Annotated in this window: 56 protein-coding genes (2 of these 56 running past the window's edge); 22 read left to right on the top strand and 34 right to left on the bottom strand. The window is 74.8% G+C overall.

Annotated features, from left to right (window positions below):
• A protein-coding gene (locus tag CP968_RS05075) for a phosphotransferase (protein WP_150516842.1) crosses the window boundary here: on the top strand, positions 1–502 show its 3' portion. The gene continues 473 nt to the left of window position 1, outside the view; the window shows 502 of its 975 coding nt (coding positions 474–975); its start codon lies beyond the left edge, outside the window; it ends in the stop codon at positions 500–502.
• Positions 503–524: 22 nt separating this feature from the next.
• On the opposite strand, the gene CP968_RS05080 is transcribed toward CP968_RS05075, so the two are convergent.
• The 14 genes from CP968_RS05080 to CP968_RS05145 form a co-directional block, all read right to left on the bottom strand.
• Entirely contained in the window at positions 525–1,667 is a 1,143-nt protein-coding gene (locus tag CP968_RS05080; protein WP_150516843.1) for a P-loop NTPase family protein, read from the bottom strand.
• Positions 1,668–1,811: 144 nt separating this feature from the next.
• A complete protein-coding gene (locus CP968_RS05085) occupies positions 1,812–2,621 on the bottom strand; it encodes a histidinol-phosphatase (RefSeq protein ID WP_150516844.1) in 810 nt (269 codons plus the stop codon).
• 3 nt (positions 2,622–2,624) lie between these two features.
• A complete protein-coding gene (locus CP968_RS05090; protein WP_167536763.1) occupies positions 2,625–3,413 on the bottom strand; it encodes an SDR family NAD(P)-dependent oxidoreductase in 789 nt (262 codons plus the stop codon).
• Positions 3,410–4,417 (bottom strand): hypothetical protein, encoded by a 1,008-nt coding sequence (locus CP968_RS05095; protein ID WP_150516846.1) that lies wholly within the window; start codon positions 4,415–4,417, stop codon positions 3,410–3,412. Before CP968_RS05095 ends, CP968_RS05090 begins: the two co-directional genes overlap by 4 nt.
• Positions 4,414–5,604 (bottom strand): methionine adenosyltransferase, encoded by a 1,191-nt coding sequence (locus tag CP968_RS05100; protein ID WP_150516847.1) that lies wholly within the window; start codon positions 5,602–5,604, stop codon positions 4,414–4,416. The genes CP968_RS05095 and CP968_RS05100 overlap by 4 nt, the downstream gene beginning before the upstream one ends.
• A 35-nt stretch (positions 5,605–5,639) precedes the next feature.
• Positions 5,640–6,707: an inositol-3-phosphate synthase gene (locus tag CP968_RS05105; protein WP_150516848.1), complete on the bottom strand. Its 1,068-nt coding sequence runs from the start codon at positions 6,705–6,707 to the stop codon at positions 5,640–5,642.
• Between the two features lie 103 nt (positions 6,708–6,810).
• Positions 6,811–7,827 (bottom strand): NAD-dependent epimerase/dehydratase family protein, encoded by a 1,017-nt coding sequence (locus CP968_RS05110; protein WP_150516849.1) that lies wholly within the window; start codon positions 7,825–7,827, stop codon positions 6,811–6,813.
• Positions 7,824–8,267 carry a type II toxin-antitoxin system RatA family toxin gene (locus CP968_RS05115; protein ID WP_150516850.1) on the bottom strand — a complete coding sequence of 148 codons (444 nt, stop codon included), beginning with the start codon at positions 8,265–8,267 and terminating at the stop codon, positions 7,824–7,826. Before CP968_RS05115 ends, CP968_RS05110 begins: the two co-directional genes overlap by 4 nt.
• 36 nt (positions 8,268–8,303) lie before the next feature.
• Positions 8,304–9,473 carry an acyl-CoA dehydrogenase family protein gene (locus CP968_RS05120; protein WP_150516851.1) on the bottom strand — a complete coding sequence of 390 codons (1,170 nt, stop codon included), beginning with the start codon at positions 9,471–9,473 and terminating at the stop codon, positions 8,304–8,306.
• Positions 9,474–9,621: 148 nt separating this feature from the next.
• Positions 9,622–10,278 carry an HAD family hydrolase gene (locus CP968_RS05125; RefSeq protein ID WP_150516852.1) on the bottom strand — a complete coding sequence of 219 codons (657 nt, stop codon included), beginning with the start codon at positions 10,276–10,278 and terminating at the stop codon, positions 9,622–9,624.
• 100 nt (positions 10,279–10,378) lie between these two features.
• Entirely contained in the window at positions 10,379–11,161 is a 783-nt protein-coding gene (locus CP968_RS05130) for an ABC transporter permease (RefSeq protein WP_150516853.1), read from the bottom strand.
• Positions 11,154–12,245, bottom strand: a complete 1,092-nt coding sequence (locus CP968_RS35295) for an ABC transporter ATP-binding protein (protein WP_150516854.1) — start codon at positions 12,243–12,245, stop codon at positions 11,154–11,156. Before CP968_RS35295 ends, CP968_RS05130 begins: the two co-directional genes overlap by 8 nt.
• Complete coding sequence (locus CP968_RS05140) at positions 12,235–12,801, bottom strand: hypothetical protein (protein ID WP_229886208.1); 567 nt, start codon at positions 12,799–12,801, stop codon at positions 12,235–12,237. Before CP968_RS05140 ends, CP968_RS35295 begins: the two co-directional genes overlap by 11 nt.
• A complete protein-coding gene (locus tag CP968_RS05145) occupies positions 12,798–13,841 on the bottom strand; it encodes a hypothetical protein (protein WP_150516855.1) in 1,044 nt (347 codons plus the stop codon). Before CP968_RS05145 ends, CP968_RS05140 begins: the two co-directional genes overlap by 4 nt.
• 281 nt (positions 13,842–14,122) lie before the next feature.
• On the opposite strand from CP968_RS05145, the gene CP968_RS05150 reads away from it, so the two are divergent.
• On the top strand, positions 14,123–15,400 hold the full coding sequence (locus CP968_RS05150) for an aspartate aminotransferase family protein (RefSeq protein ID WP_150516856.1): 1,278 nt from the start codon (positions 14,123–14,125) through the stop codon (positions 15,398–15,400).
• 83 nt (positions 15,401–15,483) lie between these two features.
• Positions 15,484–16,443, top strand: coding sequence for a methyltransferase domain-containing protein (locus CP968_RS05155; protein WP_150516857.1), 960 nt, complete (start codon positions 15,484–15,486; stop codon positions 16,441–16,443).
• 189 nt (positions 16,444–16,632) lie between these two features.
• Here the strand turns inward: CP968_RS05155 and CP968_RS05160 are convergent, their stop codons facing one another.
• The 3 genes from CP968_RS05160 to CP968_RS05170 all read right to left on the bottom strand — a co-directional run bounded on the left by CP968_RS05160 (position 16,633) and on the right by CP968_RS05170 (position 19,244).
• Complete coding sequence (locus tag CP968_RS05160) at positions 16,633–17,337, bottom strand: IclR family transcriptional regulator (protein ID WP_150516858.1); 705 nt, start codon at positions 17,335–17,337, stop codon at positions 16,633–16,635.
• A gap of 549 nt (positions 17,338–17,886) precedes the next feature.
• Positions 17,887–18,549: a response regulator gene (locus tag CP968_RS05165; protein ID WP_150516859.1), complete on the bottom strand. Its 663-nt coding sequence runs from the start codon at positions 18,547–18,549 to the stop codon at positions 17,887–17,889.
• A complete protein-coding gene (locus CP968_RS05170) occupies positions 18,546–19,244 on the bottom strand; it encodes a sensor histidine kinase (RefSeq protein WP_327169233.1) in 699 nt (232 codons plus the stop codon). Before CP968_RS05170 ends, CP968_RS05165 begins: the two co-directional genes overlap by 4 nt.
• On the opposite strand from CP968_RS05170, the gene CP968_RS05175 reads away from it, so the two are divergent.
• From CP968_RS05175 to CP968_RS05190, 4 genes are all read left to right on the top strand, one after another.
• Complete coding sequence (locus CP968_RS05175) at positions 19,227–20,021, top strand: ATP-binding cassette domain-containing protein (RefSeq protein WP_373304044.1); 795 nt, start codon at positions 19,227–19,229, stop codon at positions 20,019–20,021. The genes CP968_RS05170 and CP968_RS05175 overlap by 18 nt on opposite strands.
• 138 nt (positions 20,022–20,159) lie before the next feature.
• Positions 20,160–20,741, top strand: coding sequence for a hypothetical protein (locus CP968_RS05180; protein WP_229886211.1), 582 nt, complete (start codon positions 20,160–20,162; stop codon positions 20,739–20,741).
• Positions 20,742–20,874: 133 nt separating this feature from the next.
• Positions 20,875–21,888 carry an SPFH domain-containing protein gene (locus CP968_RS05185; protein ID WP_150516862.1) on the top strand — a complete coding sequence of 338 codons (1,014 nt, stop codon included), beginning with the start codon at positions 20,875–20,877 and terminating at the stop codon, positions 21,886–21,888.
• Complete coding sequence (locus CP968_RS05190) at positions 21,885–22,784, top strand: diacylglycerol kinase catalytic domain-containing protein (RefSeq protein WP_150516863.1); 900 nt, start codon at positions 21,885–21,887, stop codon at positions 22,782–22,784. Before CP968_RS05185 ends, CP968_RS05190 begins: the two co-directional genes overlap by 4 nt.
• Before the next feature lie 184 nt (positions 22,785–22,968).
• On the opposite strand, the gene CP968_RS05195 is transcribed toward CP968_RS05190, so the two are convergent.
• Positions 22,969–23,934, bottom strand: coding sequence for a pirin family protein (locus CP968_RS05195; RefSeq protein ID WP_150516864.1), 966 nt, complete (start codon positions 23,932–23,934; stop codon positions 22,969–22,971).
• 123 nt (positions 23,935–24,057) lie between these two features.
• Here CP968_RS05195 and CP968_RS05200 point away from each other — a divergent pair, with 123 nt between their 5' ends.
• Positions 24,058–24,408 (top strand): tetratricopeptide repeat protein, encoded by a 351-nt coding sequence (locus tag CP968_RS05200; protein WP_150516865.1) that lies wholly within the window; start codon positions 24,058–24,060, stop codon positions 24,406–24,408.
• 79 nt (positions 24,409–24,487) lie between these two features.
• Positions 24,488–25,681 (top strand): methyltransferase, encoded by a 1,194-nt coding sequence (locus tag CP968_RS05205; RefSeq protein ID WP_150521729.1) that lies wholly within the window; start codon positions 24,488–24,490, stop codon positions 25,679–25,681.
• 75 nt (positions 25,682–25,756) lie between these two features.
• Here the strand turns inward: CP968_RS05205 and CP968_RS05210 are convergent, their stop codons facing one another.
• From CP968_RS05210 to CP968_RS05230, 5 genes are all read right to left on the bottom strand, one after another.
• The gene (locus CP968_RS05210) at positions 25,757–26,362 is read right to left on the bottom strand and encodes a response regulator transcription factor (protein WP_150516866.1); all 606 of its coding nucleotides are present in this window, start codon (positions 26,360–26,362) and stop codon (positions 25,757–25,759) included.
• Complete coding sequence (locus tag CP968_RS05215; protein ID WP_150516867.1) at positions 26,359–27,687, bottom strand: sensor histidine kinase; 1,329 nt, start codon at positions 27,685–27,687, stop codon at positions 26,359–26,361. Before CP968_RS05215 ends, CP968_RS05210 begins: the two co-directional genes overlap by 4 nt.
• A 3-nt stretch (positions 27,688–27,690) precedes the next feature.
• Entirely contained in the window at positions 27,691–28,410 is a 720-nt protein-coding gene (locus CP968_RS05220) for an ABC transporter permease (protein ID WP_373304041.1), read from the bottom strand.
• A complete protein-coding gene (locus tag CP968_RS05225) occupies positions 28,407–29,378 on the bottom strand; it encodes an ABC transporter ATP-binding protein (protein WP_150516868.1) in 972 nt (323 codons plus the stop codon). Before CP968_RS05225 ends, CP968_RS05220 begins: the two co-directional genes overlap by 4 nt.
• Positions 29,379–29,476: 98 nt before the next feature.
• The gene (locus CP968_RS05230; RefSeq protein ID WP_150521731.1) at positions 29,477–29,890 is read right to left on the bottom strand and encodes a MarR family winged helix-turn-helix transcriptional regulator; all 414 of its coding nucleotides are present in this window, start codon (positions 29,888–29,890) and stop codon (positions 29,477–29,479) included.
• Positions 29,891–30,276: 386 nt separating this feature from the next.
• Between CP968_RS05230 and CP968_RS05235 the strand changes: the two genes are divergently transcribed.
• From CP968_RS05235 to CP968_RS05245, 3 genes are all read left to right on the top strand, one after another.
• Positions 30,277–31,338 (top strand): hypothetical protein, encoded by a 1,062-nt coding sequence (locus tag CP968_RS05235; protein WP_150521732.1) that lies wholly within the window; start codon positions 30,277–30,279, stop codon positions 31,336–31,338.
• A gap of 145 nt (positions 31,339–31,483) precedes the next feature.
• Positions 31,484–31,984: a hypothetical protein gene (locus tag CP968_RS05240; RefSeq protein WP_150516869.1), complete on the top strand. Its 501-nt coding sequence runs from the start codon at positions 31,484–31,486 to the stop codon at positions 31,982–31,984.
• Between the two features lie 111 nt (positions 31,985–32,095).
• Positions 32,096–32,401, top strand: coding sequence for a DUF2087 domain-containing protein (locus tag CP968_RS05245; protein WP_150516870.1), 306 nt, complete (start codon positions 32,096–32,098; stop codon positions 32,399–32,401).
• A gap of 191 nt (positions 32,402–32,592) precedes the next feature.
• Here the strand turns inward: CP968_RS05245 and CP968_RS05250 are convergent, their stop codons facing one another.
• Together CP968_RS05250 and CP968_RS05255 are read right to left on the bottom strand one after the other, a co-directional pair.
• The gene (locus CP968_RS05250) at positions 32,593–34,800 is read right to left on the bottom strand and encodes an immunoglobulin domain-containing protein (RefSeq protein WP_150516871.1); all 2,208 of its coding nucleotides are present in this window, start codon (positions 34,798–34,800) and stop codon (positions 32,593–32,595) included.
• 75 nt (positions 34,801–34,875) lie between these two features.
• Positions 34,876–35,412 (bottom strand): hypothetical protein, encoded by a 537-nt coding sequence (locus CP968_RS05255; RefSeq protein ID WP_150516872.1) that lies wholly within the window; start codon positions 35,410–35,412, stop codon positions 34,876–34,878.
• 328 nt (positions 35,413–35,740) lie between these two features.
• Between CP968_RS05255 and CP968_RS05260 the strand changes: the two genes are divergently transcribed.
• Complete coding sequence (locus tag CP968_RS05260) at positions 35,741–36,289, top strand: GNAT family N-acetyltransferase (protein WP_150516873.1); 549 nt, start codon at positions 35,741–35,743, stop codon at positions 36,287–36,289.
• Positions 36,290–36,712: 423 nt separating this feature from the next.
• Here CP968_RS05260 and CP968_RS05265 read toward each other — a convergent pair whose 3' ends face one another.
• The 5 genes from CP968_RS05265 to CP968_RS05285 form a co-directional block, all read right to left on the bottom strand.
• Positions 36,713–38,146 (bottom strand): dihydrolipoyl dehydrogenase family protein, encoded by a 1,434-nt coding sequence (locus tag CP968_RS05265; protein ID WP_150521733.1) that lies wholly within the window; start codon positions 38,144–38,146, stop codon positions 36,713–36,715.
• A 198-nt stretch (positions 38,147–38,344) separates the two neighbouring features.
• A complete protein-coding gene (locus CP968_RS05270) occupies positions 38,345–38,737 on the bottom strand; it encodes a thioredoxin family protein (protein ID WP_150516874.1) in 393 nt (130 codons plus the stop codon).
• A gap of 93 nt (positions 38,738–38,830) precedes the next feature.
• Complete coding sequence (locus tag CP968_RS05275; RefSeq protein WP_150516875.1) at positions 38,831–40,270, bottom strand: aldehyde dehydrogenase family protein; 1,440 nt, start codon at positions 40,268–40,270, stop codon at positions 38,831–38,833.
• 199 nt (positions 40,271–40,469) lie between these two features.
• The gene (locus CP968_RS05280; protein ID WP_150516876.1) at positions 40,470–41,669 is read right to left on the bottom strand and encodes a thiolase family protein; all 1,200 of its coding nucleotides are present in this window, start codon (positions 41,667–41,669) and stop codon (positions 40,470–40,472) included.
• A 204-nt stretch (positions 41,670–41,873) separates the two neighbouring features.
• Positions 41,874–42,926 (bottom strand): LacI family DNA-binding transcriptional regulator, encoded by a 1,053-nt coding sequence (locus tag CP968_RS05285; RefSeq protein WP_150516877.1) that lies wholly within the window; start codon positions 42,924–42,926, stop codon positions 41,874–41,876.
• 500 nt (positions 42,927–43,426) lie between these two features.
• Between CP968_RS05285 and CP968_RS05290 the strand changes: the two genes are divergently transcribed.
• From CP968_RS05290 to CP968_RS05305, 4 genes are all read left to right on the top strand, one after another.
• The gene (locus tag CP968_RS05290; RefSeq protein ID WP_167536764.1) at positions 43,427–44,680 is read left to right on the top strand and encodes an MFS transporter; all 1,254 of its coding nucleotides are present in this window, start codon (positions 43,427–43,429) and stop codon (positions 44,678–44,680) included.
• A 76-nt stretch (positions 44,681–44,756) separates the two neighbouring features.
• Positions 44,757–45,452, top strand: coding sequence for an alpha/beta fold hydrolase (locus CP968_RS05295; protein WP_150516878.1), 696 nt, complete (start codon positions 44,757–44,759; stop codon positions 45,450–45,452).
• A 185-nt stretch (positions 45,453–45,637) separates the two neighbouring features.
• A complete protein-coding gene (locus tag CP968_RS05300) occupies positions 45,638–47,044 on the top strand; it encodes an amidase (RefSeq protein WP_150521735.1) in 1,407 nt (468 codons plus the stop codon).
• A gap of 47 nt (positions 47,045–47,091) precedes the next feature.
• On the top strand, positions 47,092–47,496 hold the full coding sequence (locus CP968_RS05305; RefSeq protein ID WP_150516879.1) for a hypothetical protein: 405 nt from the start codon (positions 47,092–47,094) through the stop codon (positions 47,494–47,496).
• Here the strand turns inward: CP968_RS05305 and CP968_RS05310 are convergent.
• Positions 47,456–47,995: a putative immunity protein gene (locus CP968_RS05310; RefSeq protein WP_150516880.1), complete on the bottom strand. Its 540-nt coding sequence runs from the start codon at positions 47,993–47,995 to the stop codon at positions 47,456–47,458. The genes CP968_RS05305 and CP968_RS05310 overlap by 41 nt on opposite strands.
• A gap of 14 nt (positions 47,996–48,009) precedes the next feature.
• Positions 48,010–48,672, bottom strand: a complete 663-nt coding sequence (locus CP968_RS05315; protein WP_150516881.1) for an O-methyltransferase — start codon at positions 48,670–48,672, stop codon at positions 48,010–48,012.
• Between the two features lie 120 nt (positions 48,673–48,792).
• On the opposite strand from CP968_RS05315, the gene CP968_RS05320 reads away from it, so the two are divergent.
• Positions 48,793–49,257 carry a type II toxin-antitoxin system PemK/MazF family toxin gene (locus CP968_RS05320; protein WP_150516882.1) on the top strand — a complete coding sequence of 155 codons (465 nt, stop codon included), beginning with the start codon at positions 48,793–48,795 and terminating at the stop codon, positions 49,255–49,257.
• Between the two features lie 40 nt (positions 49,258–49,297).
• Here the strand turns inward: CP968_RS05320 and CP968_RS05325 are convergent, their stop codons facing one another.
• A complete protein-coding gene (locus tag CP968_RS05325) occupies positions 49,298–50,122 on the bottom strand; it encodes a TIGR02452 family protein (protein ID WP_150516883.1) in 825 nt (274 codons plus the stop codon).
• A gap of 107 nt (positions 50,123–50,229) precedes the next feature.
• On the opposite strand from CP968_RS05325, the gene egtA reads away from it, so the two are divergent.
• From egtA to egtD, 4 genes are read left to right on the top strand one after another with little or no spacing between them, the layout of a single operon-like run.
• Positions 50,230–51,558, top strand: coding sequence for an ergothioneine biosynthesis glutamate--cysteine ligase EgtA (egtA, locus tag CP968_RS05330; RefSeq protein WP_150516884.1), 1,329 nt, complete (start codon positions 50,230–50,232; stop codon positions 51,556–51,558).
• Positions 51,555–52,943: an ergothioneine biosynthesis protein EgtB gene (gene egtB, locus CP968_RS05335; RefSeq protein ID WP_150516885.1), complete on the top strand. Its 1,389-nt coding sequence runs from the start codon at positions 51,555–51,557 to the stop codon at positions 52,941–52,943. The genes egtA and egtB overlap by 4 nt, the downstream gene beginning before the upstream one ends.
• A complete protein-coding gene (gene egtC, locus CP968_RS05340) occupies positions 52,943–53,719 on the top strand; it encodes an ergothioneine biosynthesis protein EgtC (protein WP_150516886.1) in 777 nt (258 codons plus the stop codon). The genes egtB and egtC overlap by 1 nt, the downstream gene beginning before the upstream one ends.
• Entirely contained in the window at positions 53,716–54,690 is a 975-nt protein-coding gene (egtD, locus tag CP968_RS05345) for an L-histidine N(alpha)-methyltransferase (protein WP_150516887.1), read from the top strand. The genes egtC and egtD overlap by 4 nt, the downstream gene beginning before the upstream one ends.
• Here the strand turns inward: egtD and CP968_RS05350 are convergent.
• A protein-coding gene (locus CP968_RS05350; protein WP_150516888.1) for a lysophospholipid acyltransferase family protein crosses the window boundary here: on the bottom strand, positions 54,573–55,400 show its 3' portion. Its footprint extends 159 nt past the window's final position; only the last 828 of its 987 coding nucleotides appear in the window; the start codon falls outside the window, past its right edge; it ends in the stop codon at positions 54,573–54,575. The two genes, egtD and CP968_RS05350, sit on opposite strands and share 118 nt — an antisense overlap.

Here is a 55,400-nt window from a genome sequence, read left to right on the forward strand (position 1 = left end):
GCGGGGCCTGGCCCGGGCCATGGACGCGCACCTAGGCGAACTGAGCGCGGGCGCGGCCCGGTTGACCCGGCCGAGCGGCCTGCTGGTCCACCACGGCGACCTGCACGGGCGCAACCTGATCGCGGACGGCCCGGACCGGCTGACGGTCATCGACTGGGACGAGGCCGGCTTCTCCCGGCGGCCGGCCGACGCGGGCAAGGCGCTGTGGCTCTCGTGCCGTCTCGGGCGGGGCGACTTCGTGCTGGACCCGGACGCGACGGCCCTCTTCCTGGGCCGGCTGCACGCCCGGCTGGGCACGCCGTACGCGGACGCCCGCGACCTGGCCCTGCTCGGCGCCCTGTGGTTCCTGCCCCGGCACGGCCACGTCACCCTGCTGGGGCGGCGCGGCGCGGGCCTGGACACCTGGTACCTCGGCTGGGTCCTGCGCTTCTGGACGCGTTTCCGGACGAACCTGGAGCTGGTCGCCGCGGCGGCCGCGGCGCTGGAGGCGGGGGCGCCTTGAGCGGTGCCCCGGCGGCGCGCCCTCACCTGCGCACGCGGTCCTCGAAGTCGGCGGCGAGCCTCGCCACGTCGGCCGCACTGCCCACGGAGCAGCGCAGCACGGGGAGTTTCGCGAGGTGTTCCAGGAAGGCGCCGACCGAGGGGGGTGCCGCCCGGCGCCGGACGGGGACGTCGAGCCAGTCCTCGCCGTAGAGGTTGTCGTCGAGGGAGAAGCAGTTGCGGGTGATGACGTCCGCGGCGTGGGCGGGGCTCGCGGCGGCGAGGCGGTAGCCGGCCGCGCGGTCCACGCGGGGCAGGATCACGCCGGCGAGCGGTGCGTGGGGCACGACCCGGACGCCGAGGTAGCGGCCGACCTCCTGCGAGCTCAGCTTCAGTTTGTCCTCGCCCTGGAAACGGTCCCAGTCCGATCCGGCCGGCGGGAAGCCCGCGCGCACGGACCACGATCCGAAGTCGGTGACGCCCATGACGTCGAGGGAGCCCTTGTTGATGGCGAGCGGCAGCGGGCAGGCCGTCACCTGGTAGCCGGGGCCGCGCTGGTCGAGGTGCATCCGGTCGTTGCCCATCCAGCCGGCCGAGGGCAGCAGCCGGGCCAGCGCGATGGCCGTGGTCGACTTGCCGGCCCCGGAGTCGCCGATCACCAGGTAGGCGCCGTCGTCGTGCACGAAGGCGGAGGAGTGCAGGACCAGCGAGCCCTCGGCCTTGGCGATCCGGGTGGCGACGTCGCGGATGACCCGGGTGAGCCACCGGTCCCCCAGCCCGGACCGGGGGCGCAGGAGCGTCACGCGGCCCTCGGTGCGGATCAGGGCGGCCACCTCGTCGGAGTTCTGGTCGCGGAGCTCGAAGACGGTGTGGCCCTCGCCGTCGAAGCGCGGCTGCCGGTAGTGGCGGGTCAGTTCGTACTCGCCCCGTACGGCCGTCTCGGCCGCGTGCCGGAGCAGCCCGGACACCTCGGAGGGGTCCCGGGCCACGTCGACGATCACGAGGTCCGGCTCCTCCTCCGGGCCGCTCTCTCCGACGCCGAGCATGCCGGGCGGGCAGAAGGTCTCCGAGACCAGGCCGTCGGCCTCGGGCGAATCGGTGACGACCTTCACCGTCTGGTCCCGGACGCGCAGGTACCGGGTGGTCGCACCGTCCGGGTCACGGGATACGAGGTCACTGAGGGACATGGAGACTCCACGGGGGAACGGTCGGGGACGTGCTGCGGGGCGCGGCGCCGGTGGCGGCCGGAACCGCGGCCGGAGCGGTGTTCGGTGCGGTGTTTCGATGGGACGTTTCGATGGGGTGTTCGGTGCGGTGTCCCGGTGCGGCGGTCAGCACAGCGGGCGGGTCACGGCGGCGCCGCGGCGGAACACGGTCCAGGTACGGAACCCGATGTCCCCGAGCACCTTGGCCACCTCCGGGTACTGGTCGGCCACGCGCTCCGGGACGTGCGCGTCGGACCCGAAGGTGATCGGCACCCCGAAGTGGTGGGCCCGCTCCAGCAGGTCGAACTCGGGGTACCAGCCGCCGCACATCTTGGTGCCGCCGGAGGTGTTGACCTCCATCACCGCGCCGGAGTCCCGGATCGCGCGGAGCATCTCGTCGGCCGCGGCGGGCGCGGGGACGGCGCCCAGCGCCGGGTGGTTGCCCTTCAGCGCGTCCACGTGGCCCATGACGTGGAACAGGCCGGAGCGGGCGCATGCGGCGATCTCCCGGAAGTAGCGCGATTTGACCGCGCTCAGCTCGTCCTCCGCCACGCTCTCCCAGCGGGTGGTGTCGAAGATGTCCCGGCCCTCGAACATGTGGACCGAACCGATGACGTAGTCGAGCGGGTAGGCGCTCAGCGCCCTCGTGTACGGGTCGGTCCGCCCGTCGAGGAAGTCGGCCTCCGTGGAGACGAGGATCTCGATGCTGCCCGCGAACTCCTCCTTGAGGGCCAGGGCTTCCGCGATGTAGGAGGGGAAGCCGGACTTCGGCATCGCGACGCGCGGCAGCGCGTGGTCCTCCTCCTCCGCGAACATCGGCGTGTGGTCGGAGAGTCCGAGGACCCTGACGCCCCGGTCGAGCGCCGCGGTGACGTAGTCCCTCAGCGATCCCGTGGCGTGCCCGCAGCGCTGGTGGTGGGTGTGCAGATCGATCACGGCTCACACCGCCAGGTATCCGCCGTCGACCGGCAGGTCGGTGCCGGTGATGAAGCCGGCCTCGGCGGAGAGCAGGAAGGCGATCGGCGCCGCGATCTCCTCGGGATCGGCGAAGCGCCGCAGCAGGAACTTCCCCCCGTGTTCCGGGGCCGCCTCGGCCGTCGCCCGGTCGAGCCCGAGGGCCTCGCGGTGGTAGCGCTCGTTGTTGGCGTTCCACACGGTCCCCGGGCTCACCGAGTTGACCCGGACGCCCCGGGGGGCCAGTTCCTGGGCGGCGCAGCGGGTGAAGCCCAGCACCGCCGACTTGCCGGTGTTGTAGGTCAGGTATCCGCTCTGCGCGATGTGCGCCGAGATGGACGCCATGTTGACGATCGCGGCCCCGGCCGCGTCCGGGGGCAGTGCGGCGACGAACTCCCGGGTGACCAGGGACAGGCCGACGATGGTGGGGGCGAGTGCGGCCTGCCAGTCCTGCGGGGTGGCGTCCAGGCCCTTGAAGACGAAGCCCGCGGCGAGGTTCACCAGCAGGGTGGGGGCCGGCCAGCCGGCCGGGACGCCGGCGAAGGCCGCCCGGACCGCGTCCTCGTCGACCACGTCGCCCACCGCGAGGGCCACCTCGTGACCGTGCTCCCGCCAGTCCTTGACCGCCGAACGGCCGTGTTCGGCGCTCTTGTCGAGGACGAGGACCCGGCACCCTTCCGCGCACAGCCGCGCGACGACCGCCGCGCCGATGCCCTGGGCTCCGCCGGTCACGACCGCGGTGCGGCCCGCGAGCCCCCGTTCGAGCGTGTTCATGTCGTCTCCAGCCCCTTTCCGGTGGCCCATGCGCGTACGTGGTCGAGCGCGTCCCCGCGGTGCAGCCCCTCGGTGGCGCCGTGCGGCGAGAACGTCTCGCCGGAGTCCTCGGTGAGGTTGCGGTCGTCGGCCAGCGCCGCCACGGCCGGCGCCGGTACGCCCCGCTCGGCCAGGCCGGCGCCGAAGGAGGTGCTCCCGATCCCCAGGCCGTCGGCCGCGGCGAAGTACCGCCAGACCTGGAACATGCCCTCCAGGTGCCCGGCCGACAGGTGGACGGTGTTGCGTCCCTCGGAGACGGTGGTGCCCCGGCTCGCGGCCAGGGCGCCCAGCGCGCCCCGCAGGGAGTCCGGGGCCGCGTGCGCCGGGTGCAGCGCGCCCAGGACCTCGGCGCGCAGGGCGTCGATCTCGCGGTCGCCGTGGCACTCCAGGAGGCCGACGAACGCCCCGGCCCCGGTGTAGCCCTCGGCGAGGGCCGGCAGGAAGCCGTTCAGCACCACCGCCCGCCGGCCGCTCGGCCCGGTCACCGAGGCGTACGAGCCGGAGCCCAGCTTGTGGATGCCCGCGGCACGGCAGCGCGCGTCCAGCGCCTCCGGGGTGAGGCCCGCCTCCCGCGCCATCACCCCGTACGCCCCCAGGACCTCCTCGGTGCCCGTCCTCTCCCCCAGCGACCGCAGGGCCCGCAGGGCACCGGAGGTCAGGGTCGCGGGGCCGTCCGCGGCCAGCCGGTGCAGGCGCGGGTAGTGCAGGTAGAGGTGGCCGCCGCGCCCGAACTCCCGCGCCGGGACGACGGCCGCGCGGCGTACGTCCACCTCCGCTGCGCCGAGGACCCGTACCGCCTCGGCCAGCGCCTCGGGGGCCCCCGAGGCGGTCATGACCTCCGGTTTGACCAGTACCACGAAGTGGCTGCCGGCCGCGGGCGGGGCGGCCGGCGGCGGCCCGGTGTCGGTGCGGGGGTCCGCGGCGCGCGCCCGCGCGGCGAGGGCGCGCGCCTCCCGGACGCTCACCACAGGGTGATGCCCTTCTCGATCAGCTCGACCGTCAGGTCGGCGGAGCTCGCGACGGTGGCCTCCACCAGGGCCCGCAGCGCCGGTTCGTCCGCGTCGGGGGTGGTCACGACGACCTCGTCGGGGTGCTCCAGCGGGGCTTCCTTGGAGGTGAAGATGTGCACCTGCGCCGGTCCGCCGAACTCCTCGTGGACCTGCCGGGCCAACCGTGCGGCCATCACGTTGTAGATCTTGCCGGTGTGGTCGAGCGGGTTCTTGCCGGCGGGGGCCTCGATGCTCATGGGACGCATGGGTGTGATCAGGCCGTTGACCCGGTTGCCCCGCCCGACCACGCCCACGTCGCCGGTGTCGGCCACGGACCCGAGGGCGGTGAGGTAGGGGCGGCCGTTGCGGTCGGTGGCGTTCATCAGGAGGCGGACGTCGTGGATGCCCAGCGAGGCGATGTACGCGTCCAGCTCGGCCCGCACGACGGCCTTGCGCGCCAGGTAGTGGTCCATCGACTCGATGTGCGCCGCGAGGAAGGGCATGTTGACGACCAGGCTGAAGGCGTCCTGCCGCCTGCTGCCGAAGACCTTGACGTCCCAGCCCGAGTCCGGGTGGCGCCGCTTGAAGGCGGCGCCGTTGACGAGGTGCTCCAGTCCGAGCACCACGCTCTCCAGCCGGGACAGCGGGGCGTAGCCGTGGAGCAGGTTGGTGTCGTTGGACACCAGCCCCTGCGCGCGCAGGGGTACGAGGTCCCGCAGCGAGGCGGGCTGGTAGCGGGAGCGGCCGCGGCCCGAGCCCTGGTGGTCGACGACGCCGAGTTCGACGACGAGGTGGCGGGTGGCGTCGAAGCCGGTGGTGACCTCCGCCAGGACGTCGGCCGCCGCGCGGAAGACGAGCTCCTGGACGGGTATCTCGGCGGCCCCGACCCGGAAGGCGGCCTTGCCGAAGACCATCACCCGGTAGGGCGAGGTGAGTTCGCCCCGCCCGTAGTCGGTGTCCGCCCCGCCGCCGTAGAGGGTCACCTTGTCGAACCAGTGGTGGGCGACCCCGCCGAACTCCTTGAGGCAGTGGAGGGAGTAGTAGCGCGACATGCGCTCCGCGATGGCGTCGCACATGGTGTCCGGGTGTCCCACTCCCTTGCGCTCGACCAGCTCGTAGGGCAGGTCCTCGACCGATCGGGAGTCCCGTTGTATGGACAGCATTGACCGTCTCTCTGTTCGGTGGCCGGGGGGCTGGCTCAGGAGGCGAAGTCCAGGAACGCGGCCCTGGCCTCGGATTCGGGCAGACCGTGCGGCGGGCTCTTGAAGAGCAGCGGGGAGGGGGCGTCCACCGCGCCGGACAGGCCCCGGTCGGTGGCGGTCTTCGCGGCGCGCACGGCGTTGGCGATGACGCCGGCGGCGTTCGGGCTGTCCTCCACCGTGAGTTTGATGTCGATGCTCACTTGGGAGCCGAGCACCGACTTCGCCGTGACGTTGGCGAAGCACAGCTTGGTGTCGGCGAGGTGCCCGATGAACCCGGAGGGGCCCGCGACCCCGTCCACGTCGCTCATGCCGGCCGCGCGCAGCGCGTTGGCCTTCGAGGTGAACTTGGAGGCGGAGCGGCCGGCGTCGGCGAGGTTCAGGAAGTCGGTGTTCCCGCCGACGTTGAGCTGGTAGGTGCTCTGCAGCTCCAGCCCTCGGCTGAGGAGCAGTTCGATGAGGGCGGTGTGCAGGCAGGTGGCCCCGAGATGGCTGCGCAGGTCGTCGCCGAGCAGGACCACCCCCGCCTCCGCGAACCTGCGGCTGACGCTCGCGTCCCGGGCCAGCTCCTCCGGAGTGCAGTTGACGACGGCGGTCCCGGCGGTGAGCGCGGCCTGCGCGAACATCCGGATGGCCCGGGAGGCCCCCGTGGGCAGGGCGATGACCAGGACGTCGACCTCGTGCTCGACGAGGGCCTTGGCCACGTGCTCCGGGGTGGCGTCCCGTGCGGCGGCGGCGGGCCGCACCACGGACGCGAGCGGGCCCACCAGGCCGTCCAGCACGGGCGCCGGGAGCACCGGGGCGTCGCGGTCGGCGCCGAGGTCGGTGAAGCCGGTGGCGGAGATGACGGGGGCGGTGAACGCCTCCGCCAGGGGCAGTCCGACCTTCGCCTCGTCCACGTCGAACGCGGCGACGATCCGGACGTCCGCGAGGCGGTAGCCGCCGAGGGTGTGGCACATCAGGCCCGGCAGCCTGGTGTCCGGGGCGGCCTGGGCCAAGGCGACGAACTGGGCGAAGCTCCACGCGCAGTTGCCTGCGCCGGCGAGCGCGACACGGATGTTCTTCATGGCGGTTGTTCCTTCCTGGGCGGACGGCGGCACTCCGGACCCGGCGGATCGGCTCGTACCTTCGGACGTGCCCCCGCGGCGCCGGGACCGCGGTGCGTACCGGTCAGGTCCGCCACGGCCGGGGGACCCGGCGGGCGGCGCTCGCATGGGTCTCGGCCCAGCGGCGTATCGATCGGTGGAGCACCAGGGCCGTGTCGGGCACCCGGTGCGTGACCTCGAACGGTTCCGTGACCGACAGGTAGCCCTGGTAGGCGCGGAACGCGGTGACCCGGAGCAGTTGCGCCCGGTCCAGGTGCTGCTCGGCGAAGGGCAGGTAGAAGCGGTTCCACTGCTCGGGCGTCATGGAGGGGAGCCGGTCCAGCGGGGGGACCCCGTGCGCGGCCCGCCAGGTGTTGAGGGCGGCCCGGACCGTCTCGAAGGCCTCGGCCACCGGCTGGGCGCGGTCGCCGCGCCCGAGGACCGACAGCCGGGTGGCCGCCGGGGCGCCCGCGGCGAGGAGCCGGGTGACGTGCTGGGCCACGTCGTCGGTGCTGACGATGTCCAGCAGTGCCTTCTCCTCGGCCACCATCGCCGGGACCGCGCCGCTGCACAGCGACGTGGGCAGCCAGAAGAACCCGCTGTAGCGGTCCAGCAGGCCGTCGGTGCGCGCTCCCATCACCACGGGGAACCGCACGATGTCGGCGCGCGCGCTCTCGGCGTGCACCAGCCGTTCCGTCGCCGCCTTGGACCACTCGTACGAGTTGCGGTAGGCGTCCGGGGAGGGCGAGGTGACGTCCCCGGCCAGGCCGGTGGCGTAGGAGGACGAGAGGTGCACGAGGTGGGTCTCGGGGGTGGTCAGGCGCAGCACCGCCCGCAGCGGGTCGACGTTGGCCCGTTCGGCCTCCTCGAAGGGCAGGTTCCAGCGGGTGTCGGCGGCGCAGTGCACCACGGTGTCCCACGGGCCGCGCAGCGCCGGGGGCGGCTCCTCGCGTCCGACCTGCCAGACGTGCTGCCGGGGGCCCGTCCCCCCTCGGCGGCTGACGCCGTGGGGCCGGTGTCCCGCCGCGTCGAGCGCGCGCATCACGGCGCCGCCGACGGCGCCGGTGGCACCGGTCACGAGGATGCGCACGGAGCCGCTCACGCGACCGTGATCCGCCGCTCGATGGCGCGGAGCATGTGCTCGGAGTTCTCGCGCAGGGCCTTCGCGGCGACCGGGTTCAGCATGTCGGCCAGCAGGGGTATGCCGATCTCGAAGTCGACCGAGAAGACGACGACCGAGGTGCCGTCGCCCTGGTCGTCGACGCGCCAGTAGCCGGTGAACTCGTCGAGGTCGCCGGAGACCTGGGTGAACGTCATGACGCGGCCGGCCTCGTCGAGCACGTCCTCCTCCACCCATTCGAGTACGGAGCCCTTCAGCAGCACGGACCACTCGCTGGTGCGGGTGCCGTCCTCCGCCTCGCCGAGCACGGTCACCGCTTCGACGTTCTCCATGTAGTCGGCGTAGTCCTCCAGCCGGGTGACGGCGCGCCAGGCGTCCGCCGCCGGGGCCTTGATGGGCAGGTTGACCTCGACGTGGGGCATGGCTGTGTGTCTCCTTCGGGCAGGGGGCCGGGCGGCTCAGCCGGCCGGGTCGAAGCTGATCTCACGTCCCGTACAGAAGGCGCCGACCACCTCGTCGCACGTCAGCAGGGACGGCGGGTGGTGGTGGACGGCGAGCGAGTCGACGAGGAGGGAGGCGGCCGCCTGCCCCCGTCCGTAGAGGCGGCTGCCGATGACGGGGGTCACGGCGGCGAGCACGCGGTCGCGGGTGTCGCTGAGCGAGGCCCGCAGGCCGACCGCGGCGGCCATTGCGGCCCGTCCCGCGACCGCTCCGGACCCGACGTCGGCGGCGAGCTGGCGGCAGGCTCCGCCGAGGGTGAGCAGTTCCCGGGTGGCGCGGCCGAGCAGGGCCGTCCTCGGGCCGTGCGTCTGCGCGCGGATCACCTGGCGGTAGGCGACGTCCAGCAGCCCGCTGAGGACGCCGTGGTAGGTGGCGCTCAGCAGGACCGCGAACCACACCATGCCGGAGATCACGTTGTCGTCGATGACGTCGGCGGGGCCCCGGTGGAAGACGAGCCGGTCGTCCAGGTCCACGTCGCGCAGGACCAGTCCCGCCGTGTCCGAGTCGGTCATGCCCAGCGAGGACCACTCCCCCTCGACCGTGAGCCCCGGTGACGAGCGGGGGCACAGGGCCAGGATCGTGTCGTCGGTTCCGGTGACCCGGGCCGTCAGGCACACCAGGGTGGCCGTGGTGGCGAGGGAGCAGGGGAACTTCGTGCCCGAGACCCGGTACCCCTTGGCGGTGGGGACCGCCTCGGAGCGGCTGCTCATGAAGTTGGGGCTGCCGCCGGGCTCGGCGAACGCGGACGCGACCAGGGACCCGGTCCGGGCTATCCCCTCCAGCAGCATCCAGCTGGAGTCCCGGTGGCGCTGCCAGTAGTCGGCCATCAGGCCGACGGTGAAGGCGTGCATGTTGAGCGCGATCGCGGCCGACGGATCGACCATGCCCAACGCGCGTTGTGCGGCGGCGACCTCGACGAGGCTCGCGCCCCCGCCGCCGAACTCCCGCGGGATCGGCAGGCCCGCGTAGCCGCTCGCGGTGAGGTCACGGATGCGGTCGGCGCCCGAGGCGCCCTCGCGGGGCGGCGCGGGCGTCCAGGCCGTGCTCCAGCCGGCGTTGAGCAGGGCCAGGTGGGGGGCCCCGGCGCGGCCGGAGCGGTCCGTCGCGTCCGCGGCGGCATGGGTCATGCCTCTCCCCTCGGGTTTTCGGTTCCGTACGGACCGTCGGTCGGTACGGGATGAACACAAGCAGACGGCGGCGGTCTTATCAGCAAGTGTTTCTTTGTGCGGAACACGAATCGGCGCGGGTGTTCCGGGCGGCTGTCGGCAGAATCGTTTACCGGAGTTCCAGGAGGGCGAGGAGCCGGGCGGGATCGGGGCGCGCGGGATTCACGCGCACGGTCTCCCAGCCGAGCGCGCGCGCCGGCTCGATATCGAGTTCGGCGGAATCCCCGACCATCACGCGCCGGTCGAACGCGCCCTCTGCGATGAGCCGGAATGCGCGGGGATCCGGCTTCTTCGGACCGCCGTCCGCCGTGAACAGGGCCCGCTCGTACACCCCGGGCACGTGCAGGCCGTCCAGGAGCCTGCGCATGAGGGGGCCCGGCAGGTAGCAGTTGGACATGAGGCGGACGGTGTGCCCGGCCGCGGCGATCCGGGTCATGGCGTCGGCCACGGGCGCGCACAGGGTGTACTGGGCGGGGTCGGCGCACCCGAACGCCCGCCACAGCGCCTCCTCCAGATCGGCTCGCTCCCGGCGTTCGCCCTGCTCCCGCAGGGCTGCCTCCAGCAGGTCGAGGGTCGGCGGCTGGAGCGCGGACGGGTCGGCCATCGCGGTGAGGAGGGCGTCGAAGACGCTCCGCACGACCTCGCCGGCCCGCCGCTGGTCCAGGGCGAGCACGTCGGCGAGGCAGGCGGTGAAGTGCTCCGCTCCCGGGAGCGGACGGGACAGGACGAGGGTGTCGAAACAGTCGAAGACCACGACGGCGGGCATGGCGTCCCTCTCGGATGTCGCGCGGGGGCGGCTTCTTCGGTGGCGGGTTCGGGAGGCGGGGGACGGCGGGTTTCGCGACCGGGGCCGCGCGTGCGCGGCGTCAGGACCACGAGAGCTTGCGGTGGTGGACCCGGAAGAACAGCAGGGTCACCGCGGTCAGCCCGGCCGCGAACGCGCAGAGCACGCCGGCCGGCAGCAGGACCGCGCGCACCCCGCCGCCGTCGAGGATGACGGTGGAGAAGCCGCGCATCGCCCAGTAGCTGGGCACGCCCGGGGCGAGCGGACGCGCCCACTGCGGCAGCGCGGACAGCGGCGTCAGCGCCCCGCCGAGACCGGCGAAGACCAGGGCGAGGAGGTTGGCGAAGACGCTGAGCTGCGCGATCGTGCGGCAGAGCGCCACCAGCGCCATGCCCGCCATGACCACGCACAGCGCGAGGGGGACGCCCACCACGACGAGCGCGGTCCACGAGCCCCGTACCCGCAGCCCGAACAGCGCTCCGCCCGCGGCGAAGACCACGGCGAGTTGCACCACCGCGACCGCCAGGGGGACCAGGATGCGTCCCGCGACCAGCTCGAACGGTCGCGCGGGGCCCGCCCGGAGCCGGTCCCAGGTGTTCCAGCCGTGCTCCCGGAACATCGCGAAGCCCATGACGGTGACGAGGAAGAAGAGGAACATCACCGCCATGCCGGGCACGCCCTGTTCGGCTCCGGTGGCGTCCTCGACGTCGCCGGCCCGCAGGGCCGCGCGGAACAGCGGCTGCATGAAGCCCATGATCAGCAGGGGCATGACCGTACGGACGACGAGCGGCGCCGGATCGCGCACGAGGAGCCTGACGTCCTGCCGGACCAGCGCGGCGATCCGGCGCGGTGACCCGTCACCCATGGCGACCCGCCTCCACGGTCCGGCCGGCCGGCGGTGTCGGGCCGTCCCCGCGCCCGTCGTCCGGACCGGCCGCGGCCGCCGTGGCGCCCGGGGCACCGGTCTCGGCCCCGGCCTCGGGCCGCTGTCCCGTCAGGGCCAGGAAGACCGTCTCCAGGCTGGGCCGCAGCACCCGCAGGTTGACCAGCCTCGGGAGGGAGTCGCCGAGGGCGGCGAGCACCTCGGGTGCCGCGAGGTGCGGCTCGCGGGCGTGCACCCGCAGGGTTCCGTCGGCGCGGGTCACCGGCCAGGGGACGCGCAGGGGCGGCGGGGCGCCGGAGAAGGTGAGCTCCACGGCGCCCTCGCCGTGGTCGCGCACCAGGTCGGTGACGGTGCCGCGGGCGACCAGGCGTCCGTGGTCGAGTACGGCCGCGCTCGCGCCGAGGTCCTCCACCTCGCCCAGGTAGTGGGTCGAGTAGCAGACGGCCGTGCCCGCGGCGGCCAGCTCGCGGACGTGGGCGATGAGCCGGGCCCGGGTCTCCACGTCCACGCCGGCCGTCGGCTCGTCGAGCAGGAGCAGCCTGGGCCGGTGCAGCAGGGCCATGGCGGTGTGCACGCGCCGCTGTTCGCCCCCCGAGAGCCGGCCGACGCGGCGTTCGAGCAGGTCGGTGAGGCCCAGCGGTGCGGCGGCCTCCTCGATGCGCCGCTCGGCCTCCCGGCGGCGCAGTCCCGCCAGCTCCGCGAAGAAGCGGAGGTTCTGCCGTACGGTCAGTGGGGGGTACACGCCCAGTTCCTGCGGCGCCAGGCCGAGCCCGAGGCGGGCCCGGCGCGGCTCGCGGACCGGGGAGACGCCCAGGACCTCGATCTCGCCGGCGTCGGGCCGCAACAGCCCGGCCACCAGGGACATCAGGGTGGTCTTGCCCGCACCGTTGTGTCCGAGCAGGCCGACGACCTCGCCCTCGGCGATGTCGAGGCTCACGTCGTCCAGGGCCGTCACGGAGCCGTACCGCTTGCCGACGCCGCGCAGGCTCAGCGGCAGCGGCGGGCCGCCGGACGCGCTCGGGTTCGGGTTCGGGTTCGCGTTCGCGGGGGCCGGGTCAGTCGACACGGCGCGACCAGGCTTCGGGCAGCAGGTCGGGGAGGCCGACGCGCTGGAGGTGGGGCTGCCAGGTGCGGGCCAGCTTGAAGCCCTTCATGAGTCCGCTGCCGGACCGCACGTCGGGCAGCGGCTCGCGGTAACCGAGCAGGCCCTCGGTGTCCCGCAGGTGGTCCCGGAGCCGCTCCAGCCACTCCTCGCCGCGCGCGGGGTCTCCGTTCGCCGCCTCCCGGCCCCGGGCGGCGAGCAGCAGCCCCGCCTCGACCTGGTCGGCCGGGACGCCGGCGAAGGGGTCGGAGGCGGCCTCGTCGCGCCCGTAGCTCAACTCCCCCTCGGTGCGCAGCCCGCGTACGGACAGCGACAGCTGGACGAGTTCGTACGCCATGAGGACGGCGACCTCGGTCTGGCCCGCGGCGGCGGCGCCCTCGATGTCCTCCAGCCGGGCCCGGCAGCCGAGCAGCAGGCGGGCGGCGCCGTGGGCCCGGAACGCGAGGAGCCGGCGCAGGTCGGTCGGGACGGCTTCGCCGGGCGCCGTGGCGGCCGGGCCGGTGCTGCCGGGGGGCGTCACGCGGGTACCTCCGGGTCGGGCTGGGCCACTCCCAGCCACATCATGCCGCCGACGAACAGGGGCAGCAGGTCGTCCGGGAGTGCGGAGCCGGCGGGGCCCGACCAGACGACCGCGTCGCTCTCCTGGTGCGGCAGGTCGGAGCGGAGCACTTCCAGGGCCCGCAGCTGCCACCGGTCCACGACCGTGCGGTCGTCCAGGGCGGTCGTTCCGATGCCGGTGGACCACCGCAGGACCGCGTGGAGCGGCCCGGCCGGTCCGACGAGCCGCTCGACGAGGCCGAGGCAGTGCGGGACCCGCTCGCGGGGGTCGAGGGGCGGGGCCAGGGCGTCGCCGAGGACGGCCAGGCCCTCGGCGTCGTCGAGGGCCTTGAGCTTCTCCCCCACCCATTTGGCGGGGAGGTAGACCTGTCCGCCGGCCGCGGCCCGGGCGTTGAGCGCGGCGACCACCGCCTCGCGTGCGCGGGCCGCCGCCGCCATCGGCTTGGCTCCGAGCAGCCAGCGGGCGGCCTGGGCGAGCCGGTGCGCCTCCACCGTCCACCACTGCTCCACCACGTCGGCGTGCCAGGGCGCGCGCAGGGCGGCGTACCAGGCGTCCCAGGGCGGCGCGGCGACGAGCGGCAGTCCGAGGGCGAGCCGGTTCGCGGTGTTGAGGGCGCGGCGCCGGTGGTTCCAGCCGGATTCGCCGACCGACGCGAAGCGGGGCCAGGGCTCGACGCGCAGGGCGGCCGTGGTGTCCCGGACGGCGCTCGCCCGGCGGATGTTGACGTCGATCAGCGTGCCGTGCTCGTGGGACTGGACGGGGAAGCGGGTGAGCCGGTCGTTCTCCACCAGGACGAAGAGGTCGAGGTCGCTGCGGTGGTTGCCGAAGCCGGCCAGTACGGATCCGGCGGCGACGGCGAGCACCGGAGCGCCCATGCCCTGGTCCGCCTCCCGGCGCACCGCGTCCGTGGTGATGGCGCGCTCGTCCAGAAAGGCGGCCAGACGGCTCTGCAGAATTCCTGGACCGGGAAATGCGTCGGCACGTGCCGAAGTGGTCTGCATGGAGTTCGGTGCACCTTTCCGATGCGGCTGCCGGCGGGGCGTCGGGGGGATCGGGCGATTCCCGAGGCATTCCGGTGGGCGTTCACCGGATGTCCGCGGAAATCGGGAACTCCCGCGGCGGCGCCCAGCCTTTCAGGGGGCGCCGCCGCGGGCAACGAACGTTCCGGCAGCCGGAACGCGACTTCTCCGCGGCGGCGCGGACCGCTAGAACCGTCCTTGGACGGATTCCCATCACGTCCGCGCCGGACCGGTCGGCGCCGGACGAGGAGAGGACGGCACCGATGGCCGCGAGCGACGGACACGGGGCCGCCCGGGACGCGCTCGCCGCGACCCGCCGCCACCAGTCCCCCCAACTGGCCCTGGTCTACGGGATGAACGGCTCCGGAGCGATCGAGATGCGCGGCGAGGGCGCCCGCCTGCTGCTCTCCGACGGCCGTGGCGCCCTGGACTTCGGGAGCTACGCCGTCACCCTGCTCGGGCAGCGCCATCCGGCCGTCCTGGCCGCCGTGCGCGACGAGCTGGACGCGATGCCGGTGTCGACCCGGGTGCTGGCCAACCGGACGACCGCCGAACTGGCCCGGCGGCTGGCGGCCTGGGGCGATGCGGAACGCCTGACCAAGGTGTGGCTGGGGCTCAACGGCTGTGACGCGGTCGAGGCGGCGCTCAAACTGGCCCGGCTCGCCACGGGCCGCAGCCGCGTCCTCGCGATCGAGGGCGCCTACCACGGCAAGTCCCTCGGAGCACTGGCCGCGACCTCGAACGCACGCTACCGCCGCGGTCTGGAACCCCTGCTGGGCGGCGTCATCCACATCCCGGCGGACACTGCGGCGATCCCCGCGGCCTTCGCGGCGGGCGGGGCGGACGGCGGGGTGGCGGCCGTCCTCTTCGAGCCGGTCCAGGGCGAGGGCGGGGTGCTGCCGCTGGAGCCCGCTTTCCTGCGGGCCCTGGCCGACGCCGCGCACGCGCACGGCGCCTTCGTGATCGCGGACGAGATCCAGACGGGGCTGCGCCGGTGCGGCCCCCGGCTGGTCAGTACCGAGGCCGGGGTGCGCCCGGACGCGGTGCTCCTCGGCAAGGCACTGGGCGGCGGGGTGCAGCCGCTGTCCGCGGTGCTGGCCACGCCGGAGCTGTACGCCCCGCTGACGGCGGACCCGTTCGCCCACACCACCACCTTCTCGGGGCATCCGCTCGGCGCGGCGGCCGGCCTCGCCGCCCTCACGGCGGTGGAGGAACTCGCGCCGCGCGGAGCCGTGCTGGAGCGCCTGCTGGCCGACGGCCTGGCGCGGATCGCCGGCCGGCACCCCGGCCTGGTGACGCGGGTGCGTGGCCGCGGGCTCCTGTGGGGCGTGGAGTTCGGCACTCCCGCCGCGGCCGGGGACGTGCTGATGGAGCTCGGCCGCAAGGGCCTCGTGGTCTCGCCGTGCCTGGGCCGGCCGGAGGTGCTCCGGCTGCTCCCGCCGCTGGTGGCCTCGGACGAGGAGGCCGAGGAGGCCCTCGCGATCCTCGACTCCGTCTGCGCCGCCGTACCCGACGAGTTCAGGTCCGCCGACGCGCCCTAGCCGGACCGGGCCCCGGCCGGGCGGCGGCCCGCCGTACGCACGTACCGAACGAACGACCGACCGACCGACCGAGGAGCGTCACCATGCCGGATGCCGGGCCGTACGCCGCGGGGCGCGATGCCGGACGGGGGTCCGGTCCCGGGCCCGGGCCCGTACCGGCGGCGGCCGGAGCGGCTTCACCGGCGGGTCAGCGGGGAGCCCAGTACCGCTACCACCGGGACCTGTTCCCCGCGCTGCACGACTGGGAGCGCACCGAGCGCTCCATCGTCGAGTTCAGCGGCGAGGAGGGTCCCGCCGGACTGCTGGGCCTCGACCAGATGGGCCACTTCGGTCCGCAGGGCTGCGACCTGGTGGCCTCCGCCGTGATCGACCACGGCGGAGGTCCGCTCGACCTGTGCGAGCTGGGCAGCGGTTTCGGCGGCGCCCTCCGGTACACGGTGGACAAGATCACCGCGGGCGGGCTGACCGTGCGCCGTGCCCACGGCGTCGACCTGGTCCCCGAGCACTGCGCCGTCAGCCGGAACATCAACCACGCGCAGGGGCGCACCGGGACGACCGACATCTGCGCGTCCGCCACGGCCGTCCCGCTCCCCGACGCCTCGCTCGACGTCGTCCTGGTGACGGGATCGATGCCGCACTTCCCCGCGCCCGGCGAGGTGCTGCGCGAGGCCGGACGGCTGCTGCGCCGCGGCGGGTTGCTCGTCCTGACGGAGGAGGTGAGCCTGACGCCCGGCGGTGACGGGCCGTCGGAGCCGTTCCGCGCCACCCACCCGCGCGGGGTGTTCTTCACGACCCCGCTCGCCGACCGGCTGCGGGAGCTGGAGCGCGCGGGCTTCGCGGACGTGGTCCACAGGGACCTGACGCGGTGGGCGGTGGCACTGCTCACCGACCGCCTGAAGGTCGTGCGCATCTTCCGGGGAAGTGTGGCCGGCATCTACGGGCCCGCGTCGGCCGATCTCATCCGCGACACCCTCGACGCGGCCCGCACGGAGTTCCTGGCGGGCCGGCTGTCACCCGCCCTGATCACGGCCCTGCGGGTCTGACGCGGCGCCACGGCGGCGGGGTCCGCGACGCTGCTGCCGGTCTCCCGGGGGCTGCGGTCGGGCCGGGCCCGTCCGCACGCGCGCGAGGGGGGGCGGGCCGGGTCCCGAGGCCGGCGGTCCCGCACCGTCCGCCGCACCCGCGCGACGAGGGGGCCCGCGCGGGTGCGGCAGGTGCGCGTCAGCGGGACGTCACTGGGCCAGCGCCATGTCGGGCGTCCGCTGGAGCGCGCGCGAGACGGCGGCGCACGCCGCCCTCAGGTGCGAGACCGCCCCGACGACCTGGAGCCGCCCCGGCGGGCCGGTGACGGCCAGGGCGCCCACCGCCGTGCTCGACGCCGTGAGCACGGGGGCGGCGATGCCGATGGCGCCGGTCACGCCGCGCACGGCCACGAACCCCTGGTGCCGGACCCGCCCGGCCTCCCCCTCCGCCTCGCCCCACGCGGCCGCGAGGGGCAGCACCGGGCCGGAGGCGAAGGCGTGGAAGATCCGGGTCGCCGCCTGCACCGACGCCCAGGCCTCGTCCTCGACTCCGAGCTCGGTACCGGAGCCGTGCGCCCGGCGCACCGCGTCCACCAGCGCCGCGTCCGGACCGAATGCGTCGGAAATGAAAATGAACGCGCTCCCCCGCGTGACGTGGTGGAGCTGTTCCGCGTACGGGAAAGCCAGACTGCGCAGCTTGAGTTGGCGGGGAACGCGCGCACCCAGCATGAAAAGTGCCACGCCCAGCCGCAAGCCCTTCTCGCCGCGCTCCAGCATTCCCTCCTCGACGAGTTCCGAGATGATCCGGTGGGCGGTCGCCTTGGGCATATCGGCTCTGCGCGCTATTTCGGACAACTGGAGTTCTGGTTCGCCCGGCCGAAAGCAACGCAGAACGCTCAGACCGCGCGCGAGCATCGAACGAGGGTGCTGATCGGACAAGGACACCTCCCGTGAGGGCCTGGTGGAGCGGCGAAGGGCACACCGGTGCGGGCACCGGCGGGCATGCACCGCCCGGTGCGGGACATTGCACGAGCGAGCCGCTGCCCGGTGCCGAAAATTCCACACGAAACGCGAAAGACGGCCCACCCCAGAAACACGCCCCCCTTTCGCCACTTCCGGTATCACCTTCAGCGGCGGCCGAGTCGGCAGCCGAAAGATGTACGGGAGGGAAACTGTAGCAGTGCAGGAATAGCCGTCCTGCCCCGTCGTATCGATCCGGTCATCCTGCATGCATTTATGAACAGGGGTTTGGAGGCGCGATAACCGCTGTTGACGCAGGGAAAGGCAGGTGGGATCGATGCGGCGCGAACGACCCTCGCCGATCCCCCACACCGGACAAATGACGGGAACCAGTCATCCCCCGGACGGCACCGCACCCGCACCCGCGCCCGCCGTCGCGGGAGCGAGCGCGCACCCCGACGGTCCGGACGTGCCGACTCCTGCGCACCGGCCGAGGCGCGTCGCTCAGCGGTCCGGCGTGACGAGTCCCGTCTCGTAGGCGGTGATCACGAGCTCGATGCGGTCGCGCGCGCCCAGTTTGGCGAGCAGCCGCGACACGTGCGACTTGGCGGTTGCCACCGATATGAAGAGGTCCTCCGCGATCTCGGTGTTCGACCGGCCGCGTCCGATCAGGGTCAGCACCTCCCGTTCCCGTTCGGTGATGCCCGCGACCGGTTGCGGAGAGCGCCGCGGGACCGTTTCGGGGCGCCCGACGAAGTCGGCGATCAGACGGCGCGTCACGCCGGGCGCGATCAGCGCGTCACCGGCGGCGACCACGTGGACCGCCGCGAGGATGTCGTCGAGGGCCATGTCCTTGACCAGGAAGCCGCTCGCACCGGCCCGGAGCGCGCCGTAGACGTGGTCGTCCTCGTCGAAGGTGGTCAGCATGAGGACCCGCGTCGCGGCCCGGTCGGCCGTGATCAGGCGGGTGGCCTCGATCCCGTCCATGCCCGGCATCCGGATGTCCATCACCACGACGTCGGGATGGACGTCCCGGGCCAGCCGGACCGCCTCGGCGCCGGTGGCGGCTTCACCGACGACTTCCAGGCCGGGGTCGTCCGCCATGAGGACGCGCAGACCGGACCGCACCAGCGGCTGGTCGTCGACGAGCAGGATCCGGACGGTCATCGGGCCACCACCGCAACCGTGGCGGGGGCGGGGGCGGGCAGCGGCAGCCGGGCCGCCACCCGGAAGCCGCCCTCGGGTCGGGGGCCCGCGGTGAGGCGGCCGCCCACCAGGCCGACCCGCTCCCGCATGCCGATGATGCCGAAGCCGTGGGCCGAGCCGTCTCCGGTGGTACCGCGCCCGTCGTCGACGACCTCCACGAGGAGTTCCCCGTCCCGGTAGTCGATGGCCACCCGGCACCGTTCGGTGGCCGCGTGACGGACCACGTTGGTCAGTGACTCCTGCACGATCCGGTAGGCGGACAGGTCGATGTCGGTCGGCACCGGACGCTGCTCCCCGCCGCGGCGCACGTCGACGCGTACCCCCGCGTCCGCGGTCGCCGCTGCCAGCCGTTCGACGTCCGCCAGCCCCGGCGACGGTGCGAGCGGCGACGGCTCCGAGGCCGTCGCACCCCGTTCGGCACGGCGGAGTGAGACGAGCGTGCGCCGAAGGCCCGACAGCGTCTCCCTGCTGGTGGTCTCGATGGCGCGCAGGGCCTCGCGGGCCTCCGCGGGCCGGGTCTGGATGACGCGGCTGCCCACGCCGGCCTGGATGGCGATGATGCCGATGCTGTGCGCGACCACGTCGTGGAGTTCCCGTGCGATCCGCAGCCGTTCGGCCGTCACGGCCTCGGCCACTTCCTGCGAACGCAGCGCCACGGCGTGCTCGCGGCGTTCGCGGCTCAGGCCACCGTCGGCGGCGTCCCCTTCCGCCGGCACCCTCGCGGGCTGCGCCACGTCGGCGCCCTCCTCGACGCCGGTCAGGTCCACGGCGGCCGTAGCGCCACCGCCCACCTCTCCGCCCTGGCCCGCGGCAACGGCATCCCGCGGCGGCGGGTGGACGAAGTGCTCCGGGACGTGGGGCTGGCCGAGGCGGCGAGCCGTCTCATCGGCGGTCTCTCCCTCGGCATGAAGCAGCGGCTGGGGATCGCCACCGCTCTGCTCGGCGACCCGCCCGTGCTCGTGTTCGACGAGCCCATCAACGGCATGGACCCGGAGGGCGTGCTGTGGGTGCGCAGGCTCTTCCGGCGTCTGGCCGCCGAGGGGCGCACGGTCTTCCTCTCCAGCCACCTGATGTCGGAGATGGAGAACACCGCCGACGACCTGGTCGTCATCGGCCGGGGCCGCCTGATCGCCGCCGAGTCGGTACGGGACTTCGCGGCCCGCGGCGCCCGTCGCGGCGTCGTGGTGGGAACACCCCGGGCGGCCGAACTGGCAGCCGTGCTGACGGCGGCGGGCGCCACGGTCGAGCCGGAGGGCTCTGCGGGTGCGGAGAAGCTCTCCGTGACCGGCCTCCCGGCGAACCGGATCGGAGCGCTCGCCTTCGAGCACCACATCCGACTGGACGAGCTGACCACCCCCACCGCCTCGCTGGAGTCGGCCTTCATGGAACTCACCGCCGACAGCGTCGAATACCAGGCAGGACGGCCCCGATGAACACTCCCACCACCGTGCCCCGGGCCACCCGCTCGCTTCCGCGACCTGCTCGCCTCCGAGTGGATCAAGACGTGGTCCCTGCGTTCCACGCCGTGGACGATCGCCCTCACCGTCCTGTTCGTCGTCGCGTCCTCCGCCGTGGCCACCCTCGTCGCCGGCAGCATGGGCGCCCTCACCGTGGTGAGCGAGTACGGCAGCGGGCTGATCCGCACCACCATCGTGGCCGTCCCGGCCCGCGGCTCGGTGGTGCCGGCCAAGGCGGCCGTCACCGCCATGCTGTGGACCGCCGTCGGCACGGTCGTCTCCACCGGTTCCCTCCTGGTCTCCCAGGCCGTCCTCGCCGGGCGTCACGCCGGGGTCCCGCTCACCCACCCCGGTGTGCTCCGGGCGCTGGCGGCGTCCGCGCTGCTGGCCCCGGTCTGCGCCCTGATCGGCCTGGGCCTCGGCGCCCTGATCCGCCACGGCGCCGCGACCGTGGTCGCCGGCGTCGTGACGCTGCTCATGCTGCCCCCGATGTTCTCGGAGGGCGACCGCTGGTCGGCGGACGTCAACCACGCGATGGTGTCGGCCGCTTGGAAGCGCCTGGTCCAGAACTGGGAGCCGGATCCCGGATCCCCGGGGTACACCGCCACGGTCCCCGGCTCCTGGATCGTGTACGCGGTGTGGCCGCTGATCGCAGTCGCACTCGCCGTGGTCGTGGTGAGGCGCCGGGACGTGTGAGCGCGCCCGCCCCGTGCCCACCGGTCTTCCCGGACGCGCCGCCGGCGCGCCGGGAGGACCACCCCTTCTCGTCCCCTTGACGATATAAGCGGGACCCGTTATCGTCGCGCTGACGAAATGAAGGGGGTCCGCCATGGCCGACATCACCCGGCGCTTCGGCTGGCGTCATCTGCGCTCCGCGCCCACCGCGCACGTCCGCCACCACAAGCGCGGCCGACTCGCCCACGACGGGCGAGGGCTCAGTTTCTGGTACCGGGCCCTGTCGGCCGCGCTGTCCGAAGTGCCGGTCGACGACCGGGAGCTGGCCATGGCGTTCCATGCCCGGACCTCCGACTTCCAGGACGTCGCCGTGCAGGCCACGGTCACCTACCGGATCAGCGACCCGGCCCAGGCCGCGGACCGGATCGACTTCTCCGTCGACCCGGACACCGGGAGTTGGCGCGGCGCGCCCCTGGAGCAGATCGCCACGCTCCTCACCGAGACCGCGCAGCAGCACACGCTGGACGTACTGGCCCGCACCCCGCTGGCCGTCGCCCTGGTGGACGGCGTCGCCTCCGTACGGGAGCGGGTCGCCGCCGGTCTGGCCGCCGAGCCCAGGCTCCCGGCCACCGGCATCGACGTGGTGGCCGTACGGGTGGTGGCGATCCGCCCCGAAGCCGAGGTGGAGCGCGCCCTGCGCACCCCGGCCCGCGAGCAGATCCAGCAGGAGGCGGACCGGGCCACCTACGAACGGCGGGCCGTCGCCGTCGAGCGTGAGCGCGCCATCGCCGAGAACGAGCTGGCCAGCCAGATCGAACTGGCCCGGCGCGAGGAGCAGTTGATCGACCAGCGCGGCATCAACGCCCGCCGCGAGGCCGAGGAGAAGGCGGCGGCGGACGGCGTGCGGACCGAGACGGAGGCGGCCCGCAAGGTGCGCCTGGCCCGCGCGGACGCCGAGGCGGCGCGCGAGACGGGCGCCGCGCGCGCCGAGGTCCAGGCCGCCTGGCTGCGCGTGCACGACGAAGCCGGCCCGGGCACGCTGCACGCCCTGGCCGCGACCCGGCTGGCGGAGAACCTGCCGCGGATCGAGAGCGTCACGCTCTCCCCCGACGTCCTCACCGGCCTGCTCGCCCGGCTCGGACGCCCGGAAGCCGGCGCGGGCGAGTGAGCCTGGCCCCGCGGGCGGTGCTCGTGCACCGCAGGACCGAGTACGAGGAACTGCTCGCCCGGCACGGGACGCACGGGCAGGCCGCGTTCTTCCTCTCCAGCAGGGGCCGCTCGATCGACGAGGTGGTCCGCCGCCACGACCGCACGCGGGAGGCACTGCGGGAGGTCGCGGCGGCGGTGCCGCTCACCTGGCGCAGCTCCCGGGTGGAGCGGGCCGACCTGGACCGCTTCCTGTTCGCCCCGGAGGACGTCGTGGTCGTGGTCGGCCAGGACGGCCTGGTCGCGAACACCGCGAAGTACCTGGGCGGACAGCCGGTGGTGGGCATCGACACCGATCCGGGGCGCAACCCGGGCGTCCTGGTCCGCCACCGCAGCGCCGACGCGTCCGCCCTGCTGCGTGCGGCGACCGCCGCCGGGGGCCGCACGGAGGAGCTGACCATGGTCGAGGCCGTCGCCGACGACACCCAGCGCCTCCTCGCGCTGAACGAGATCTACCTCGGCTCGCCCGGTCACCAGACGGCCCGCTACCGCCTGGGCCCCGACGGCGAGGAGGAGCCGGGAGAGGCCCAGGCGTCCTCCGGCGTGCTGGTGGGCACCGGTACGGGCGCCACCGGCTGGCTGCGTTCCCTGTGGCTGGAGCGCGGCGGCGCCGCGGGACTGCCCGCCCCCTGCGACCGGCGGCTCCTGTGGTTCGTGCGCGAGGCCTGGCCCTCGCCCACGTCCGGAACGACGAGGGTCGCCGGCGAGCTGGAACGGGGCCAGCGGCTGCGGCTGACCGTGGAATCGGACCGGCTCGTGGTCTTCGGCGACGGCATGGAGGCCGACGCCCTGGAGCTGACCTGGGGCCAGAGCGTACGGCTCGGCATCGCGGCAACGTCACTGCACCTGGTGACGTGAGCGCCCTGCCCGACGGCAACGCTGGTGTGGATGACGTGCGCGCGTGCCCGCGGACCTCCTCGACGCCGTGATCGACGAGCTGCGCGACGCACCCGACTCGCTCTCCCTCGCCTCCGGAGTCCGCCGCAGCTGCCGAGCCGCGTCGCCGCTGCACCGGACCGCGCCGTCAGGACGTACCTGCGGTTCAGCGGGTTCTGCCCCTGGGCTTCAGGCGGGTCGGCGGGAGCTGCGGGGCCGGGATCGGAGCGCCGTCGTAGCCCTTGACCTCGCCGTAGCGGGTGCCTCGGGTCCAGTCGTCGCGGAACTGTTCGATCTCCTCCTGGGACCGTCCGATCCAGTTCCAGAACATCACGATCTCCTCCTCGAACGGCTCTCCGCCCAACAGCATCAGGCCCGCGTCCGACAGGGCCCGCAGGGGCAGCTCCGTGCGGCCGCAGCCCAGGTAGAGCATCGAGCCCGGGAGGATGCGGACACCGTCGACCTCCGCCTCGCCCGACATGGACAGGACCGCGTACTCGAAGTCCGGGTCGAGCGGGAGGCTGGTCCGCGTGTCCGCCGCCAGGGCCAGGTCCGCGCCGACGATGGGGCTGTACGCCGTGCCGGGCGAGGTCGCCGTGTCGAGGGTGCCGAGGATGACCGTGGCCGTCAGGCCGGGGGCCGTGACCTGCGGGAGTTCCGCGTGGTGCTGGAAGTGCGGGGCCACGTTGCGGTGGGCGTCCGGCAGGGCCACCCACAGCTGCGCGCCGTGCAGGAGCCGGGCGTGCGGGCGGGGGCTCTCCTCGGAGTGGCTGATGCCGCGGCCGGAGGTCATCAGGCCGAGCTCGCGGGGCCGGATCGTCTCCAGGCTGCCGACGCTGTCGCGGTGCAGCACCTCGCCCTCGTGCAGCCAGCTCACCGTCTGGAGCCCGGAGTGGGGGTGCGGTGCGACCTGCATGCCGGGCTCGTCGGCGATGTCGTCGGGACCGTAGTGGTCCACGAAGCACCAGGCGCCCACCATGCGGCGGCCCAGGTTCGGCAGGAGGCGGCGGACCTCGGTGGACTCCCCGAGCTTGACCGTGCGCGGACTGAGGAGCTCGCGGACCGGTTCGGCGACGACGAAACCGCGGCCGCCGCAGGCGGAGAGAGCGGGCTGGCGATCGAGATTGCTCATGCGGACAACCTAGCCGCGCCCGTCGGCCGCACCGAGCCGCGCGGGACGGAATGTTCCGGGGTGCACCCGTGTTGGAGGCAGCGAACGCGACAACGGGAAGACGCGAACGGCGAAAGGGATGCGATGAACGGGCCGACGACGTACCTCGGGCACGGGACGGCAGCCGAGCGCTGGGAGCGGGCCGGGCTCTTCTTCGAGGCGAAGGAGTACGCCACGGCGGCCCGCATCCTGGACGCCCTGGCCGAGGAGGCGCCCGAGCAGCTGGCGCCCCGGCTGCTGCTGGCCCGCGCCTACTACCACTCCGCGCAGCTCTCGCGGGCCGAGGCCGAGCTCCGCTCCCTCCTGGAGCGGTGGCCGGTCGAGGACTACGCGCAGCTCCTGCTGGGCCGCACGCTGGAACGGCTCGGCCGGGCCGCCGAGGCCCGTCCGTACCTGCGGATGGCCGCGGCGATGGCCGGGGACCTCCCGGAGTAGGACCGCTCGCCGGGGCACCGGCCCCGTTCGTGTGGGGCCGGTGCCCCGGCTCGGTTAGCCTGGGGGCCATATGAACCGTCTGACCACGCCCTATGGCTCCTACGAGCTCACCCGCTTCCCGGAGGACCCGCGCGACCGGCTCTTCGCCTGGGACGCCGCGGACGAGTACCTCCTGCGCCACCTCCACTCCGGTACGGGCGAACGCGGCCCGGTGGACCTGGCCGGCGCCGGCCAGGTCACCGTGATCGGGGACCGCTGGGGTGCGCTGACCACGGCCCTCGCGGCCTACCACCCGACGCAGATCACCGACTCCTCCCTGACCCGGTCGGCCACCGCGGCGAACCTGGACCGGGCGGGGATCGGCACCTCGAAGGCGACGCTGACCCTGCTGACCACGCAGGACCCGCCGCCCGAGCGGATCGACGTGCTCCTCGTGCGCGTGCCCAAGAGCCTGGCGCTGCTGGAGGACCAGCTGCACCGGGTGGCGCCGCACGTGCACGCGGGGACCGTGGTGGTCGGGGCGGGCATGGTGAAGGAGATCCACACCTCCACCCTGCGGCTCTTCGAGCGGATCCTGGGCCCCACGAAGACCTCGCTCGCCGAGAAGAAGGCCCGGCTGATCTTCTGCACGCCGGGCACTCCCGGGGCCACCCGTCCCGCGACCCCCGGGCCGTGGCCGCTGACGTACACGGTCGACGAGGACGGCGGCTCGGGTGCCGGGCTGACCGTCGTCAACCACGCGGGGATCTTCTGCGCGGACCGGCTGGACATCGGCACCCGCTTCTTCCTGCAGAACCTGCCGACCAACACCGACGGCGCCCGGGTCGTGGACCTGGGCTGCGGCAACGGTGTCGTCGGCACGGCGATCCAGGTCGGCGACGAGGACGCCGAGGTGGTCTTCACCGACGAGTCCTACCAGGCCGTCGCCTCGGCCCGGGCCACGTACCGGGCGAACGTGCGCGAGGGCCGGCGGACGGCCGAGTTCCTGGTCGGCGACGGGGTGGCCATGCTGCCGCCGGGCTCCGTCGACCTGGTGCTGAGCAATCCGCCGTTCCACTCCCACCAGGCCACGACGGACGCGACGGCGCTGCGGATGTTCGCGCAGTCGCGCAAGGTGCTGCGGCCCGGCGGCGAGCTGTGGGTGGTCGCCAACCGGCACATGGGCTACCACACGCACCTGCGCCGGCTCTTCGGCAACAGCGAAGTGGTCGCGAGCGAACCGAAGTTCGTGGTGCTGCGCGCGGTCAAGCAGGACCGTCCGCGATCCGTGTGACCCGCCCCCGCGCGGGGCGCACGGGGCCCGAAGGGCGTACGGGGCTGGAGGGCGTGCGGAGTCCGTGGGGCGCGGCTACAGCCAGCCCTGACGCCGGGCGGCGCGGACGGCCTCCATGCGGTTGCGGGTCGCGGTCTTGCCGATGGCGGCCGACAGGTAGTTGCGCACGGTCGATTCGGACAGGTGGACCCGCGCCGCGATGTCGGCGACGGTCGCCCCGTCGGCGGCGGCGTTCAGGACGTCCACCTCGCGAGGGGTCAGCGGGCTGGGGCCGGCGCCCAGGGCCGCGGCGGCGAGCGCGGGGTCGATCACCCGCTCCCCCGCGAGCACCCGGCGGACGGCCGCGGCCAGTTCCTCCACCGGGCCGTCCTTCACCAGGAATCCGGCGGCTCCGGCCTCCATGGCGCGCCGCAGGTAGCCGGGCCGGCCGAAGGTGGTCAGGATCAGCACCCGGCAGTCCGGGCAGCGGGCGCGCAGTTCGGCGGCGGCGTCCAGGCCGCTCAGGCCCGGGAGTTCGATGTCCAGCAGGGCCACGTCGGGCCGGGCCTCCAAGGCGGCGGGCACGATCTCGTGCCCGGCCGCGACCTGCGCCACCACCTCGATGTCCTCCTCCAGACCCAGCAGCAGGGCCAAGGCGCTGCGCATCATGCCCTGGTCCTCGGCCAGCAGGATCCTGATCACCCGGTCTCCTCGTCCGCCCGTACCGCGGTCACGTCCGGTGCCTCTCCTTCCGCCGGTTCCACCGGCAGCTCGGCGCGGACCCGGAACCCCCGGCCGGGGAGCGGTCCGCTGAGCAGGGTGCCGCCCGCCGCCGCGAGCCGTTCGGCCAGGCCGGTCAGGCCGCTGCCCGGCGGGGCGGTGACCGTTGCCTGAGCCGGGACCGAGCCTACGCGGGCCGCCGGGTCCGCGGGGGCGGCGCCCCCGCCCGTCCCGCCGCCGTCGTCGGTGACGGTGAGCCGGACGCGCTCGGCTGAGCCCCGTACCTCGATCTCGCAGGTCGCGGCGGAGCCGCCGTGCCGGAGCACGTTGGTGACGGACTCGCGCACCACCCAGCCGAGCAGGGCGGCCGTCTGCGGGGGCAGCGGCGGCCCGGACTGCCGTACGAAGGGCTCTATCCCGGCCGCGGCCAGCGCGCCGCGGGCGCGGTCGAGCTCCTGCCCCAGGCTGGCCCGCCGGTAGCCGGTGACGGCCTCGCGGATCTCGGTGAGCGCCTGCCGGCCGACCGACTCGATGTCGCGGACCTGGTCGAGGGCAGCCTCGATGTCGCGCGGCGCGATCCGGCGGGCCGCCTCCGACTTCACCACGATCACCGACAGGGTGTGCCCGAGCAGGTCGTGCAGGTCTCGGGAGAACCGCAGCCGCTCCCGTTCCACGGCCGAGCGCGCCAGCTCCTGGCGGGTGTCGCGCAGTTCGCGCACCGTCTCGGACAGGGCGAGGATGGCCGCGGTGACCATGCCGGACACGAAGGTGCCGTAGACGATCCCGAGGGTGTCCCAGCCCTCGTAGCGTCCGGCGATCAGCCCGGTGAGGGCGGTGATGCCGAACATGGCCTGCCCGAGCCGCCTGCCCCGGAGCACCGCGCCGGTGGCGAGGCCCAGCAGGGGGAAGAAGAGCAGCCAGTTGCCGCCGTAGGCGAGGGCGAGGGCGCAGGTGACGACGCCCAGGGCCACGAGGCACCAGCGGGTGGCGGCCGCTTCCCGGGCCCGCTTGTCGAAGGCGCGGAACACCAGGCCGACGTAGAGGGAGTTGAAGACGAGCAGGCCGAGGCCGCCGACCCAGGGGTTGGGGGTCTCCCCCTGGATCACGTTCGAGATGGCCCCCATGCCCAGCAGCAGCCAGGGCAGCAGGGTGAAGGCGCCGGGCGGCCGCGTGGAGCCGTGCCCGTCGCCGCCGTCCTCCCCCGCGCCGGGGCCCTCGCGCCGGCACTCGCCGTCCGGGCGCGGCCGGAGCCGCCACCCGGTCCTGCGTGCGGTCCGTTCACCGCGCACGGGCACGCTCCGTTCCATGGTCTACGCCGTCCTCGCGGAACGACGGTACGAGAGGACCGCGTACGAGCCGAACAGCAGGGCCCACGCCCCGAGCACCGCGACCGCCGCGAGGCCGGGGGCGGCGCCGGCCGCGAGGGCCTGGCCGAGTTCCGCGAACCGGTGGGTGGGCGTGAGGTCCGAGAGGGAGCGCAGCCAGCCGGGGAACAGCTCGACGGGGAACCAGAGGCCGCCGACGACGGAGAGGAACAGGTTGCAGCCGACGTTGACCAGCCCCGTGGTCTGGGCCGACAGGCGGTAGCCGTTGCCGATGCCGAGCAGGGTGAAGGGGAGCGCGCCGAGCCACAGCACCAGGGCCACGGCCGCCCACTGCGCGGCGCCCAGCCGCACGCCGTTGACCAGGGCGCCCGCGGCCAGCACGGCGAGGATCGAGGGCAGCACGATCACCGAGCCCGTGAGCGCCCGCCCGGCGACCACCTGGCGCGGGGTCATCGGCGTGATGCGCAGTGCGCGGAGCCAGCCGGCCCCCTTGTCCTCGGCGACGCCGGTCCCGGTCGAGAGCGCCGAGCCCAGGGCGCCGTACGCGGCCATGGCCACCATGGAGGCGGTCCGCCAGCCGGGATCGCCGGTGCCGAGGTTGGTGAAGAGCAGGTACATCAGCACCGGCATGCCGATGCCGAAGAAGACGAAGCCGGTGTCGCGCAGGGTGCGCCGGACTTCGAGGCGGACGTAGGCGGTGATCATCGGACCTCCACGACGGTGTCGGCCGGGGCGGCCGGGACGGCGGCGGCCGTCGGGGCGGGCGCGTCGGTGAGGGCGAGGAAGGCGTCTTCGAGGGAGGGGGCGGTGACTTCGAGCCCCCGTACGGCGCCGAGGCCGACGAGGGCGACCACGGTCGCGTCCGGGTCCTCCGTACGGAGCCGGGCCCGGTCGCCGCGCACCTCGACGCAGCCGACTCCGGGGAGCGCGGCGAGGCCCTCGGAGGGCCGGCCGGCAAGGTCGAAGGAGACCAGGGAGCCGCCCGCGGCCCGGCGGAGCTGTTCGGCGGTGCCGTCGGCGACGATCCGGCCCCGGTCGATGACCACGATCCGGTCGGCGTACGCGTCGGCCTCCTCCAGGTGGTGCGTGGAGAACAGGACCGTGTGGCCGCGCCGGGCACGGCCGCGCACGGACGCCCAGAAGGCCCGGCGGGCCTCCACGTCCAGGGCGGCGGTGGGTTCGTCGAGGACGATCAGCGCCGGGTTCCCGACGAGGGCGACGGCGAAGCGGACGCGCTGGGCCTGGCCGCCGGAGAGCCGGTCGACGCGGCGGCCGGCGAGGTCGGTGAGGCCGGCGAGGTCGAGGGCCTCGGCCACGGGCATCGGGGCCGGATGGGTCCGGGCGACGAAGGCGACGAGCTCGCGGGCGGTGACCCGCGGGACCGGACGGGCGTCCTGGAGCATCGCGCCGACCCGGCCGTCCCGTACGGCCCGCTCGGGGGGCTCTCCGAAGAGCCGGACGCTGCCGGCGTCGGGGGTGTCGAGCCCGAGCAGCAGGCTGACGGTGGTGGACTTGCCGGCGCCGTTGCGGCCGAGCAGCGCGACCGTCTCGCCGGCCCGGACGTCGAGGTCGATGCCGGACACGGCGCGCACGGCTCCGAAGGACTTGGCGACGTGCCGGAACCGCACCGCGGGGGGTGCCCCGGAGGGGGCCGTGGGGAGCGTCTGCGTCATGTCGGCCACGCTAGGGTCCCGGGCCCCGACCCCGGCAGATCCGCTTGTACGGACCCGGGCGGTACGAATGTCACGGGCGGGGGTCGCGGGCCCTGGGGTCAGGCGCTCCCGGCGGCGCCGCCGGGAGCGGGTCGACCGCCCTCGTTGTAGCGCAGCAGGCAGGCCGCGAAGCGGTCGAGGTCCTCGCCGGCCCAGTCCGCGAGCCGTTCCTCGAACATCGCGCGGCGGTTGCGGGTGACCTGCGCGAGGATCTCCGTGCCGGCGGCCGTGAGGACGAGCACGTGGACGCGCTGGTCCTCGGGGGCGGGGTGCCGCTCGACCAGTCCGGCCCGCTCCAGGGCGGCGACCTGGCGGCTGACCGTCGACTTGTCGAGGGCGTAGTACGCGGCCAGGTCCGTGACCCGGCAGCCCGCGCGCTCCTCCAGGTGCCCGAGGAGCGTGTAGGAGACCAGGGACAGCTCCGGGTGCAAGCGGGCGGCAGCGGCCCTGGCCCGTCGGGCGAAGGTCGTCATCTCGCGCTGGATCGTGTCCACGGCGGCGGCACGGCCCGCCGCCGCAGGGCCCGGAACGGTAAGTTCCGGAGCCGCACGGCCCGAAGGGGCCCGTCCCGACGTCCCACGGTCCCGTCCCGGGGCCCCGTGGACTCCCCCGTCCCGCTGCCCGAGGGTGTGCTGCGCGGTCATGACCCCACCTCCAGATTTAAATGTATGCTACAACTGTATGGAAGGTTGCAGATGCCAACCAATGGTCGCCCCCACCGGCCCCCGGCCCCGGACGACCCGCCGACCAGGAGGTTCTCCGCATGTCCGGTCGTACACCCACGTCCCGCCGAGCTCCCGGCGCCGAGCCGCGCGGGACCGTGCACCACGCCGCGGGCGCGGGCGGTGCGGTCGCCGGACTGCGCGATCCGGCGCTGCGGCACGTCCTCACCCACCTCGTCACCCCCCTGCTGATGTGCCTCGGCATGGGCCTCGCCTACCTCGGCGCCTTCGTCCACCCCGAGCCCCATCACCTGCCCGTCGCCGTCGTCGCCCAGGACGCGCAGGCCAAGGTCTTCGCGCAGAACGTCAAGGACGGGGCCGGTGACGCGCTCGACGTCCGTACCGTGGCCGACCGCTCCGATGCCGTCGACGCCGTCAAGGGCCGCGAGGTCACGGCCGCCTACGTACCGGACGGCTCACGACCGGAGCTGATCGTCGCGACGGCCGCGTCCGACACGGGCGCCACCGTCGCGGAGAAGGTCTTCACACCGATCGCCGCCCGGCAGGGCTCGCCGCTCGCGGTCACGGACGTGGTCGGCACGGTCGAGGACGACCCGACGGGCCAGGGCCTGTTCTTCCTGCTCGTGGCCGTCAGCATCGGCTCGTACGCCTCCGTGGCGGTCATCGGCGGCGCGGGCGCCGCGCTGCGCATGCGCGGCCGCGCCCTGCTCGTGGTCGGCGTCTCCGGCGTCGTCAGCGTCATCGGCACGCTGCTCGCCGGGCCCGTCTTCCACCTCGTCCACCACGAACTGGCCGGGCTCTGGGGCCTGAGCTGGCTGTACTCGGCCGGCATCCTCTTCATCGGTGTCGGACTCCACACGTTCCTGAAGCGGTGGACCACCCTGGCGATGATGGCGCTGTTCGTGATGCTCAACTTCACCAGCTCCGGCGGCCTGTTCCGGCCCGAGCTGCAGAACGGCTTCTTCGGAACGCTCCACTCCTTCTGGAACGGCGCCGGCTTCGTGGAGGGCCTGCGCAGCCTGGTCTACTTCGGCCACGACGGCCTGGGCCGCCACGTGTGGACCCTCGTCCTCTGGCTCCTGGCCGGACTCGCGGTGACCGGCGCCGCGGCACTCGCGGAACGTCGCACCGAGGCCCGAGCGGCCCGCACCCGGGCAGCCGAAGCCGATGCCGATGCCGATCCGACGAAGAACGCGGCGGCGGAGGAAGAGGAGATGGAAGAGGCGGTCGGCGTCTGACCGGCCCCGCTCCACTCCACCGCGCACCACCGCGCCCCTCCCCGCCCACGTGCGGAAACGGCCGGCGCCGACCCGTCAGTCCGAGGGTCGGCGCCGGCCGGTGTGGTTCCGGCCCGCCGCCACGACCGCCGCTTACCGTGGGCCCGTGACGGAACATGCGGTGGACCCGAACACGGCCGCGGCCCAGCTCAAGGAACGGCTGTACGCGACGATCACCATGATCTCCGTGGTCATCGGCCTCGCCGGCAGCGGCCACGTGGACGCCCTCGGCGCCGTGGCCACCGTCGTCACCGCCTCGGTCGGCCTGTGGCTCGCGGCCCTCGTCGCGGACCAGCAGGCCCACCGCGTGACGAGCGGCTCCTTCGCCACCGGCGCCGAGCTGCGCACGATGCTCTTCATCAGCAGCCCCCTGCTGCTCTCGGCGGTGGGGCCGCTGATCCTGATCGGCCTGTCGGCCCTGGGCGTGATGGCCATGGACACCGCACTGCTCACCGCCGCCGGAGTGAACGTCGGCACCCTGTTCGCCTGGGGATGCCACGGAGGGCTCCGGATGGGCGGCGGCACGGTCTTCGCCCTGCTCGCCGGAGCGATCGACGCGGCGATCGGCACGGCGGTGGCACTGGTGAAGGTGGTGGCCGGCCACTGAAACGGGGACGGTACCGGGTCGTCACGGGGGCGGTACGGGGGCGGTACGGCCCGCGGGCGGCGCGGGAAAATGCGTTGCCGGGGGCTCCGGAACCGGGAGAAGCTCGCCGACATGTCACAGAGCACCGCACATCAACCGAGCGCGCCCCGCACCCCGCGCGACGTGTCCGACCTCTTCACCGCGACGGGCCGTCTCATCGCCGTCCCCCGCAAGGCCGCACGCCGCGAGCAGTTGCTCGCCCACCTCACCGGGACCCTCTTCGCGGCCGACCGCGACTACACGGAGCCGGAGGTGAACGACGCGCTGCGCACCGTGCACGAGGACTGCTCGGCGCTACGGCGCCACCTGATCACCGCGGGCCTGCTCACCCGCACCCGCGACGGCCGCAGCTACCGGCGGGCCGCGACCGCCGGATAGCGGGACCCCGTCCCCCGCTCGGACGGGCGGACGGGCGGACGGGCGGACGGGCGGACGGGCGGACGGGCGGACGGGCGGACGGGCGGACGGGCGGGCGGACGGGCGGACGGGCGGACGGGCGGACGGGCGGACGGGCGGACGGGCGGACGGGCGGAACTCCCCCGGACCGGGGGGAGTTCCCTGCCGCCCCGTCACGCGGCGCCGCCCGGGCGCCTGCGCCGCACCAGTGCCCAGCCGGCCGCCGTGAGCACGACGGCCGCCCCGCCGAGGGAGGCCACGGTCACCCCCGTCGAGGCGAGCGCACCGCCCGTCGTACCGCCGGCAGCGGTGGCCCCGCCGGAGCCCCCGCCGGCCGTGCCGCCGGAGGCGGTGCCACCGGTGGTGGTGTCGGAGGAACCGCCGGCCGCGCCGGCCGTGACCGTGCCGTCGCCGCCACCCGTAGCAGCCGTACCACCCGTACCGCTCGTACCGGCCGAGGCATCCGTACCGCCCGTACTTCCCGTACCGCCCGCACCCTCCGTGGAGGAGCCGTCCGGCGGCGCCGTCACCGTGAGCGTGATCGCGGTGGTGCGGCTGGTGCCGGCGGAGTTGTGGAACTCGGCCCGGTAGCGCTGCCCGTCGTGAGCGGCCGCGGCGGTGAAGGCGTACGTCGCCGCGGTCGCTCCCGGCACCGCCTTCCAGTTCTTCCCGGCGTCCGTGCTGACCTGCCAGACGACCGCGGGGCTGGGAGTTCCCTCGGCCCGGGCGGTCAGGGAGACGACGGTGCCGGCCGTGACGGTCCGGTCGGTGGGCCCCTGGGCGACCGTCGGGGACACGGACCGCTCCAGTCGGACGATCCGCCCCTCGGCCGGGTTGGTGACGAAGAGGGTCCCGCCGCCGGGCTGGACCGCGAGCGAGGCGGCGCCCGACTGGCCGTGGTTTCCGGGCAGGACGACCGGCTTCGCCGCGGGCTTGAGGTCGGCCGTGCGGTAGACGGCCAGGGCGCCGTTGTTGTCGGAGCCCGGCCTGGAGGGGTCGCCCGCGTCCTGCCACACCACGTACGCCTCGTGCGCGGCCGCGTCGAACCGCGCCGCGCGGGGCAGGTCCTGTCCCTCGACGGTGCCCACCCGCTCGCCCGCCGCGTCGTGGACGACCACCGAGGTGTCCAGGCCGACCCAGACCGCTCCGGTCTCCGGGTCCACTTCGGCGAAGCCGCCGAAGCCCTCGCCCCGCGGCAGCTCGACGGCCGCGGTGACCTTGAAGGCGGCGGTGTCCACGCGGTACATCCGGCGGTTGCCGAAGTCGGTGAACCACACCGCGCCGCGGGCGGCGTCGAGCGCGAACTCCTCGCCCCCGTCCAGGGTGAGGGTCCGCTTGACCGCGGCGGTGGCGATGTCCACCTCGGAGAGCACCGGCCCCTGCGCGACGAGCACCGTCCCGGGCGTGACGCCGGGGGCCGAGTCCGTGACGGCCGCGCCGGGGACCCACGCACCCGCGGCCGCGGAGTCTCCTTCCCTGGCGGTGCCGATGCCGCGCAGCGGGTAGGCGAAGACCACGCCGTCCCCGGGCAGCGGCGCGATCAGCTGCCGGACCGGCCGCTGGCTCAGCGCGCCCGTCGAACCGGGCGCCCGGGTGACGCTGCCGCGCAGCCTGCCGTCGGCCGGGTCCAGGACGTGCAGGCCGCTCTCGTTGGCGCCTGCGGTGTCGGGCAGGTCCTCCGAACCGACGTACAGCTTCCCGGAGTCGGGGTGGAGCAGGACGTCGCGCGGCTTGCCTGCGGTGGTGAACTGCGCGACCGCCGCGTACGCGACCGTGCCCTGCGGGACGTCGACCCCCTCGCCGCCGGGACCGACCGCGTCCCCGCCCCGGAACGCGACGGGGACCCGCACGTCCTGGGAGCGGTCGCCGACGCCCCGGTGGTCGACGCGGGTGACGACGGAGCAGGCCACCCGGGCGCAGTCGAGGCCCTCGCTCTTCGCGGTGAGCCTCAGCTCCACGTCGAAGCCTCCGCCCGCACCGTAGGGGGTGCCGAGCTCGCCGGCGTGCGCGTCCCCCACGGGGACGATCCACTGCGAGGCCTTGGCGGCGCCGGTCACGTCGGCCCCGCCGGCGCAGGGGGCCGGGAGCCTGTCGTCCCCGTTGTCCTTGCACAGGGCCACGTAGACGCCCTTGGCGGGGTCGTACCCCTTCCCGGTGACGCGCACGGTCTGGCCGGGCGGCGCGAGGTCGGATGCGGTGGAGACGGTCAACTGCTGTCCGGCGGAGCCCGGAGCGGTCCGGGGCGCCCCGGCGGCGGCGCTCACCGTGCCGCCGGAGGCGAGGGCGAGCGCGGAGGCCGAGGCGAGCACGAGGGTGAGGGCCGCGCCGGCGGCCCCGAGGCGGTGGGGTGCGGGGGGCGTGGTGGGGAGTGGGGCTGTCATGACTTCCTCGTCGACGTGGCCGGGACCCCTGCGCCGACGCGCGGGGTCCCGACCGGTGGCGGCTGCCCGGACGGGCTAGTTGAAGGCGACGGGGACGTGCACGTCGTACGTGCGGTTGGCCGAGTTGAAGTGGTCGGCGCGGGTGACGATGGCGCACTGGACGGTGTCGCCGCAGATCTGGCCGTTGCCCAGGTCGGCCTTGACGTGGATGGTCACGCTGAAGCTGCCCCCGGCGGCGAACTTCGAGGTGTTGGGCAGGGTGCCGCCGTAGGTGTTGTTCACCCAGTGCGAGGCGCCGGTGGTGCCGGCCTGGTCCGAACCGCCCAGACACGGGGTGGGCTTGTTGGCGCCCTGGGCCCCGCTGACCGCGCAGAGGCCCACGTATATGCCCTTGGCGGTGTTGAAGCCGCTGCCGGTGACGGTGACGTTCTGCCCGGCGGCGGTGGCGGTGCCCGGCGCGGTCACGCTCAGGTTGAAGGTCGCGCCGTCGGTGACCGTACGCGTGGACGTGGCGGCGGAGGCGGAGCCGGCGACGCCGAGGGCGAGGGCCACGGCGGCGGTGGAGGCGACGGCCGCGCGGGCGGCGGTACGGGACAGGAGGGCAGCACGCATCACTGGGACACCTTTCAGGTGCGGTCAGAGGGCTGAAACTGAGGTAAGGCTAACCTAAGATTGATCAAGGTGAAACCCCCTCCGCGAACCCGCGGACACGAAGCACCGCCCAGCTGCCGGTCCGTCAATTCCACTGTGTACCAGCACAGTTGCGGCGCACCCCGCGCTCGCGCCGCGCTCCCCACCCGGTCCGGCGCGGTACACCGGCCCGGGTTCGAGGGTCCCGCCCCCGGCCCTCGACCTGCGCGTTCGCCCCACGCCGGGGGTGGACTTCGCGGCGGCGCGACGCGGTGGTCCCCCGCTCGACCGGGGGCCTAGCATGGGGTCCATGCCCCTTACACCGTCACGGGTCGAACTGTGCCCGCTCACCCTCGCCGACCAGGACGAGTTCTGCTCGCTGGTACGGGCCAGCACCGCGCTCCACGTGCCGTGGATGCAACTGCCCGCGAACGCCGGGGAGTTCCGGGACTGGATGCACCGCTTCGAGGACGGCACCAACCGGGGCTACCTGATCCGCGTTCTGGAGACGGGCGCGGCGGCCGGCATGGTCAACATCAACTCGGTCATCCGGGGCCGCTACCAGGGCGCGTCCGTCGGCTACGCGGCCTTCGCCCCGTCCGCGGGCCGGGGCTACATGACCGAAGGCCTCGCGCTCGCCCTCGGGCACGCCTTCGGCGACCTGCGGCTCCACCGGCTGGAGGCGAACATCCAGCCCGAGAACACGACCTCGTTGGCCCTGGTCCGGCGACTCGGCTTCCGGTACGAGGGCATGTCGCCCGACTACCTCTACATCAACGGCGCCTGGCGCGACCACGAACGCTGGTCGATCACCGCCCCGTCCCCCTGGACGCCCGACCCTTCCCTTCCCGCGGTCTAGGGGATGCGCGCCGGCCCGTGCGGAGGGTTGTCGGCGGCGGCCGGCACGCCGGGCCCGTGCCGATCCGGGCGGGCGTCGCCGACGACGACGAGGGGGCTACGGGCCTGGCACAGGCGCTCCTGGCGGACACCCCCTGCGGGAACCGGCCGAGGGGACGCTCACCCGCACCTCCCCGCTCTCGGGAGGTCAGGACCCGTACCCCGCCCTCCTGAACTGCGACGACGTCCTCAGCCCGCGGTGCGACGTCCGCCCCGCCCGGGGCATCCCCCGCGACCGGAGCGACCGACTGGCCCGAGCCCTCGGCACCCGGCCCACCACGTGACCGGGCCGAGCGACCGGAGACCCGGCTCGGTGGGGTCGGGCCGGGCAGGTGGGTCGGTACCGCGCCGCGCCCCGGACCGGTCCGGGGCGCGGCGGGGCCGGTCAGGCCTGCCGGTACGCCTCCAGCAGCCGTAGCCAGATCTCGCTGATCGTCGGGAAGGCCGGCACCGCGTGCCACAGCCGGTCGATCGGGACCTCGGCCGCGACCGCGATGGTGGCCGCGTGCAGCAGCTCGGCCGCGCCCGGGCCCACGAAGGTGGCGCCGAGGAGGACTTCGCGGTCCAGGTCGACGACCATCCGGGCCCGGCCGCGGTACCCGTCGGCGTACAGGCCCGCGCCCGACACCTTCGCCAGGTCGTAGTCGACGGCCCGCACCCGGCGACCGGCGCCCTCGGCTTCCGCCAGGGAGAGGCCCACCGCCGCGGCCTCCGGGTCGGTGAACACCACCTGGGGCAGGGCCCGCTCGTCGGCCGTCGCCACGTGCGCGCCCCAGGGCGCGGTGTCCAGCTCGGCCTCCCCGGCCGCGCGGGCCGCGATGACGGCGCCCGCGATCCGCGCCTGGTACTTGCCCTGGTGGGTCAGCAGGGCGCGGTGGTTGACGTCGCCGACCGCGTACAGCCAGTCGTGGCCGGGGACCCGGCAGCTGTCGTCGACCCCGATCCACTCCCCCGGCGCCAGCCCCACCGTGTCCAGCCCGATGTCCTCGGTCCGCGGCGAACGGCCCGTGGCCATCAGCAGTTCGTCGCCCTCCAGGGTTTCGCCGCCCTCCAGGACCACCGTCACCGGGCCGGTCGACCCGTCCCGTACGACCGCCTCGACGGCCACCTCCGTACGGATCACCGCGCCGGCCTCGCGCAGCGCGTCGGCGACGAGCTCCCCGGCGAACGGCTCCATGCGCGGCAGCAGCCGCGAGCCGCGCACGAGCACCGTGACCTGCGAACCCAGCCCCTGCCAGGCCGTGGCCATCTCGGCGGCCACCACGGACCCGCCCACGATCAGCAGCCGCCCGGGCGCCTCCTGCGCGGAGGTCGCCTCGCGGCTGGTCCAGGGGCGGGCGTCGGCGATGCCGGGCAGGTCGGGGACGACGGCCCGGGTCCCGGTGGCGATGACCACCGCGTGCCGGGCGGAGAGCACGTGGTGCTCCCCCTCGGGGCTGGTGACGGCGACCTTGCGGACCCCGTAGAGCCGGCCGTGGCCGCGGTAGACGTGCGCGCCGATGGAGTCGAGCCAGTCGATCTGGCCCTGGTCCTTCCAGTCGCTCGCCCAGTAGTCCCGGTGCGCGAGGACCGCCGCCGTGTCCAGCGGCCCCCCGACGGCCCCGGCCAGCCCCGGCACCCGGCGGGCGTCCGCCCGGGCCAGCACGGGCCGCAGCAGCGCCTTGCTCGGGACGCAGGCCCAGTAGGAGCACTCCCCGCCCACGAGCTCGCTCTCCACCAGCGCCGTGCTCAGCCCGGCGGCACGGGCCCGGTCGACGACGTTCTCGCCGGCCGGCCCGCCGCCGAGCACCACGACGTCGTACTCCACCGCTTCGGTCATAGACACCTTCCAAGGATTCCGCAGGGTCCACCAGGACCCGCAGGAATCCCGGTCAGGGGCTCGATCCCGTCACTGTACGGGGCGGCCGCGGGTGTCGCGCGGGTTGCGGCGCGGCCCCGGCGTGGTGCGGTGGCACCGGGCCGGGGCCGCGTCGTGGGTCCGTCCGGGCCGGTCGGCGCCGACCGGCCCGGGGGCGGTTCAGCCCTTCGGGGTGCCGGGGCCGCCGGCGGCCTGCTGGTCCGCGGCGATCTTGGCGCGCACCTCGTCCATGTCGAGCGCGCGGGCCTGACCGATGATGTCCGTGAGGGCCGCCTCCGGCAGGGCGCCCGGCTGGGAGAAGATCGCCACCTGCTCCCGGACGATCATGAGTGTCGGGATGGAGCTGATCTCGAAGGCCGCCGCCAGCTCCTGCTGCGCCTCGGTGTCGACCTTGGCGAAGACCAGGTCGGGGTGGGCCTCCGAGGCCTTCTCGTAGACCGGGGCGAACTGCAGGCACGGCCGGCACCAGCCCGCCCAGAAGTCGATCAGCAAGAACGGGTTCTCGCTGACCGTCTGGTCGAAGTTCTCCTTGGTGAGCTCGACTGTAGCCACGGTGTCCAAACCTCCAGATGAGAGCCGTCTGCCTGCTTGAACGAACGACCCGCCCGCATCATTCCGCACGTCCCCCGCAGGGGGGAGCGGCGGCTAGAACGGGTGGTCGGCCGGGGTCGTGCGGGCCGTGGTCCAGCGCAGCTCCGTGAAGGCGTCCAGGTTGGACTCGCCGCCGAACCGCGCGCCGGTGCCGGACGCGCCGACCCCGCCGAAGGGGGCGACGGCCTCGTCGTTCACCGTCTGGTCGTTGATGTGGGCGATCCCGGTCGGGATCCGCTCGGCCAGGTCCAGGCCGCGGGCGGCGTCGCGGGTCACGATCCCGAGCGAGAGGCCGTACGGTCCCGCCGAGGCCAGCGCGACCGCCTCCTCCTCCGTCGCGAAGGACCGTACGGGCGCGACGGGCCCGAAGACCTCCTCGGCGTACGCGGGGGTGTCGTCGGCGACGCCCGCCAGGACGGTCGGCCGGTAGAAGAGGTCCCGGTGGGTGCCTCCCGCGACGAGCTTGGCCCCCTGCGCCGTGCTCGCCTCGACCAGGGCGTGCACCCGCTCCACCTGGCCGGCGTCGATCAGCGGGCCCAGGTGGACCTGCTCGCGGTACGGGTCCCCGACCGCGAGGGCGTCGGCGCGCGCGGCCAGCCGCTCCACGTACTCGTCGTACAGGGAGGCGTGCACGAGGTGGCGGCCGGCGGTCATGCAGATCTGGCCCTGGTGGAAGAAGGAGCCCCAGGAGGCCTGCGCCACGGCCGCCTCGATGTCGGCGTCGCGCAGGACGACGAGCGCGGAATTGCCGCCCAGTTCCAGGTGGGCGCGCTTGAGGTGCCGGCCGGCCAGTTCGCCGACCGCGCGTCCGGCCGCGGTGGACCCGGTGAAGGACACCACCCGCACCCGGGGGTCGGCGACCAGCGCGGCCCCCGTCTCGGCCCCGCCGGGCAGGACGTGCAGCAGCCCGCCCGGGAGGCCGGCGGCCACGAGGACGGCCGCGAGCGCGAGGCCCCCGGACACCGCGGTGCGCCGGTCCGGCTTGAGCAGCACCGCGTTGCCCAGCGCCAGCGCGGGCGCGACCGAGCGCACCGCCAGGACCAGCGGGACGTTGAACGGGGCCACGACCCCGACCACCCCGGCCGGCACCCGGCGGGTGAAGGACAGCCGCGGCGCCTCGCTCGGCAGCACCTGTCCGGTCGGGCGGGAGGCCAGCGCGGCGGCCTCGTAGCACTCCTCGGCGGCGACGTGCAGTTCGAAGGCGGCCTTGCCGGGTATGGAGCCCGTTTCCCGCACCAGCCACTCGCGCAACTCGTCGGCGTGGGTGGCGAACAGGTCTCCGGCGCGGCGCAGCACGGCGGCGCGTTCCAGGTGGGTGGCGCGCGCCCAGTCCCGCTGCGCGGCGCGGGCCCGTACGGCGGCCTCGGCGACATCGCCGGGTGCGGCCAGGTCGAGCGTGGCGAGGGTTCGGCCGGTGGCGGGTTCGACGACGGGTGCGGCGCCCCCGGTGAGGGTGGGTCCGTCCTGCCAGAGCGTCGGGTCGAGGAGCGGCATGGCGCGGGGCCTCCGGGTGGGGATGGCTGGGGCGGGGGGCGGCAGCATGCGCCATCGTGCCAGACCGGAGGTCCCAGTTCTGTTCAGTTATTGGGCAGTTGGCATGTGCCGGTGACCGGAAACGATCCACGCCGCCGGGTGGGAGGCGCGTTCGCGCGCACGTGTCCGCGGTGGTCCGGACGTGCGCGCGCCGCCCGGTTCAGCGTTCCAGGACGAGCGCGATGCCCTGGCCGACGCCGATGCACAGCGTCGCCAGGCCCGTGCCGGATCCGGCCGCTGCCAGTTGGTGCGCGACCGACCCCGCCAGCCGCGCGCCCGAGGCCCCGAGCGGGTGGCCGATGGCGATGGCGCCCCCGCGCGGGTTGAGCACGGCGGGGTCCAGCTCGGGCCAGGCCGAAAGGCAGCCCAACGCCTGCGCCGCGAAGGCCTCGTTCAGTTCGAGGACCGACAGCTCGGCCAACCCGCGGCCGGCCTTGCCGAGGGCCCGCGCGACGGCGTCCACCGGTCCCAGGCCGAAGAGCCGGGGCTCGATCCCGGTCACCGCAGAGGCGCCGATGCGGGCGAGCGGCTCGCGGCCCGTGGCGGCGAGCCCCGCCTCGTCGGTCAGCAGCAGGGCGGCCGCGCCGTCGTTGAGCGGGGAGGCGTTGCCGGCCGTCACCGTCCCCGAACCGTCCGTCCGGAAGGCCGGCTTGAGCCGGGCCAGCGCCTGCGGGCCGGAGTCCTCGCGGACGCACTCGTCCCGCACCAGGTCGACACCGGGGTACGGGACGACCTCCGCGTCGTACTGTCCCGCGGCCCAGGCGGCCGCGGCCTTGCGGTGGCTCTCCAGGGCGAAGGCGTCCTGCGCCTCGCGCCCGATCCCGCACTTCTCGGCGACGAGTTCGGCGCCCTCGCCGAGCGAACCGGTCCAGTCCGCGGACATCCGCGGGTTGGTCATCCGCCAGCCGAGGGTGGTGGACCACATCTGCTGGTGGCCTGCGGGGAAGGTCCGTTCGGGCTTCTGCACCACCCAGGGGGCGCGGCTCATCGATTCGACGCCGCCGGCGATGGCGACGGAGGCGTCACCGAGCGCGATGGCGCGGGCGGCCTGTACGACGGCTTCCAGACCCGAGCCGCAGAGCCGGTTGACGGTGACCCCCGGAACGGTCACGGGCAGGCCCGCCAGCAGCACCGCCATCCGGGCCACGTCGCGGTTGTCCTCGCCCGCGCCGTTGGCGTCGCCGAAGACCACGTCGTCGATGCGGGCCGGGTCGAGGTCCGGCGTACGGTCCACCAGCGCGCGGACGACGTGCGCGGCCAGGTCGTCGGGGCGGATCCCGGCCAGGGCCCCGCCGAACCTGCCGATCGGGGTGCGGACGGCGTCGACCACGTAGACGTCGCGGACGGTGCGGATGCTCATGGGGTCTCTCCTGGGCGAATCCGTGCGGGTGCCGGCGCGCCGGCCCCGGTGGTCCGGGGCGGTCCGCTGCCGGGCGGTCCGGTTCCCGGGCGGAGCGGTTCCGGTGGACGGTTCGCCGGGACCCCGCCGCCGGGCACGCCCGGTGGGGCGCGCCCGAAGTCTCCGTCCGCAGGTCACCGCCTGTCAACGGCCCCCCGGGGCCGGTCAGGTCGATTCGCGGTGCACGGCGACGGCGGTCATCAGGTCGTGCCGTCGCGTGAGCTCGGACGGTTCGCGCACCGCGCGGTCCACCAGTTCCGCGAGGTGGTCACCCGTCGGCAGTTCCAGCCGCACGGTGCTCAGCCGGGGCCGCAGCAGCCTGCCGAGGAGCAGGTCGTCGGCGCCGATGACCGCGACGTCCGCGGGGACGGCGAGCCCCTCGTCCTGGAGGGCCCGCATCAGCAGCATCGCGTACTCGTCGTTGTAGGCGAAGGCCGCGTCGCGCCCGAGCCGGCGCCAGCGTGCCGCCAGCGCGGCCGCGGACTCCTCGGTGTAGGCCATCGGGAAGGTCTCGACGTCGGCGCCCGCGACGGAGCGGGCACCCGCGAGGCGGGGCGCCGAGAACAGCTCCAGACCGTCCTCCTCGGGCACCACCACGCCGATCCGCCGCCGCCCCCGTTCCACGAGGTGCGCGGCCGCCCGGGCCCCCACCTCCTGCTGGTCCATGACCAGCGCGTGCGCGCCCGGGACCCCGTCCGGGCCCATGGTTATCACCGCGCGGGCGCCGGCGCGCTTGAGGGTGGCGACGTTGTGCGCGGAGAGCGTGATCTCGCCGAGCGAGATCACCGCCACCGGCCGCAGCTCCGCCCAGGCGCGCGCGGCCTCGTCGCCGGTCAGGCCGAGGCTGCCGTACTGGACCACCGTGTAGTCCAGCCGGCGCAGCGCCCACTGGAGCTCGTTGAGGAACGCGCTGTACAGCGGGCCCACCGGCACGTGCGAGGTGGGCAGCAGGACGAGGCGGGTGTGCCCGGCGCGCAGGCTGCGCGCCGCCGCGTGCGGTACGTACCCGAGCTCCTCGGCGGCCCGGCGGACCTTGAGGCGGGTCGGCTCGCTGATGCGCACGGCTTCCGCGTTGTTGAGCACGTACGAGACGGTCGCGCGCGACACGCCGGCGAGGCGGGCCACGTCGGCGCTGGTCGGGACGGGTGGCGGAGGCGTCAGGGGGGACGGTCCGGTGGCCGGTGTGGGCGGCGTCGGCGACTTCGGTGACTGTGACATTGCCGGTGCATCCTTCCAGACCGGGTTCCGTCCGGGCTCCCGGCGTTGGCCTGAAACGCATGCTACAGAGCGTCGGCGCGCGCCGCGGCGCCGCGGACCGCCGCGGGGGACGGGACCCGTCGCCCGAGGGGCCCTGCGGTGCCCGGGTGCGAGGGGGTGGGGACGGTGCGGGCGGGGCGGGCGGTGCGGCTGCCGGGGCGGTACGGGCGCCGGCGCCGCGGGCCGGGGCCGCAGGCCGCTCCGCACCGCCCGGCAGGTCACGGCCCGGCCGGTGCCCGATCGCGCCGCGTCCGACCCGGGACCTCACCGGTCCCGCGGCCGGTCCCGCGGCCGGTCCCGCGGCCGGTCGCGACCGGCCGCGGGATAACGGTCCGGTCCCGGGTCTAGCGGAAGGCCGAGTGGCTGGGATACACAGTGTTCACACACCGCGTTGACACGTGTAACCCGGCTGTCACCCCCACGTCACCCCTCATCCGCTCACGCCTGCCCCGGAGGTCCCCGTGGCCAGAACCCAACCCGGCGCGGGCACCGGCACAGCCGATGCCCGTCCCTCAGACCCGGCCGCTCCCGGCCGTGGACTGCTCCCGCTGCTGCTCGTCGGCAACACCGCCATGTACGCCCTCTACATCGGCGTCGCCGGCGTCCTGCTCGCGCTCCAGGTCGAAGACATCGACCCGGCGGACAAGGTCGCCAACTTCGGCCTGATCGCTGGTGTCTCGGCCGTCTTCGCCACCGTGTTCAACCCCGTCGCCGGCGCGCTGTCCGACCGCAGCGGGCGGCGCAACCCGTGGATACTCGGCGGCGGCCTCGCCGCCGTACCGGCCATGTTCCTGCTCGGCTTCGCCGACACGATCCTGCTGATCACGATCGCCTGGTGCCTCGGCCAGGCCGTCATGAACATCTACCAGGCCGCCCTCACCTCCGTGGTCCCCGACCGCGTCCCGGTGACGGCCCGCGGCAAGGCCTCCGCGGCCGTCGGCCTCGGACTGCCGTTCGGCTCGACGCTCGGCGCCCTGCTGGGGGCCGCGTTCTCCGAGGACTACCGCACCGGGTACCTCGTCTTCGGCGCGCTCGTCGCGGGCGCCGCCGTCCTCTTCACCGCCTGCACGCGCGAGGAGCGCCTCCCGGTACGGCCGCCGATGCCCGTCAGGGCCCAGCTCTCCGCCTTCGCGAGCGCCCTCGGCGACCACGACTTCCGGTGGGCGTTCATCGGCCGGGCGCTGCTCGTCCTCGGGTACTTCGCGGTCAGCGGGTACCAGCTCTACATCCTCCAGGACCACACCGTGCTCCCCGACGGCATGGAGCCGGAGACCGCGGTGGCGGTGATGATGCCGCTGACCAGCGTGGCGATGGTCGTCTCCACGGTCCTCGGCGGCTACCTCTCCGACAGGTTCGACCGGCGCAAGCTCTTCGTGGGGGCCTCCGCGCTCCTGTCCGCCGTCGCCCTCGTCATCCCGGCCCTGTCGACCAGTTGGACGGCGATGCTGACCTTCGCCGTGGTCAACGGACTCGCGTTCGGCTGCTACATGGCCGTGGACACCGCGCTCGTGACGATGGTCCTCCCCAAGGCCGAGGACGCCGCCCGCGACATGGGCGTGCTCAACATCGCCAACGCGGGCCCGCAGATCGTCGCGCCCTTCATCGCCTCGGTGGTCGTCTCGCTCAGCGGCGGCTACACCGCCCTCTTCGTCCTCGCCGCCGTCCTGGCCGTGGCCGGGGCCCTGGCGGTGATGCCGATCCGCAGCGTCCGCTGACCGCCTGCCGGACGGCGGCGCGGACCCTCGCGGCCGCCGGTCCGCGCCCCCGAGCACCCACCGAGAAAGGCACCCCGTGCAACTCCACACCCACACCTGGGGCGAGGGCGACCGCGTCGCCCTCCTGATCCACGGCATGATGGCCGACCACCGCACCTGGCGGCGCGTGGGACCCGCCCTCGCGGACCGCGGGTACCGCGTCATCGCCGTCGACCTGCGCGGCCACGGCGCCAGCGGGCGCGGCGACTACGCCCCGGAGCTCTACGCGGACGACCTCGCCGAGACGCTCCCGGCCGGCGCCGAATTGGCCCTCGGCCACTCCTTGGGCGGCCTGGCGCTCTCCCTCGCGGTCGACCGGCTGCGGCCGTCGCGGGCCGTCTTCTCCGACCCGGCGTGGCACCTCCCCGCTCCGGCGGACGGCTTCGGCCCCGAGCTGCTCGCGCAGTTCAAGCACGCCCCGAGGGAGCGGATACGGGCGATGAACCCGCGCTGGGCGGAGGCGGACGTCGACATCGAGGTGGAGACGCTCGCCCTGTGGGACGAGCGGACCGCCCTGGGCCTGTCCTCCCTCACCGGTACGGACCTGCTCCCCGCGGCGCCCGTGGTGCCCTCGCTCGTCCAGCTCGCGGATCCGAGCGCGCTGATCCCGCCGGAGCGCGCGGAGCTCCTCGAAAGCCGCGGTTTCGAGGTCCGCTGCGTCGCGGGCGCCGGACACACCGTCCACCGGGACGACTTCGAGGGGTTCATGTCCTCGCTGGAGGGCTGGGTCTAGGCCGTCTCTTTCGGATCTTGTCGGGACCGCCCGCCGCGCGGGTCTGGCCGTCGGCCACCGCTCCCCACTACCGTCTACGTACCTACCGACGGGTAAGGGGAGGGGTCCCGGTGTCCGAGCCGACCGCACCACCGGCCGCGGCCCGCGCCGCGACGGCCGCCGCCGCGCCCCTCGGCCTGGCCGCCATGGCGGACGCGCTGGCCGAAGGTTCCGTCTCCGCGCGCAGGTTGGTGCAGGAAGCCCTGCACCGGATCGCGGAGGCGCAGCCGCGCCTCAACGCCTTCCGCAGCGTGCGGGCCGAGGCCGCGCTCGCCGAGGCGGACGCCGCCGACCGGCTGCTGGCCGGTGGTGGGCGGCTGCCGCTCCTCGGCGTGCCGATCGCCGTGAAGGACGACATGGACCTGGCCGGCGAGGTGACGGCCTTCGGCTGCGGCGGCCCGTTCGCGGCCAAGACCTCCGACAGCGAGGCGGTACGGCGGTTGCGCGCGGCCGGCGCCGTGATCGTCGGCAAGACCCAGACGCCCGAGCTGGGCCAGTGGCCCTTCACCGAGGGCGCGGCCTTCGGGCGCACCCGCAACCCGTGGAACCCCGACCACACCCCCGGCGGCTCCTCGGGCGGTTCGGCGGCCGCCGTGGCGGCGGGCCTGGTGCCGGCGGCGCTCGGGTCGGACGGGGCGGGGTCGGTCCGGATACCGGCGGCGTGGACGCACCTGATCGGGGTGAAGCCGCAGCGCGGACGCATCTCCACCTGGCCCGAGCCCGAGTCCTTCAACGGCCTCACGGTCAACGGCGTGCTGGCCCGCACGGTCGCCGACGCCGCGCTCCTGCTCGACGCGGCGAGCGGCCGCCACCCGGACGACCTGCACCGTCCCGCGCGCATCTCGGCGGTCGAGGCGGCCCGGCGCCACCCGCGACGGCTGCGGATCGCCCTGTCCTTCGGCACGCCGTTCACGGCGACCGCCACGCCCCTGCACCCCGAGGTGCGCGCGTCCGTGGAGCGGCTGGCGGTCCGCCTGGAGTCGCTGGGCCACGAGGTGGTCCCGGAGGACCCCCGGTACGGCCCCATCGGCCTGACCTTCGTGCCGCGCGCGACGGCGGGCGTACGGGACTGGGCGTCCCGGGTGCCGGACCCCGCGCTGCTGGACCCCCGGACGCTCGGGGCCGTACGGACGGGCCGGGCGCTGGGCGGGCTGCCCCTGCGGGTCTCCCGCCGTGCGGAGGCGGGGCTGCGGTGGCGGGTCGGCGAGATCTTCGGCCGGTACGACGTGGTCCTGACCCCGACCACGGCCGCTCCGCCGCTGCGCATCGGCGCGCTGGCCGGTCTGGGCGCGCTGGCCACGGACCGGGCGATGATCGCCGCCTGCCCGTACGCCTGGGCCTGGAACGTCCTGGGCTGGCCCGGGGTGAGCGTCCCGGCGGGCCTCACCACGACGGGGCTGCCGGTGGGCGCCCAACTGCTGGGCCCGGAGTCCTCGGAGCCGCTGCTGCTGGGACTGGCCGCGCAGGTGGAGGCGGCCGAGTCGCGGGCGTGGGCGGCCGCGTGGGCGGGTGTACCCGGTACGGGGGAGGCGCGGGTACTCGGTCGCGGCTGAGTACCCGCGCACTGTCGGGCCGCGGGGCGAGCGGGAACGATGGCGGCATGCGACGACGACTGCCGACCTCCGTGACCGCACCCCTGGGGACCCTGCTGCTGACCGGGGTGACGCTGGCCGCCTGGGCCGCCTGGCTGGGCTGGGACCAGCACCGCGACGTGCACCCCGACGGATCGGAGACCGGGCCCTATGCGGCCTGGCAGGTCGTCGGGCTGGTGCTGACGCTGCTGGTGGCGGCGTACGCGGCGGTGTCGCTGTGCAACAGGACGGTCTGCGTGCTGGGCATCACGGCCGGCCTGACCGCCGCCGCCTTCTGGGACTGGTCGGACGACTCCAGCGGCCTTTACGCGCTGGGCGCGACGATGGTGGCGCTGGGGAGCCTGACGGCCACGACGGCCGTGGCCTTCGTGATCACCGCGGTCCGCGGAGGGCGAGGCCGAGTTCGCGGATGAGCTCGCCCGCGCGCCCTCCGCCGGCAGGCGGCGCGGGCAGCCGGCCGAGCACCGCGGGGACCGCCGGCGGCGCGTGGTGGCGCGCCCAGGCGAGGGTCCCCCCGGTGGCGGGCGCGTGCCCGTCGCCGGCCAGCTCTTCCGCGCGCGCCGCGTGGGCCGCCGCGCCGAGGATGTGCTTCACCTGGTGGGCGCTGGCCTTCGGGTGGAGGAAGGCGGCGGCGGCCGCGTGGCTCGCCGCCCGCGCCGCGTCGCCCGCGGCGGGCGAGGCGGCTTCGGCCGCCGCCTTGTACGCGGCCCAGGCGCTCTGCCGCAGGGCCGTGGTGCGCGGTCCGCCGCGCGCGAAGGCCTCCGCCGCGTCGACGGCGTCGCGGGGGCGCGGGTCGGCGCCGTGGCCGTCTTCGAAGAGCGGCAGCACCCGCCGGGCGCACGCGGCCGCGTAGCCCGCTATCTCCCGGAGTTCGGCTTCGCTCAGCTCGATGGTGTCCGACTCTGTTGGCATGGGGCCATCGTGCCTCAGTGCGTGACGAGGGCCATGACGAGGCCGTCGTACCCCTTGCCGCCCACGGTCTGGAGCGCCGTGGCGGTCAGCCGGGGGTGTGCGGCGATCAGCTCGGTGAAGCGGCGCACGCCCTGGACGCGGGGGTCGGTGCTGGCGGCGTCGACGACGGCTCCGTCGCGCACGACGTTGTCCCCGATGATCACGCTGCCGGGCCGGGTCAGTCGCAGGGCCCACTCCAGGTACCCGGGGTTGGACGGCTTGTCGGCGTCGATGAAGACCAGGTCGAACGGGTCCGCGCCGACGAGCTGCGGCAGCAGGTCGAGGGCCTTGCCCCGGCGGACGTCCACCACGTGGTCCAGCCCGGCGCGGGCGATGTTGGCGGTGGCGACGTCCGCACACCGCTCGTCCGCCTCCAGCGTGACCAGCCGGCCGCCTTCGGGGAGCGCGCGAGCCATCCAGATGGTGCTGTACCCGCCCAGGGTGCCGATCTCCAGGATGGTCCGCGCGCCCCGGATGCGGGCCAGGAGGTGGAGCAGCTTCCCCTGGTTGGGGGCGACCTGGTGCGGTGGCAGGCCCGCCGCCGCCGAGTCCGCGACGGCCTCCCGCAGGGCCTCGTCCTCCTCGACCAACAGCCCGTCGAAGTAGGCGTCGACGTCCGTCCACGTCTGCCGGCTCATCTAATTCTCCCCTCTCGCCGAATGAGTTCCCAAAAGGAACTTACCCCATGGCCCCCCGCGCCCGGCACGGGGGCAGCCGGTACCCCGCCTTCCGTCCCGCGGCGCGGTAACCTCGCCCGAATGACGGCACTTTCCCACCACGGCAACGACCACCTCGACCAGCCCGGCCGGGACGGCGACACCGCCACCACCGAGGCCGACCCCCGCTCCATCGGCCCCGTGCGCACCTCCTACGCACCCGACCCCGACGGCGATCCCGACCCCGGCGAGATCGTGTGGACCTGGGTTCCCTTCGAGGAGAACGACGGGCGCGGCAAGGACCGGCCCGTGCTGGTCGTCGCGCGCGAGGCGGGCGGGCCGACGCTGCTCGCCGTGCAGCTGTCCAGCAAGCGCCACGACCACGACCGGGAGTGGGTGCCGATCGGCACGGGCCCCTGGGACGGCGCGGGCCGGGAGTCGTGGGTGGCCGTGGACCGGGTGCTGCGCGTGCACGAGTCCGGGATGCGGCGGGAGGCGTGCGCCCTGGACCCGGAGCGCTTCCGGCTGGTGGTCGACCGGCTCGGCGAGCGGTACGGCTGGCAGTAGCCCACCGCGATCGCGGCCCCGCCCGCGGCGGGGCCGCCGCTCAGGCGCCCAGGACCCGTTCGAAGGCTTCGCGCGTCCGCGGGTCGCGGTCCAGGACGGCGAACACCACCCGGTCGAACGCCCCCGCGAAGCGGCCGGCCAGCAGCGACCGGAAGGCCCCGGCCACCTCGGCCGGGTCGTTGCGGAACACTCCGCACCCCCAGGCGCCCAGCACCAGCCGTCCGTAGCCGTGCAGCGCCGCCACCTCCAGGACGCGCTCCCCGCGCCGGAGCAGGGCGGCCGGGATCTCGGCGGCCCGCTCGGGCTCCTGGCGCCGGATGGTGCCCGCGTTCGGGGCCGGGGAGGTCAGGAAGCCGACGCGGAACGGCGTCTCCAGCAGTGCGCCCCGGTCGTCGCGGAAGACGGGCACCCCGGGCGAGTGAATCACCCGGTCGGTGTAGAAGGTGCTGCGTTCCGCGCGGTGGACCGCGTAGTACTCCGGCGCCTCCAGGAGGGTCGCGTACAGGGCCGAGGCGCGGCACAGCGCCTCCTCCTGGGCCTTGGCCCCGCGGACGTAGCCGCCCCCGGGATTGCGGGCCGAGGCGAAGTTCAGGACCGCCACGGGAGCGCCCCCGGAGCCGTCCTCCGCGAGCCTGCGGGCCGCGACCGTGCTGCTCTCGGCGGTGACCTCGATCAGCCCCGCACCGGCCGGCCGGGGTGGCAGTTCGCCTGGAATGACCGGATCTGGTCCATATATCGTGGTTTCTGCCTTGGCCTTCGCCAGGGCGGCGTCCAAGGACACCTGCCGCCCCGACCCCGTCCGGTAGCCGCCGGCCGCCGCGACCTCCGCGTTCTCCCGCGCGATCTCGCGCAATCTGCTGCTCACGCCGCCATCCTGCGCACCGCATCCCTTGGCGGCAAAGGAATTTGTGCCCGAGGGACGGGTAGGCACCGGTGATGTCACGGCCGACGACAGGAGACGAGGACCCGCTCATGTCCCAGGATTCACCCGTTGCCGCACCGACCCCGCCCGCATCCTTGCCGCCCGATCCCGCGTCCACGCTCGACGAGACGCAGGCCGAGGACCTGCTCCACGGCATCTGCTTCAAGAACGGCCCGCCGAGGTTGCTCGGTGCCGAGCTCGAATGGCTGGTCGTGGACGCCGAGCGCCCCGGCCTGCCGCTGTCCGCGGAGCGTCTGTGCGAGGCGCACGCCGCCGCCCGCGCGCTGACCCTCGACTCCGAGGTGACCGTGGAGCCGGGTGGACAGCTGGAGCTCAGCTCGGCGCCCGCCGCCTCCCTCGGCGGATGCGTGGACTCCCTGCGGGGCGATCTCACCGCCGTACGGGCCGCCCTGCTCTCCCGGGGCATGCTCCTGCGCGGCCTCGGCCAGGACCCGCGCCACCCGCAGCGCCGGCTGCTGGCCAGCCCGCGCTACGAGGCGATGGAGGCCTACTTCGACCGCACCGGCCCGGCCGGCCGCTCGATGATGCGCGGCTCCGCCTCGGTGCAGGTCTGCGTGGACGCCGGCACCGAGGAGCCCGGCCTCTTCGGCCACGGGCGCAGATGGCGGCTGGCCCACCTGCTGGGGGCCGTCCTGGTGGCCGCCTTCGCCAACTCCCCCGGCGGCCAGGGCCCGTACGCCGGCTGGCGCTGTTCCCGTCAGGGCAACTGGGCCGACATCGACGGCCGGCGCGCGCTCGCCCCGCCGCTGGACGCCCCGCCCCGGTCCGGGTGGGTGCGGACGGCGCTGGACACCGAGGTGATGTGCGTGCGCTCGTCCGGCGACGGCCCCTGGTCGATGCCGCGCGGGCTGACCTTCCGCGGCTGGCTGCGCGGCGGGCCGCCGGGGCTGCGGCCGCCGACCGCCGAGGACCTCGACTACCACCTGAGCACGCTCTTCCCGCCGGTCAGGCCGCGCGGCCACCTCGAACTGCGGATGATCGACGCCCAGCCCGGCGACGACGGCTGGCTGGTGCCGGTCGCCGTGGTCCACGCCCTGTTCGACGATCCGGAGGCCGCCGAGACGGCGTACCGGGTGGCCAAGGGGCTCGCGGACTCCTACGGGACGGCGCCCGCGCCCCGCAACCCGCTGTGGCGTTCGGCGGCCCGGCACGGCCTCGCCGACCCCGAACTGCGGTCCGCGGCCGCCACCTGCTTCCGGGCCGCCGCCGAGGCCCTGCCCCGGCTCGGTGCGGACGCGCACGTACGGGACACCGTCGCGGCCTTCGCCGAGCGGTACGTGCTGCGCGGCCGATGTCCCGCCGACGAACCGCCCGAGCGGTGGCTCGGCGGCCCCACCGGACCGGAGGCCCGCCGATGAGCACCGCGTCCCGCCCCGGCCGTCCGCTGGACCCCCGCGACCCCGTGCACCCCGGGCCCGCACCGGCTGCCGCCGGCCCCGCCGAGCGGCCCCCCGGCCTGCGGGAGCGCGCGGCCCTCGCACTGACCGCGGCCCGCGTCCGCACGGCCGGGCTGACCGACCCGGTGAGCGAACAGGACCTGGTGGCGCAGCACTCCCCGCTGATGTCGCCGCTGGTCTGGGACCTCGCGCACATCGGGAACATGGAGGAGCTGTGGCTGCTGCGCAACGTCGCCGGCCGCGCGTCCCTGCACCCCGAGATAGACCCGCTCTACGACGCCTTCGAGCACCCCCGCGCCGAGCGGCCGAAACTGCCGCTGCTCGGGCCCGACGAGGCACGCCGGTACGCGGCCGAGGTGCGGGGCCGGGTCTTCGACCTGCTGGAGCGCACCCCGCTGGAGGGGACCGCGCTGCTGGACTCCGGGTACGTCTTCGGGATGATCGCCCAGCACGAGCAGCAGCACGACGAAACGATGCTGATCACCCACCAACTGCGGCCGGGCGCACCCGTGCTGGCCGCTCCCGAACCGGACGCGCCGTACGATCCGCCGGCCGCGCCGGAAGTGCTCGTCCCGGCGGGCCCGTTCACCATGGGCACCTCGGCCGAGCCGTGGGCGCTGGACAACGAGCGGCCCGCGCACATCCGGGAGACCGGGGCCTACTGGATCGACACGGCGCCGGTGACCAACGCCGCGTACGAGGAGTTCATCGCGGACGGCGGCTACCGCGAGCCCCGCTGGTGGGCGGCGCCGGGCTGGGAGCAGATCCGGACGCACGGGATCGGGGCCCCGCTGTTCTGGCGCCGGGAGGGCGGCCAGTGGCTGCGCCGGCGCTTCGGGGTGACCGAGCCGGTGCCCGGTGAGGAGCCGGTGCTCCACGTCAGCTGGTACGAGGCGGACGCCTACGCCCGCTGGGCGGGGCGCCGGCTGCCCACCGAGGAGGAGTGGGAGAAGGCCGCGCGCCACGACCCCGCGACCGGCCGCTCGACCCGCTACCCGTGGGGCGACGGCGACCCGACCGCCGACCGGGCGAACCTGGGCCAGCGCCACCTGCGGCCGGCCCGTGCGGGCAGCTACCCGGCGGGCGCCTCGGCGCTCGGGGTGCGCCAGCTCATCGGGGACGTGTGGGAGTGGACCTCTTCGGACTTCCTGCCCTACCCCGGCTTCCGGCCGTTCCCGTACCGGGAGTACTCGGAGGTGTTCTTCGGCCCCGAGCACAAGGTGCTGCGCGGCGGCTCCTTCGCGGTGGACCAGGTGGCCTGCCGGGGGACCTTCCGCAACTGGGACCTCCCCGTGCGGCGGCAGATCTTCTCCGGCTTCCGGACCGCGCGGGACGGTGGGGCCTGATGTGCCGTCACCTCGCCTATCTGGGACAGGAGGTGGCGCTGGGGCGGCTGTTGTGCGACCCCGAGCACTCCCTGGTGCGCCAGTCCTGGGAGCCGCGCCGTCAGCGGTACGGCACGGTCAACGCGGACGGCTTCGGCGTCGGCTGGTACGCGCCGGGCGATCCGGTGCCGGCCCGCTACCGGCGGGCCGGGCCGGTCTGGGGCGACGAGACCTTCGCCGACCTCGCGCGCGTGGTGCGCAGCGGGGCCCTGCTGGCGGCCGTACGGGACGCCACGCACCGCGGGGCGGACGGGGAGGCGGCGGCCGCGCCGTTCGCGGACGGCCGCTGGCTGTTCAGCCACAACGGGGCGGTGCGCGACTGGCCGGACGCGGTGGCCCCGCTCGCGGCGGGACTGCCGCCCGGGGAACTGCTCCGGTTGCCGGCGCGCACGGATTCGGCGCTGCTCTGGGCCCTGGTGCTGCACCGGCTGCGGGCCGGGGACGACCTGGGGACGGCCCTGGCGGAGCCGGTGCGGGAGGTCGCGGCGGCTTCGCCGGGCTCCCGGCTGAACCTGCTGCTGACGGACGGGTCCGCCATCGCCGCGACGGCCTGGGGCGATTCGCTCTGGTACCTGGCGGACCCGGCGGCCGGCCGCACGGTGGTGGCGTCCGAGCCGTACGACGACGACACCCGCTGGTGCGAAGTGCCCCCCGGGACCCTGCTGACCGCCACTCGTACCCGGGTCGAACTGACCTCTCTCAAGGAGTCCCCGTTCGGGGAGAAGGAGCGCTCGTGACCGACTTCCAGTTGACCCGGACCCTCGACGAGAACGCGGCGGAGACCGCGCTGCGGGCGGACGTCCTGCACGGGCTGACGGCCAGCCCGAAGGCACTGCCGCCCAAGTGGTTCTACGACGCGCGGGGCAGCGACCTGTTCGAGGAGATCACCCGGCTGCCCGAGTACTACCCGACGCGGGCCGAGCGGGAGATCCTGCTGGAGCGCGCGGGGGAGATCGCCTCGGCGAGCGGCGCGCGGACGCTGGTGGAGCTGGGCTCGGGCTCCTCGGAGAAGACCCGGCACCTGATCGAGGCGATGCCGGCGCTGGACACCTACGTCCCGGTGGACGTGAGCGAGAGCGCCCTGCGGGGGGCCGCGCAGACGCTGCTCGCGGCGCATCCGCGGCTGCGGGTGCACGCGCTGGTGGCCGACTTCACGCGCGCGCTGCGGCTGCCCGAGTCGCCGGGTCCGCGGCTGGTGGTGTTCCTGGGCGGGACGATCGGGAACCTGCTGCCGGCGGAGCGCGCGGTGTTCCTGGCGTCCGTACGGGCGATGCTGTCGCCCGGGGACGCGCTGCTGATGGGTACGGACCTGGTGAAGGACGAGGACGTGCTGGTGGCGGCGTACGACGATGCGCGGGGGGTGACGGCGGAGTTCAACAAGAACGTGCTGACCGTCGTCAACCGGGAGCTGGGGGCGGACTTCGACCCGGCCGGGTTCACGCACGTGGCGCGGTGGAACCGCGAGCGCGAGTGGATCGAGATGCGCCTGCGGTCCCGGTCGGACGTGCTGGTGAAGATCCGGGCCCTGGACCTGGTGGTGCCGTTCGCGGCGGGCGAGGAGATCCTGACGGAGATCTCGGCCAAGTTCCGTCAGGACGGGGTGCGCGGAGAACTGGCCGCCGCGGGGCTGGAGTTGGAGCAGTGGTGGACGGACGCGGCGGGCCGTTTCGCCCTGTCGCTGTCGGTCGCGGGCGGAAGGGCGGGCTGAGCGGGCGGGCCCGGTCGCGGGGGCCGTACTGCGGCCCGGTCCCCGCGCCGCCCCGTGGCGTGACCGGGGGCCGCTCCCGCCGACCCGCGCACGGCCGCCTCGGCCGCCGCCGCGAGGCCGCGCCGGTCGGCGTGCCGGCCGGGCGGTATCCGCGGCAGCAGGGTGACCTCGGCCCGGATCCCGCGGGACCGGGCGATCCGCCACAGCGAGGCGGTCAGCGGATCGTCGCCGACGAAGGACGGCTCCCCGGCCGGGGAGCCGTCCGCGCGCAGGTAGGCGAGGCGTACGGGCTGTACGGGGACGCGGGCGTCCAGAGCGGCCTGGAAGGCGGCCCTGCGGAAGGGTCCCTGCGCGCGCCCGCACCACGTGGAGCCTTCGGGGAAGACGGTGACCCGCTCGCCCACGCGCAGGGCGCGGGTGACGCGCCCGACGGTGGCCGGCAGGGCGCGGATCCGGTCGCGTTCGATGAAGAGGGTGCCGGCCCGGTCGGAGAGCCGGCCCAGGACCGGCCAGGCGCGGATGTCGCTCTTGGCCAGCATCCGGCAGGGCAGGACGGCGGCGACGAGTGGGATGTCCAGCCAGGAGATGTGGTTGGCGACGACGAGCCGCCCGCCGCCGAGGCCGGGGCCTCCGTACACGGTGAGGCGGATGCCGAAGGCCCGGACGAGTGCGGTGGCCCAGGCCCGGACGAGCCGGTGCCGCGGTCCGGC

The sequence above is a fragment of the Streptomyces subrutilus genome (assembly GCF_008704535.1).
GTDB classification, from domain to species: domain Bacteria; phylum Actinomycetota; class Actinomycetes; order Streptomycetales; family Streptomycetaceae; genus Streptomyces; species Streptomyces subrutilus.

Coding starts and splice junctions, on each gene's coding strand:
- CP968_RS05080 (WP_150516843.1), bottom strand. CDS start 1,667: ATGTCCCTCAGTGACCTCGTATCCCGTGACCCGGACGGTGCGACCACC.
- CP968_RS05090 (WP_167536763.1), bottom strand. CDS start 3,413: ATGAACACGCTCGAACGGGGGCTCGCGGGCCGCACCGCGGTCGTGACC.
- CP968_RS05100 (WP_150516847.1), bottom strand. CDS start 5,604: ATGCTGTCCATACAACGGGACTCCCGATCGGTCGAGGACCTGCCCTAC.
- CP968_RS05105 (WP_150516848.1), bottom strand. CDS start 6,707: ATGAAGAACATCCGTGTCGCGCTCGCCGGCGCAGGCAACTGCGCGTGG.
- CP968_RS05115 (WP_150516850.1), bottom strand. CDS start 8,267: ATGCCCCACGTCGAGGTCAACCTGCCCATCAAGGCCCCGGCGGCGGAC.
- CP968_RS05120 (WP_150516851.1), bottom strand. CDS start 9,473: ATGACCCATGCCGCCGCGGACGCGACGGACCGCTCCGGCCGCGCCGGG.
- CP968_RS05125 (WP_150516852.1), bottom strand. CDS start 10,278: ATGCCCGCCGTCGTGGTCTTCGACTGTTTCGACACCCTCGTCCTGTCC.
- CP968_RS05130 (WP_150516853.1), bottom strand. CDS start 11,161: ATGGGTGACGGGTCACCGCGCCGGATCGCCGCGCTGGTCCGGCAGGAC.
- CP968_RS05145 (WP_150516855.1), bottom strand. CDS start 13,841: ATGCAGACCACTTCGGCACGTGCCGACGCATTTCCCGGTCCAGGAATT.
- CP968_RS05150 (WP_150516856.1), top strand. CDS start 14,123: ATGGCCGCGAGCGACGGACACGGGGCCGCCCGGGACGCGCTCGCCGCG.
- CP968_RS05155 (WP_150516857.1), top strand. CDS start 15,484: ATGCCGGATGCCGGGCCGTACGCCGCGGGGCGCGATGCCGGACGGGGG.
- CP968_RS05160 (WP_150516858.1), bottom strand. CDS start 17,337: ATGCTCGCGCGCGGTCTGAGCGTTCTGCGTTGCTTTCGGCCGGGCGAA.
- CP968_RS05165 (WP_150516859.1), bottom strand. CDS start 18,549: ATGACCGTCCGGATCCTGCTCGTCGACGACCAGCCGCTGGTGCGGTCC.
- CP968_RS05185 (WP_150516862.1), top strand. CDS start 20,875: ATGGCCGACATCACCCGGCGCTTCGGCTGGCGTCATCTGCGCTCCGCG.
- CP968_RS05195 (WP_150516864.1), bottom strand. CDS start 23,934: ATGAGCAATCTCGATCGCCAGCCCGCTCTCTCCGCCTGCGGCGGCCGC.
- CP968_RS05200 (WP_150516865.1), top strand. CDS start 24,058: ATGAACGGGCCGACGACGTACCTCGGGCACGGGACGGCAGCCGAGCGC.
- CP968_RS05215 (WP_150516867.1), bottom strand. CDS start 27,687: ATGGAACGGAGCGTGCCCGTGCGCGGTGAACGGACCGCACGCAGGACC.
- CP968_RS05220 (WP_373304041.1), bottom strand. CDS start 28,410: ATGATCACCGCCTACGTCCGCCTCGAAGTCCGGCGCACCCTGCGCGAC.
- CP968_RS05225 (WP_150516868.1), bottom strand. CDS start 29,378: ATGACGCAGACGCTCCCCACGGCCCCCTCCGGGGCACCCCCCGCGGTG.
- CP968_RS05230 (WP_150521731.1), bottom strand. CDS start 29,890: ATGACGACCTTCGCCCGACGGGCCAGGGCCGCTGCCGCCCGCTTGCAC.
- CP968_RS05245 (WP_150516870.1), top strand. CDS start 32,096: ATGTCACAGAGCACCGCACATCAACCGAGCGCGCCCCGCACCCCGCGC.
- CP968_RS05250 (WP_150516871.1), bottom strand. CDS start 34,800: ATGACAGCCCCACTCCCCACCACGCCCCCCGCACCCCACCGCCTCGGG.
- CP968_RS05255 (WP_150516872.1), bottom strand. CDS start 35,412: ATGCGTGCTGCCCTCCTGTCCCGTACCGCCGCCCGCGCGGCCGTCGCC.
- CP968_RS05260 (WP_150516873.1), top strand. CDS start 35,741: ATGCCCCTTACACCGTCACGGGTCGAACTGTGCCCGCTCACCCTCGCC.
- CP968_RS05265 (WP_150521733.1), bottom strand. CDS start 38,146: ATGACCGAAGCGGTGGAGTACGACGTCGTGGTGCTCGGCGGCGGGCCG.
- CP968_RS05275 (WP_150516875.1), bottom strand. CDS start 40,270: ATGCCGCTCCTCGACCCGACGCTCTGGCAGGACGGACCCACCCTCACC.
- CP968_RS05280 (WP_150516876.1), bottom strand. CDS start 41,669: ATGAGCATCCGCACCGTCCGCGACGTCTACGTGGTCGACGCCGTCCGC.
- CP968_RS05285 (WP_150516877.1), bottom strand. CDS start 42,926: ATGTCACAGTCACCGAAGTCGCCGACGCCGCCCACACCGGCCACCGGA.
- CP968_RS05300 (WP_150521735.1), top strand. CDS start 45,638: ATGGCGGACGCGCTGGCCGAAGGTTCCGTCTCCGCGCGCAGGTTGGTG.
- CP968_RS05305 (WP_150516879.1), top strand. CDS start 47,092: ATGCGACGACGACTGCCGACCTCCGTGACCGCACCCCTGGGGACCCTG.
- CP968_RS05310 (WP_150516880.1), bottom strand. CDS start 47,995: ATGCCAACAGAGTCGGACACCATCGAGCTGAGCGAAGCCGAACTCCGG.
- CP968_RS05315 (WP_150516881.1), bottom strand. CDS start 48,672: ATGAGCCGGCAGACGTGGACGGACGTCGACGCCTACTTCGACGGGCTG.
- CP968_RS05320 (WP_150516882.1), top strand. CDS start 48,793: ATGACGGCACTTTCCCACCACGGCAACGACCACCTCGACCAGCCCGGC.
- egtA (WP_150516884.1), top strand. CDS start 50,230: ATGTCCCAGGATTCACCCGTTGCCGCACCGACCCCGCCCGCATCCTTG.
- egtB (WP_150516885.1), top strand. CDS start 51,555: ATGAGCACCGCGTCCCGCCCCGGCCGTCCGCTGGACCCCCGCGACCCC.
- egtC (WP_150516886.1), top strand. CDS start 52,943: ATGTGCCGTCACCTCGCCTATCTGGGACAGGAGGTGGCGCTGGGGCGG.